This window comes from Burkholderia sp. R-40 (genome assembly GCF_049942845.1).
In the GTDB taxonomy this organism is placed as follows: Bacteria; Pseudomonadota; Gammaproteobacteria; order Burkholderiales; family Burkholderiaceae; genus Burkholderia; species Burkholderia ambifaria.
On sequence record NZ_CP187969.1, the window covers coordinates 1,031,495 to 1,089,165 of the forward strand.

15 protein-coding genes (2 of these 15 running past the window's edge) are annotated in these 57,671 nt (G+C 67.6%); 3 read left to right on the forward strand and 12 right to left on the reverse strand.

Going from position 1 to position 57,671, the window contains the following annotated elements; translation table 11 throughout:
- Together ACP26O_RS33330 and ACP26O_RS33335 are read left to right on the forward strand one after the other, a co-directional pair.
- Window positions 1-743 carry the 3' portion of an MmgE/PrpD family protein gene (locus ACP26O_RS33330; protein ID WP_175666255.1) on the forward strand. The gene continues 634 nt to the left of window position 1, outside the view, so the window shows 743 of its 1,377 coding nt (coding positions 635-1,377); its start codon lies off the left edge, out of view; it ends in the stop codon at window positions 741-743.
- 459 nt (window positions 744-1,202) lie between these two features.
- Window positions 1,203-5,579 (forward strand): autotransporter domain-containing protein, encoded by a 4,377-nt coding sequence (locus ACP26O_RS33335; protein WP_175701360.1) that lies wholly within the window; start codon window positions 1,203-1,205, stop codon window positions 5,577-5,579.
- Between the two features lie 325 nt (window positions 5,580-5,904).
- On the opposite strand, the gene ACP26O_RS33340 is transcribed toward ACP26O_RS33335, so the two are convergent.
- Window positions 5,905-7,653 (reverse strand): cholesterol oxidase substrate-binding domain-containing protein, encoded by a 1,749-nt coding sequence (locus tag ACP26O_RS33340; protein WP_175666253.1) that lies wholly within the window; start codon window positions 7,651-7,653, stop codon window positions 5,905-5,907.
- Window positions 7,654-9,209: 1,556 nt separating this feature from the next.
- Between ACP26O_RS33340 and ACP26O_RS33345 the strand changes: the two genes are divergently transcribed.
- Window positions 9,210-10,043: a response regulator transcription factor gene (locus tag ACP26O_RS33345; RefSeq protein WP_244099079.1), complete on the forward strand. Its 834-nt coding sequence runs from the start codon at window positions 9,210-9,212 to the stop codon at window positions 10,041-10,043.
- 249 nt (window positions 10,044-10,292) lie between these two features.
- On the opposite strand, the gene ACP26O_RS33350 is transcribed toward ACP26O_RS33345, so the two are convergent.
- The 11 genes from ACP26O_RS33350 to ACP26O_RS33400 form a co-directional block, all read right to left on the reverse strand.
- The gene (locus tag ACP26O_RS33350; RefSeq protein ID WP_244099078.1) at window positions 10,293-11,435 is read right to left on the reverse strand and encodes a helix-turn-helix transcriptional regulator; all 1,143 of its coding nucleotides are present in this window, start codon (window positions 11,433-11,435) and stop codon (window positions 10,293-10,295) included.
- Window positions 11,329-13,032: a cyclic peptide export ABC transporter gene (locus ACP26O_RS33355; RefSeq protein ID WP_175666251.1), complete on the reverse strand. Its 1,704-nt coding sequence runs from the start codon at window positions 13,030-13,032 to the stop codon at window positions 11,329-11,331. Before ACP26O_RS33355 ends, ACP26O_RS33350 begins: the two co-directional genes overlap by 107 nt.
- 16 nt (window positions 13,033-13,048) lie before the next feature.
- Window positions 13,049-13,528 (reverse strand): hypothetical protein, encoded by a 480-nt coding sequence (locus tag ACP26O_RS33360; RefSeq protein ID WP_244099077.1) that lies wholly within the window; start codon window positions 13,526-13,528, stop codon window positions 13,049-13,051.
- Between the two features lie 53 nt (window positions 13,529-13,581).
- Window positions 13,582-14,238 carry a glycosyltransferase family 25 protein gene (locus ACP26O_RS33365; protein ID WP_175666249.1) on the reverse strand — a complete coding sequence of 219 codons (657 nt, stop codon included), beginning with the start codon at window positions 14,236-14,238 and terminating at the stop codon, window positions 13,582-13,584.
- On the reverse strand, window positions 14,235-23,495 hold the full coding sequence (locus ACP26O_RS33370) for an amino acid adenylation domain-containing protein (RefSeq protein ID WP_426356425.1): 9,261 nt from the start codon (window positions 23,493-23,495) through the stop codon (window positions 14,235-14,237). The genes ACP26O_RS33365 and ACP26O_RS33370 overlap by 4 nt, the downstream gene beginning before the upstream one ends.
- A gap of 360 nt (window positions 23,496-23,855) precedes the next feature.
- The gene (locus ACP26O_RS33375) at window positions 23,856-32,924 is read right to left on the reverse strand and encodes a non-ribosomal peptide synthetase (RefSeq protein ID WP_244099082.1); all 9,069 of its coding nucleotides are present in this window, start codon (window positions 32,922-32,924) and stop codon (window positions 23,856-23,858) included.
- 38 nt (window positions 32,925-32,962) lie between these two features.
- A complete protein-coding gene (locus ACP26O_RS33380; RefSeq protein WP_175666246.1) occupies window positions 32,963-36,877 on the reverse strand; it encodes a non-ribosomal peptide synthetase in 3,915 nt (1,304 codons plus the stop codon).
- A complete protein-coding gene (locus tag ACP26O_RS33385; protein ID WP_175666245.1) occupies window positions 36,865-38,481 on the reverse strand; it encodes an MBL fold metallo-hydrolase in 1,617 nt (538 codons plus the stop codon). The genes ACP26O_RS33380 and ACP26O_RS33385 overlap by 13 nt, the downstream gene beginning before the upstream one ends.
- 10 nt (window positions 38,482-38,491) lie before the next feature.
- Entirely contained in the window at window positions 38,492-51,919 is a 13,428-nt protein-coding gene (locus ACP26O_RS33390) for a non-ribosomal peptide synthetase/type I polyketide synthase (protein ID WP_175666244.1), read from the reverse strand.
- The gene (locus ACP26O_RS33395) at window positions 51,916-55,239 is read right to left on the reverse strand and encodes a type I polyketide synthase (RefSeq protein WP_175666243.1); all 3,324 of its coding nucleotides are present in this window, start codon (window positions 55,237-55,239) and stop codon (window positions 51,916-51,918) included. The genes ACP26O_RS33390 and ACP26O_RS33395 overlap by 4 nt, the downstream gene beginning before the upstream one ends.
- Window positions 55,236-57,671: the 3' portion of a beta-ketoacyl synthase N-terminal-like domain-containing protein gene (locus ACP26O_RS33400; RefSeq protein ID WP_175666242.1), read on the reverse strand. It continues 1,989 nt past the right edge of the window; the window shows 2,436 of its 4,425 coding nt (coding positions 1,990-4,425); its start codon lies off the right edge, out of view; the stop codon is at window positions 55,236-55,238. Before ACP26O_RS33400 ends, ACP26O_RS33395 begins: the two co-directional genes overlap by 4 nt.

Genomic DNA, 57,671 nt, shown 5'->3' on the forward strand with positions numbered 1-57,671 from the left:
GCCGGGCGGCGGAAGGCGGCGTGCTCGCGGCGCTGCTGGCACGCGAAGGCGTGACTGGCCCGGCCAGCGTGTTCGACGACGTGTGGGGTGGCTTCTTCAACACGTTCGCCGCGCAATCGCATGCGCCCGACGCACTGACCGACGGCCTCGGCGCGCACTGGAAACTGATGCGCTGCTCGATCAAGCCGCACGCGTCGTGCCGCAGCGCGCATGCGGCCATCGACGCGGCGCTGCAGCTTGCGGACGGTCACACGTTCGACGCCGGCGAGATCGAGCGGGTGGTCGTGCGGGCGAGCGCGTTCGTGGCCCGGATGTGCGGCGGCCGCGACCTGTCGACGCTGTCGTCGGCGCAGATGAGCCTGCCGTACGCGGTGGCGGCGGCCCTCGCGTATGGCGACACTGGGATCGGCGTTTATCGCGACGACAGGCGGGCGGATTCGCGCGTCGCGGCGTTGCTCGCGCGTATCGTGATCGAGGTCGATCCGGCGCTGGGCGATCTCGACGAGCCGACGGTGAGCCTGCATCGCGCGGACGGGCGGCGGGACTCGCGTCACGTGCCGATCGCGCTGGGCGATCCGCGCAATCCGTTGTCAGATGCGGCGCTGCTGGCGAAATATCGTGCGCTGGCGGGCATGGCGCTCGAGCATGCGCAGATCGATGCGTTGAGCGACGCGTGCCTGTCGCTGGAGCGGTTGGCGGACGCGCGGGTGCTGAACGCGCTGCTCGCAGGGGATGCGCGCTAAACGGCTCGCGAGGGTCCATGAAACGCTGGCCGGTCCAGTTCGGCTTCGACGCGAGCATGTAAGCGAACGCACCGGCAACCGGGCAGGTCGGCGTGAAGCGCGATGCGGCGAGCGCTCCCGATAGATGTTGACCACGGCGGTGCCCGTAAACGTGGACGTGGCGTGGATTAGCCGATCTGCCTGGCACAGCAGGCAACCACGCGCCAGGGCGACACAGCGCGTTTTTTTGGGGATTCGGCCGGATACCCGGAGCGTGGCGGGCCCGCGACAGCCCGGGCAATGTTTCCCGTGCAGGTGTTATATTGCGCGCGCATGCGCCCCGACCGATGAGCCAAGAGCCGTAGTACCCGCGGACCGGCGCGCCAGAAAACGACAACAGAAACGGGTCCGTCGCGCCATCGGTCCAGCCTCTCCGTGACCAGTGCCAGGCCGACGGGTCGATGCATCGAGGGGATCAACATGAACCGGGTCTATCGGCTGGTCTGGAACCGCACCTTGCGCGCCCCGCAAGTGGTATCCGAACGCACACGCGCGTCGCACGGCGGGATCGACGCCAGCCATGGCGCCCTGCCTGCGCGCCGCTGCGCTTCCATCATTTCCATCGGCGTGTCGCTCGGTCTGGCCGGCACGGCCCTCCCGGGCTGGGCCGCCACGTGCACGGCCAGCACCATCGCGAATTGCAGCGCCCCCGGCGGCGACGGCATCCCGGACCGAAGCGGCAACGGCGGCAGCGGTAACGGCGGTGGCGGTGGTGCCTCTGCGTTGGGCGGAGGCACCACCACGATCCAGGTTCCTGGCGGGCCCACTTCGGGCGGGACAGGCGGTACCGGTGCCATGAACGACAGTGGCCAGAGCGGCCCCGGCGGGGCGCCCGACGTGGTGCTCGCCGGCGATGCCGTGATCAACGGGAACGCTCAGGGCGGCGCGGGCCAGGGCTTCGACGGATTCAATTTCGCGGGCGGCGGCGGCGGCGGTGGCGCGGGCGTGTATTCCACCGGCACCGGCGTGACCGTCAACAACGGCGTGACGGTGCAGGGCGGCACAGGCGGAAATGGCGGCGCCGGCACATCGGGGCCTGCCTCCAACGGTGGCGGTGGCGGAGGCGGGGGCGGTGCGCTGGTGATCGTGACGCCGGCGGCCGATGTGATGAACCGAGGCACGCTCATTGGCGGAAATGGCGGCAACGGCGGAGGCGGCGGAAACCCCGGGGGCGGCGGCGGTGGCGGCGACGGGCTGCTGACCGTGGGACCGGGTTCGCAGGTGACCAACCTTGGGACGATCGTGGGTGGTATGGGCGGCGCCGCTGGCGGTGGCGGAAGCACGGCCGGCGCCAGCGGCGCAGGCGTCAACTTGGGCGGTGGATTCACCGTGCTGTCCAACGTCGGCACGATCACGGGCGGTGCCGGCAACGGAGGGGCCGCGGGCGCGGGTGTCATCGCCAATGGTGGCGATGTCATCGTCAACGGCGGCACGATTGCGGGCGGCCTGTTCGCGGACGGCGTGACGCGCGCGGCAGCCATCCGGTTCAACGGAGCGAACGATACGCTGCAGTTGCTCGGCGGATCCAACATCATCGGTGATCTCGAGGTGGCGGCGGGTGCGTCGGCCACCATCACCGCGGGCACGCCGGGGCTTGCGCTGTCCAACCACATCACGCTCGGCGATGCCGCATCCCGCGTGACCTTGAACGCAAACACGACCGATCTCGCGGTTTCAGGCGTCATATCGGGGACGGGCAACGTGGCCGTGAGCGGCAGCCACACGATCACGCTGACGGGTGACAGCACCTATACCGGCGGCACCACGATCAGCGCCGGCACGCTGCAGATCGGCAATGGCGGGACCACCGGCTCCGTCGTCGGCAACATTGTCAACAACGGCACGCTGGCTTTCAACCGCAGCGACACGGTGTCGTATGGCGGCACCATCAGCGGGACGGGCAGCCTCGTGCAGGCGGGTACCGGCACGCTGGCGATAACCGGCGCCGCCGGCTATGCGGGGAGCACCACCGTCAATGCGGGCACGCTCGCGCTGATCGGCGCGGGCAGCATTGCTGCTTCCAGCGGGGTCGTCAACAACGGCACGCTCGATATCTCGGGGACTACCTCCGGGGCTACGATCAATGCGCTGACGGGTACGGGCGCGGTTGCGCTGGGCGGCCAGACGCTGACGCTGGCCAATGCGGCCGGCACGTTCGGCGGAACCATCGGCGGTACGGGTGCGGTGACCGTCGGCGGCGGTACGCAAGCGCTGTCGGGGGTGAACACCTACACGGGCGTCACCACCGTCAATGCCGGCACACTGGCGTTGACGGGCGCCGGCAGCATCGCCGCTTCCAGCGGGGTCGTCAACAACGGTACGTTCGATATCTCGGGGACTACCGCAGGGGCCACGATCAATGCGCTCACCGGCACGGGCGCGGTTGCGTTGGGTGGCCGGACACTGACGCTGGCCAACGCGGCCGGCACGTTTGCGGGAACCATCGGCGGTACGGGTACAGTGACTGTCGGCGGCGGTACGCAAGCGCTGTCGGGGGTGAACACCTACACGGGCGTCACCACCGTCAATGCCGGCACGCTGGCGTTGACCGGCGCCGGCAGCATTGCCGCTTCCAGCGGGGTAGTCAACAACGGCACGTTCGATATTTCGGGGACTACCGCAGGGGCCACGATCAATGCGCTCACCGGCACGGGCTCGGTTGCGTTGGGCGACCGGACACTGACGCTGACCAATGCGGCCGGCACGTTCAGTGGTGCCATTGGCGGCACCGGCGGGCTCACCGTGGCGGGCGGCACGCAGACGCTGTCGGGCGCCAACGGCTATACCGGCGCAACGTCGATCAGCGCCGGCACGCTCGCGCTGTCCGGCGCCGGCAGCATTGCGACCTCCAGCGGCGTCGTCAACGACGGCACGTTCGACATTTCCGGGACGACCTCCGGCGCAACCGTCAACGCGCTGACGGGGACAGGCACGGTTGCGCTGGGCAGCCGGACACTGACGCTGGCCAATGCGTCCGGCACGTTCAGTGGCGCCATTGGGGGCACCGGCGGGCTCACCGTGGCGGGCGGCACGCAGACGCTGTCCGGCGTGAACACTTATACCGGGGCGACGATGGTCAACGCGGGCACGCTCGCGTTGTCGGGTGCCGGCCGGCTTGCCTCTTCCACGTCGGTCACGCTCGCCGGCGCAACGGCCGCGCTCGACCTGTCCGCCGGCGGCAGCCAGACGGTCGCGCATCTCTCCGGCGTGGCAGGCAGCCGCGTGGTGCTCGGCGGCAATGCGCTCACGCTGTCGGACGACTCGTCGCAAACATTTAGCGGCAGCCTCAGCGGCACCGGCGGTTTGGTCAAACAAGGCGCGGGCACGCTGACGCTGAACGGTGTCAGCGGCGCGTTCTCCGGGACGACGACGGTGGCTGGCGGCACGTTGGCCGTGGGCGACGCGGCTAATGCCGGTGCGGTGTTGGGCGGCAATGTCCTGGTGAACGCGCTTGGCACGTTGCGCGGCCATGGCACGGTATCGGGCGACGTCAGCAGTAGCGGCGTGGTCGCGCCGGGCGGCTCCATCGGAACGCTGTCCGTGGGCGGCAACTATACGCAGGCGGCGGGCGGCACCCTGTCGATCGAGGTCAGCCCGACGGAGGCGTCGCAACTACGCGTAGGCGGTGCCGCGACGCTCAACGGCTCATTGGCCGTTCTGTTCGATCCCGGCACCTATACCGCACGCCGCTACACCGTGCTGAGCGCCGCCAACGGCGTGACGGGCCGCTTCGCGAACGTCGGCACCACCACGGCCGGCGCGAATCTCGGCGCGTTGCAGTCGTCGGTGGACTACGGCGCCAATGGAGTCGACTTGCTGCTCGCCGAAGCCACCGGGTCCACGCCGGCCGGCCCGACTGTCATCGCGCCGACCAAGACCTCCATCTACACCGCGCTCGGCACGACGGCATTGCTTCAGGCGCAGGGCGCCAGTTCGACGCTGCTCGGCCGTCTGGTGGACCCACGGGATAACGCGGCCGGTTCGCGCAACGTGTGGGCTGTTGCCAGCGGTTCCAGCACGAAGGTGGGCGGCACGGGCGGCGCGCCCGGCTTTGTCACCCACGCCTATGGGTTCCTGGCGGGCGCGGGAGGACGGCTCGGCGATGCGACGATCGGTGCGGCCGGCGGCTACACGCACACCACGCTGGGTGAGGACACGACGGGCGCATCGGGTGCCATCGATACGCTGCGTGTCGCCCTGTATGGCGCGCAGCCCGTGGGTGCCGTCAACCTGTCGGCCACGGTCGGCTACGGGCTCGATTTCCTGTCGCAGAAGCGGCCGTTCGGCAGCGCGGGTACTGCCGAAGGCGATCATCTCGGCCACGAGTTCACCGCCGCGACGCAGGCCAGCCTGCCGATGGACGCCGGCGGCCTTCGGATTACGCCGCACATCGGGCTCCGGTATGCGTACGTGCGCGGCAGCGGCTTCGGCGAGAGCGGCGCCAACGGCCAGAACCTGCACGTCGGCCCCGACAGCGCGAGGAGCCTCCAGCCTTACGTCGGTGTCTCGCTCGACAAGGCTTTCGGCGATGCCCTGCGCCCCGTCAACGTACAGCTTCGGCTGGCCTATGCGCACGAGGTGCTGGGCGCGCGCCGCGTCGTCCAGGTGGGGAGCCAGGACGGAACGGTGTTCGCCGCGCCGGGCACCGATCTGCCGCGTTCATTCCTGACCACGGGCGCCGGCGTCACCGTTCAGGCCGCCAAGGCGACCACGGTATCGCTCGGGTTCGATGCGACGATCGACACGAGCCATGTGTCGGCGCAGTCGGCGTATGTGCGGGTCAATCACTCGTTCTGATTGCGGGGGCATGGATTGGGCCGTGCGGTTGCGCTTCGCATCCGCGCGACCGGCGACGCGACACAGGCGCCAGCTACGGCGCAAGCGATTGCGCCATTCGGTTCATGAACACCTGCACCCGCACCGGCAGGTTCCGCCGGTGCGGGTGCGCGAGCGACGCCGGGCATCGGTGGAGGCGGGAAGTCGTGCAGCCCGTCGACGTGCGTGTAGCCGCGCGACCACCATGCCCAATGCGTCCTGAGGAACGATCTCGAACCTGTCTCGCCGCGCATCGTCACGTGCTCCGTTCCGTTGCGGCCATGGCAGCAAGCTTCCGCAGCGATCGCTACGGCATCAACCGATCGAGCAGCGGCGACCGGAAGATCCGGCTCGGGTCGTAGCGTTCGAGCGTCGCGCGCGCCGCATCCCAGCTGCTCGACGGCGGCTGGCCGTCACGATGCAGGTTCGGGATCGTGGTCGCGAGCATCGTGCCGTCCTGCCAGGCGGCCGTGTCGGTATAGCCCCAGCCCTTCGACCATTCGGGGCGCAGCGTCGCATACGAACCGGTGTAGTTCGCGAGCATCCATTGCTCGATCTCGCGATAGAAGCGATCGGCGCCCGGCGTGTCCGGTAACGTCAGGATATCGAACCATACGGCGATGTCCCATTCGGGGTGGTCGGGGCGCGGCTTGAGCGCGGACAGCGTGGGAACGACCGCGCCGGCGCCGGCATCGGCCGGCTTGTCGAGACCGGTGACACGGATCTCGACGGGGCCGTTGATCGGGTACTCGCCGCGTGCCTTGTACGCGTCGATGCGATTCTGATAGAACTGCACGAATTCGCTGATCACGCGCTGCACGTCGGCGCGCCGCGCCAGTATCGCGTAGCCGTTCGCGGTGACGCGCAGCGTCGTCGGCCGAATGTACTGCAGCACGGTGCGCGACCAGCCCCAGATGTCCCCGCTCAGCGTGAGTGCGAGGCCGGCGGTCGTGATGGCCAGCTGCGTCTGGCCGAACAACGGCGTCAATGCGCCTTCGCCGCCGATCACGATCCGCTTGACGAGATCCGAGATGGACTGCGAGATCGAATCGGAAAACGGATAGTTGTATGGCTGCGTGACGGCGCGCGACAGGAGCGGCTTGCCGGGCGTCGGCGTCCAGACCTTGAGCCACGGGCTGGTCGTGAACGGAAACCAGATCGCTTCCATCCGGCCCGAGCGATCGAGAAACGACGCGATCGTGCGGCCCGGCGTGCCGGCCGGCGCAAACAGTTCGGACGACGGAATGTCGACGAAGCTCTGGCAGCGCAGCCGCTGGTTCGGGCCTGCAATCAGCGTGACTTCGACGACGAACGCCATCCCGATGTGCGCGAGGAACGCGCCGATCTCGGGATCGCTGCGCTCGAACCGGCGCAGCACGTATTGCTGCCGGGCCGCATCGAACACGACCGCGGTCAGCGCGACCACGAGATTGCTCAGCGAGCCGTAGGTGTGACCCGGTTGCAGGGTCTCGCCGGCCGCCGGTACGGCGGTGCCGTGCGCGTCGATCGCGAGCGCACCGCCGAGCGTGATGCCGCCCGGCGCGGGCGCGGCGATCACGCCGAGCCCATATTGCTCGAGCGTCGCGAGCAGCGCCTCCAGCGAGACGCCCGTTTGCGCGGTGACGCGCGCCGGACGCGCCGACGTGTCGACGGAGACGGCCGTGAGCGACTGCGTCGTATCGAGCAGCACGAGGTTCGCCGCGCCGGCGCTCGGGTCCAGCGTCAGCGGCGACCAGTTGTGCATGTAGCCGCGCGGGCGTATCCGATAGCCGTTCGCGCGCGCCCAGTTGACTGCCGCGACGATGTCGTCGGCGGAGCGCGGCGCGGCGGTCCATACGTCCTGCACGGCGATCTCACCACTCCAGTTCTGGAACGCCTGCTTGTAAAGCGGGATATTGGCCGGGAAGCCGGGCGGTGTCGCGCCGGCCGTTCGCGCGTGCGCCGCAATCTGGTAAAGCGGGGTCCAGCCGGTGACGACGCCGGCCGCCGCGAGCTTCGCCATGTCGGCGAGGAAGGCGCGGCGCGGCGCAGGTTCGTCTCGGAAGTCGTGACTCATGGTGTGCTCCAATTTTTCGGAATTGTTTTGCAGATTGGAAAGACGACAAGTGACGCGTTGAGACCGGTGCGGCAATTCGGGCAGCCGTGACGCGCGGGAAGCGCTGCGCGTTGGCGGCCCAGGATTGAAAAGGACGATGCGTTCGGCAAAGCGCGGCCGCACCTCAGCACGGATGTCCAAGGGGAAATCGAAAAACCGCCGGGCGAATTCTTCAATTGGCCGTCGGCCTGCCTGCCGGCAAACGGATAGGGAGATTCGATTGAATAGCGCGTGGCGAAACGCTAGCCGCGACGATCGACAAGAGATGATTGCGCGTGAATATTAATTTACATATTTCGTTTTTTTAAATAAACCAGCCCGTAATTTAAAATCGATTGACGATGCATTATTTATTCCGTTGGAAAGCGTAACAATTTATTTATCGGGCGGCAAGTGGTGGAGTTGACAAATTCCGTGCCCTTCAATATGGAAATTTTATGACTGGCAACGGCTTCGCCATTTGTGGATATTTTGCAACACCGGCACCGGCGGTGCTGAAAATGATGTTCGTGGAAATTTTTATCGCTTGAAAGGGTAATCAACGGCGCGCAGCCGCGGGCCGACGGCGGGGATTATGCTTTGTCGGCACATAGATCGAATCGATCGTTGAGAAACACGAAACAATATCCGGACGACAATGCCTGAGGCCAGGTCGGCGGGCGAGAAGAGCATGATGAAAATCAACAATTCGCCTCTCGCTTAAGGATTCGGATGAGAATCCGTGGTATGTGGCGCCGAGACAATTTTTACAAACTTTCGTGGTAAATGGAGGTTGATTTATCCAGAAAACTTATAATCTCATCGCTGCGCAGCACGCAGATCGATCGATTTCAGGATCGCGCGCGGCGTGACTAAAAAAATGGACATCACGGTAACTGCAAGGATTTTAAATCGTCGCTATCATACGCGGCTGGGATATGCAGGGATCAAATTCAATGGAAAGAACCGTTTCGTTTTTTGTTCGTGATTTTTGTTGAATTCGACGGGAATAAAGTCAGCTCCGGGCTGACGCGGAGTTTTCCGATTCAGGGATTCAGCGCGTCGGGCGTTTTCATCCAGCAACGCTCATTGACTGAAATGGATGTTTCAGCTTCTCGCAGCGCTCGCCGGTAAGGATCGTCCATCAATGCGACGCCGCCTGCATGGCGCCGTCCAGTAAGGAGGAAACATCGTGCCTGTTTCATGCTTGTCATCGGGCTGTTCGACCGTCGGTGACGAGGCTGCGCTCGCCGCGCCTGAAGGTCGTTCGCACGAGCATGGCGTCTTCCGGATCGCGGGCTGGGCATGCTTGCCCGACCGTCCCGGCCCCGCACGCGATCCCGCATCGAACTGAACAGGGAACGGCGCGCCGCCGTTCGCGTGAGCCGAACGCATCGGCGCGCGATGGCGGCGGCGCGTCGCCCGCCAACAGAGGCACGCGACGAAGCGTGACGAAACGCGCGCCGCGCACACCGTGCCGGCTCGCCCGCGCTGGCGTTGCGTCGCCATCCTCAAGAATGCACAACAAGGAGAGTCAGATGTTCGCGAAGCTCGGGAAGGTGATTTCGAGCGCCGGCAGTGAGCGGTTCGCATCCGACATGCATGCATTGCTGGTCGAATCGATTCCGCTCGCGATCACCCGGATGACGGAATGGACGCTCGACGAGCCGGCGGGCGAAGTCGTCCGCGTACAATCGCTCGGCGCGTTCGGCGTGCCGGCCGACGACGGGCGCGCCGGCGCGCCGGCCGCGCACGGCGAACGGGAACCGGCGGCCCATCCGCTGTCGAACCGGATCGTGGCTGCCTGCGACCGGCAGCTCATTCACATCAATCCGCTGATGCGGCGCGGCAATGGCGGCAATGGCGGCGAAGTCGCGCCGCCGCGCGCGCCGGGCGGCGGATTTCAGTGCCATCTCGTGTCGGGCAAGGCGAATCGCCGCTACGTGATCTCGCTGCATCGAACGGCATCGCATCGCGACTTCTCGTTGCAGGAGATGTCGTTCCTGAAGAGTTTCGCCGATACGCTGTTGCCGCTCGTCGAGTGGCATGCGTCGACGCGCCGGCACGGCGAACTCGAAGGCGCGGCGGCGTCCGGTGCGACGCCGGCCATGCCCGGCGTCGAGGCGCTGCGCCACGAGTTCGAATCGCGGCTCGCGCGCGCGGCGGTCGTGCTGTCGGCGCGCGAAAGCGAAGTGTGCCTCGGCCTGCTCGCGGGCAAGATGCTGCGCGAAATGGCCGGCGAGCTCGGGGTGAAGGAAAGCACGGTCGAGACGTACATCAAGCGCGCCGCGGTGAAGCTCGGCATCAGCGGCCGGCACGGGCTCACGAAATGGATGATCGACGATTACATGCCGTGCGCGTCGGCGGCGTGATGCCGTCACGCCAGGCGCGCGCGTCGATACCCGACGCACGACGAACGCCGCCGGCCGACGTGCCGGAATGAGAATGGCCGCCGCTCGTCGTCGCGGGCGATGACGGCGAGGTCACGGGGTGCGGCAGTTCGGTCTGCGTCGCCGGCCGGATTGCCGGCGCGCGACGGGAGGGGCAGGCCGGCGGCCGCCATCCCGTGTCGTTTCGCGCATCGCCTGCGTAGACAGCACGCGCGTTCGGGCCGCGAGCCTTCAGGTTCCCATGCACGGCGCCGCGCAGTCGCGCGGCGCGTTTCTCGTGCCGTCCCGGCCGGCGTCCGTCGTGGTCCCGGCCGTCTCCTCGAGCATCCAGCGCGTCAGGCCATGACGCCCGCCGAAGCCCAGCTTGACGGCTGCCCGCTTCAGATAGGTTTCGACGGTGCTTTCACGCAGCGCGAAACGCACGGCGATGGCGGACACCGTGTCGCCGGCCAGCAGTGCCGTGCATGCCTCGATCTCGCGCGCGGACAACTTGACGCCGGCTTGCCGCAAACGATCGGCGAACCGCCGCGCCACGCGCTCCCGGCCCGATTGGGTCGCCGCCGGCGCGGCGGTGCTCACACGGGCGACCGGCGGAGCCGAATCGAGCGCCGCGACATGGCTGTCGATGATCGGAAACAGCACGTGCGAGAGCTCCTCGAGGAAGCTCCGCTCGTGCTGCGAGAAATCGTCGAACGTATTCGCGCGATACAACGAGATCACGTAATAGTGGCCCCGCTTGCGGGTCACCAGATGGAATTGCACGCGATGCGGCGGCACGGTCTCCGCCTGCACGAGGAAGAAGCGCTCGAGCAGTGCGTGGGTGGGGGCATGGCCGGCGAGCGTGTCGGAGACGTGCACGCGGCTCGGGTCGAGGCGCGGCGGCATCCGCGGCCCGTGACAGGCAGCGGCCGGGCCGGCCTGCGTGAGCGCCGCGCCGGCCACGCCGAGGCTGCGCACGCCGAGATCGCCGTCAGGCGCGGCGTCGGCCGCGAACGCCGAAATGCGCATCTCGTCGACGGGGACCGCCGCGCAGATCAGGCTGTACATCATGCGGGGAAAGCGTCGGCTCCCGCTGGTCGAGATCGCTTCGCCGACGTGTGCGAACAATCTGCTGAACTCCATGAAAGGATTCCTGATGAGACGTTGAAGCTGCGCTTGCGCGCATGGTTGCCGACATGATTTAAACACCCCGCTGCGAACGCGTCTGTAACGGATAGCCGGGACAGCCGACGAATCGCCGGCCGCCGAATCCGGCGCGGCGCGCGGCTCATCCTGCGACTTCGGCTTGCACGGCACACATGGCCGTATCGGAGAAGATGCGGCCGCTATCGAGGCGAATGACTCGATCCGCCAGCTTGAAATACTGATCGTCATGGGTGATGATCACGACGCATTTCCCGCGGGATTTCAGATCGGGAACCAGCACTTCATAGAAAAATCGCTTGAAAACCGGATCTTGATCGGCGGCCCATTCGTCCAGGATATAAATCGGACGATCCTCGATATAGGCGCACAGCAACGCCAGTCGCTTGCGTTGTCCCGTCGATAAAGCCTTGGTCGTCGAGTACGTCTTGCCGTTGATCTCGATCTTGCCTGCCAATTTCAGGGTGTCGAGGTATTGCCGGGCAAGTTCGATGCTGCCGTTTTCCCCATCCGGCCCGATGATGCGGTTGAACAAATGGAAATCGGTGAATACGGCGGAAAACAGGTTGCGGTATCGTTCCCTGGCATCGTCGTCGATGACTTTTCCATCGAGGGCAATATGGCCTTCGGTAGGCGCATAGAGGCCGCTGAGCACCTTGCCCAACGTGCTCTTGCCGCTGCCGTTTCCACCGATGACATAGACGAGCTCTCCGGCATGAATCGCCATATTGATGGGGCCAAGCACGAAGTCGGCCGACGACTCGTTGTCACGGTAGTTCATCTTCACGTCTTTCAACTCGATGCGCGTCCATGGCTTCGCCGCTGACGATTCCCCGGTGCCCGCGGCGGACGGTTCCTTGGGTGAATCCTGCGTGTCGTCGAGCAGAAAGCCGAATTCCGCCAGCCGGGCGAGCGCGGTCTTGCCTTCGGCCACGATCGGCAGAATATTGATCAGCATGGTCAGCGGGCCCATCATGTACAGAACGGCCAGAATGCTCGCCGTGAGTACGGAAGGGTCCACGACGCCGAGCGAAGGTACGCCGAAAAGCAGGAATCCGAGCAGGACCGCTACCGTGATCTGGCCGATGCTGTCGCCGCCCATGAACCAGAAGCGTTCGATGTAATTGAATCCTGCCACGCGCTTCGACGACAATTCGATCGCGGCTCGGGTGAACCAGCGCCGCCTGGCCCGGTTGAGCTTGAGCTCCTTGATGCCGAACACGAGGCCATGCGTATATTCATTGAACTGGACAAATTCATCGCGAACCCGCTCCGTGAAATTGACCGCCTTTCGATAGAAAAACAGATAAAGCACCAGGCCGACGATGGTCAGGATGATCGTCGAAGCGAACACAATCCAGGAGAGATAGGCGAGATAGACGATGCTGCATATCAAGACGACGGATTGAACAATGATCGTCGGCAGGGTGAGCAGGGTCTGGCTCAGTTGCGGAATGTCCTGGGTCAGCATGGTCAGGACATGGGGCGCGCCGCGCCTGTCGATTTCATCCAGCGGGGTCGCCAGGATCCTTTTGCACAGGTTGACGCGCAATCTCGTCATGACTTTCATGCACGCATAGGAGGGCATCACGGCAGCGCTGCTCCTGCAGAGCACCGCGACGACATTCACGGCAACGAATAGCAGCAACAGCGTTTGTCGATCCTCCCCGTCATGCAGCACCCTGCTGATCAATCCGACGCCCACGATCGACGCGATGCCGCTGACGAGGCCCGTCAGGACCGTGCCCAGCGTCAACCAGGGATGACTGCGCCACATCAGGGTGGCGGCCGAATGCCACGGCGGCGATTTACTTTGAGCGGAATCCATGAGTTGCCAATATGACTCAGTTGATCAGGTGGCTGAGTTCGACATTGTTTGCCGCTGATCTCAACCTCGACGAGGTTTCGTGCTTGCCCAGGAACGTGATGCTTTCCACGATTTCCAGCGGCGAATCGGAAAACAGGATGCAGCACTTCAGCAGGCGCTGCGCACGGTCCCAACCGAGGCTCGATGAATCGGCCACGCTGCGCACTGCAGCCTCGATCGACTCGACTGTCCAGCTGGGCTCATGTGTCAGCCGCGACTCGATCAGTCGAAGAAACTGCAGGAGGGTGCGGGGATTCCTTTCTATGCTGTACATCAGCACGTAATCCACCCGCCGTTTCTTCGTGATCAACGGAAAAATCAGATCGATCACGTCGGTGGTCGATTCGCATTTCCCGTAAGCGAGCGAAATTGCCTCGCCGAGCTTGCAGTCCCGGTGGAGCGAATCGAGCGCGGACTTGACGAACGCCGCTTCGAGGTCGACGGTGGTGATTTTCATGATCTTCAAGGGTCTGTCGAGAGTGGGATCGCAGCGAGCGCCGGCCGCAGCCATTACCAGCCGTCCGGAATCGGAAGGGAATAGGTCAGCGGCTTTTCCGGCATGACTTCGTCCATGATGTCGGAGTAACCGGACTCCTGTCCGACCAGATTGGGCTCGAAGCAGTAGCAATTGAACGTCTGCTGCAGGACGAGGTTGTTGCGGTCGTTGATCGCCGGCGGGTTTTCGTTGATCGCAATGAATGCGTCGTAAAGCGAGTCCCTGACGACGTACGCATGCGCGGTGAGCGTCTCGACGGTCTTGACGATGTTCGGCGCGACGGGAATGGGCGGCGTGAAGTGATAGGCGCCCAGAAACAGCATGTGCCAGTCGTTCGGCACCTGCGCGATGAACTCGGGGAAGCGCGCGGCGAAGTCGCGGTCGAAGAACGCGTCGTCCTCGAAGATCAGGACTTCGCTCGCGCCGGCGGCCTTGGCCTGTCTCACGGCGGCGAGATGGCTCATCGTGCAGCCGTAGTCCTGCGCGCGCATATGGCGCAACGATTCCGGCACGGTGACCTGCCGCGCGTCGACGGCGGACAGTCGTTCCACCGTGAGGATGTTCTGCTCCGCGAATTTCCTTTGCATGGCTTCCCAGCGGTCGGGGCGCCGGTCCAGATTGATGCAGACCTTGCGGGCGAAGGTGTTGTCGATCGTCGGTGTCGAGTTCATGAGGGCTTTTTTTCCAGAAACGGGTTGACGTGGGTAGCGAGCACGCCGGCGTGCGGATCGAGCAGCATGGTCAGGTGGTCGCCGGGTACGTCCGTCACCTCGACGGGCAGCGCCGAGAAGCGCGACCAGCCCCAGGTCGGGTCGAGGCGCAGCTGCGCGATCTCGGGCGACGGATCGTAGTCGCCGGGATCCCGCTCGGTGCTGCGGAACAAGGCGATCGGCACGGGAAGCGCGGTGGCTTGCGGCGCGTAGCGCGATTTGAAGTTGGCCTGATAGACCCGCAGATACGCGCGCACGCGGTCGGATCCGGCATCGGCGAACCAGCTGCCGCGGTCGCCGATTCTGTCGAGGATCAAGCCGGCCTGGCCGTCGGGGTCGAGCGCGACGAGGTCCGCTCGCGTCACCTCGAGGTCGGTCCCGAGGAAGGTGCCGATTTCATGCGCGATCGCGACCAGCCAATCGGTGTCGTCCCAGTCTTGCCAGTAGGTGGCGGCCGAGCTGTCGACGGGGGCCGACGCGTCGAAGATCGCCAGCAGTTTGACGACGGCGCCCTTGGCGACGAGCTGCCGGCTCATTTCGAGCGCCACCTGCGCGCCGAACGAGTGGCCCGCCAGGTAGTACGGACCCGCGCCCACCAGCGGCCAGATGCGTTCGATATGACGGGCCGCGATGTCTTCCACGCGGGTGAGCGGCAGGCAGGCGCCGTCGAGGCCGAGCGCTTCGAGGCCGAGCACCGCGTGAGCGTCGCTCAGGTGGTTCGCGAGCGGGTGGAAGTAGACCACGTTCCCGCCGGCGCCCGGCAGCAGGAAGAGCGGCGTGGCGGGACCGCCGTCCCGGATCGTCACGAGTCCGCCGGCAGGGGCGGACGGCGCTTTCCCGGCCAGTGCCGCCGCCAGTGTCTCGATCGTCGGATTCTCGAAGAGACAGGAAATGGGCAGCCGGCGATCGAACGCCTTTTCGACATTGGCCATCAGCTGGATCGCGATGATCGAGTGCCCGCCGAGGTCGAAATAATTGTCGCTGACCGTGATGTCGTCTCGTTTGAAGATCCGCTGCCAGATCGCCAGCAACGTGCTTTCGTCCGCCGTCGGCGCGACGGCGCGTGCCGTCGTGGCCGCACCGGCGGCGGGGTGGGCGGGTTCCGCGGCAGCGGCGGCCACGTCGCGCGGCGCGCCCGGCCGGCTGCCGGCGGCCGGCGCCGGCGCATCGGCGAGCTGGCCGGTCAGCTGCGCCGGATCGTCGGCGAATCGTTCCAGCAACGCGCGGAGGGTGCCCAGCATCTGCCGCACCGCGTCCGGGGCGACGCGGTGCGCGTCGTGCGTGATAAGGAACGCGAGGCGGTTATCCGGGTGTACGGTCAGGGTCAGCGGGTAATTCGATTCCGCGAAGGCGCGGGTGTCGCGGATCTCGATGCCGTCCGGCCCGAGATCGGGAGCGGCGGCAACCGGGAAGTTCTCGAACACCAGCAGGCTGTCGAACAGGCTGTCGCGGGCGGGCAGTTCGCTCCATGACTGGATATCGACCAGCGAACTGTACGAATGCGGCTCCATCGCCGTCTGGGCTGCGTGGACCGCCGCCAGCCACTCGACGAAGGGGCGCTCCGGCGCGATGCGCACGCGAAACGGCAGCGTGTTGATGAACAGCCCCACGATCGACTCGACGCCGTCGAGCTGCGGCGGGCGGCCGGACACGGTGACGCCGAACACGACGTCGTTCGTCCCGGCGTGGCGCCGCAGTACCAGGGCCCAGACCGCGCGTATCAGGACGTTGAGGGTGAGGCGATGGGCGCGCATGAGCGCTTGCAGCCGGGTGGTCAGGGCTTCGTCCAGCAGGCATTGCTGTGTCCTGAGCGTGTCCTGCCGCGCGGCGTCGCCGACGCTCTGCCGGGCCGGATTGGTAGCGATCGGCGTGGCGGCATGGAACCCGGCCAGCTCGGCGCGCCACCACGCTTCGTCGGCCGAACGAGGATGACGCGCGAACCAGTCGATGTACCTGCGGTATCCCGGCGCCGACGACGCGACCGCGGGCGTGCCGGTGCGGGCGAGCGACAGGTAATCGTCGAACACTTCCTTCATCAGCGTGGCGGTGCTCCAGCCGTCGAGAATGATGTGGTGCGCGCTCCAGCAGAAACGATGGCGTGCGTCCGCTTCCTGAATCAGCGTGCAGCGGAACAACGGCGCCCGATGCAGATCGAAGCCGCGCCGCCGGTCGTCGGCGAGGAACGCATCGAAGTCCTGCGCGCGGCGGGACGCATCGCGGTGTCGCCAGTCGAGGAACGTCCACGGCAGGTCGAGCGTGTGCAGGACGGTCTGGACGGGATGGTCGCGATCGGCCCACGCGAACGCGGTGCGCAATACGGGATGGCGCGCGAGCGCATTGGCCCAGGCTTGCCGGAGCGCCGGCACCTGGAGCGGGCCGCTGACGACGAAGCTGAACTGCTGGAAGTAGGCGGCAGGGTCCAGTTCGTACAGCGAATGGAACAGAATGCCCTGCTGCAGGGACGACAGCGGGTAGCTGTCTTCGACGTTGTCCCACGTGGTGTCGGATACCGACGCCACGAAGTCGAGCAAGCGGTCCTTGAAATGCGCGGCCAGGTTTTCGACCGTCTGCCGCTGGTGGAGACGCTCGCCGTAGCGCCAGTCCACCTGAAGCTTGCCGTCGGAAACGGCGGCGACGATCTCGAACGCGTGCGTGCGCCGGGACCGCTCGGCGCGCAGCGAACCGAGGTCTTCGGCCGCCGGGCGCCAGCCGTCGGACTGCTGCAACACGGTATCGAGCTGCCCGTGATAGTTGAACAGGATATCGGCATTCGGCAGCGCGGCGAGGCTGTCACGCACGGCCTCGTCGGGGCTCAGGTAGCGGAGCAGCGAATACCCGAGGCCGTCGGCCGGAATCCGGCGCAGCTGTTGCTGCCCGGCACGCAGCGCTTCCTCCGGCGTGTGCATCGCGTCGGCCTCGAGCACGATCGGGTAGATGGACGTGAACCAGCCCACCGTTCGGGTGACGTCGAGCGGCGCATCCGACACGTGGCGGCCGTGACTTTCGAGATCGATCCTGGTGCGGGCGTTGCCGGTGGCCATGCTGCACGCTTGCGCGAGCGCGACGAGCAGGACGTCGTTGATGCGGGTGTCGTAGGCCCGCGGCAGCCGGCGCAGCAACGCCGTGGTGTCGGCTTCGTCCAGCTCGAATGAAACGGACGCCGCGTCGCCGACCGCATTGTTGGCCGCTTTATTGGCCGCGCCCGCGGCCGGATAATCGACCGGCATGGGCTCGACGTCCTGCGAGAGGAGGGCTTGCCACCGTGGGGCCTCGTCGCCGATGGCCGGCGACCGCGCCAGTTGCTGCAAATGCAACGCCCATTCGCGGAACGAAGTCGTCTTCGCGGGCAACGGCCGGCCGTGGTACGCGGCATGCAGGTCCTCGAGGAGCACACGCCATGACACGCCGTCCACCGCAAGGTGATGGATCGAGACGAACAGGCGGGCGAGCGGTTCGTCGGCAAAGCAGAAAAGCCGGGCCGCCAGCAACGGGCCATGCGTGATGTCGATACCGCGTTCCGCTTCCTCGGCGGCGGCGCGCATCGCCGCGATGCGCTCGCCGGCGTCGCCTGCCAGCACTTCCTTCGCGAAGAGCGCCGGCATTTCGCCGGCGGCGACGACTTCCTGAGTCCAGTGGCCCGCGCTGCGCGAGAAACGCAGGCGCAATGCATCGTGATGTTCGTAGACTTGCCGGAACGCGTCGGCGAGCCTCGACGCGTCGATATCCGCCGGCACCTGGATCAGGACCGTTTGATTGTAGTGCGACGGCGTATCGATCTCCTGTTCGAAGAACCAGTGCTGGACGGGTGTGAGCGGCGCATCGCCCAGCGGGCTGACGCTCGACGCGTGCGCTGCCCGTTCTTCAGGCGCGGCGGCCAGCTGAGCGACCGTCTGATACTGGAACAGCTGTTTCGCCGTTACGCGAAGTCCCGCCTGATTGGCGCGCGAAATCACCTGGATGCTCAGGATCGAGTCGCCGCCCAGTTCGAAGAAATTGTCGTGGATGCCGATGGACGGCAGTTGCAGCACGTCTTGCCAGATCGACGCCAGCAGGATTTCCCGGGGCGTGACGGCCGGCGCGTGCGGCTGGGCCGCGTCGACCGTGTCCGCCGGGACGGGCAGCGCCTTGCGGTTGATCTTGCCGTTGGGCAGCAGCGGCAGGGATTCGAGCGTGACGAACTTCGACGGCACCATGTAGTCCGCGAGCTTGCCGCTCAGATAGCCGCGAAGATCGGCGAGGTCCGGCGATGCGGTCGCGACATAGGCGATCAGGAACGTCCGGGCGCCGTCGGTTTTCGCGATCACGACACAGTCGTCGACCGACGGATGCTCGCGCAGCGCCGCCTCGATTTCACCGGGTTCGATGCGCAGGCCGCGCAGCTTGATCTGATGGTCGATGCGGCCAAGGAACTCGATGTTGCCGTCGGGCCGGTAGCGCGCGAGATCGCCGGTGCGGTAGAGGCGTGCATGCGGGTCGGCGGAGAACGGATCGGCGATGAACTTCTCGGCGCTCAGTTCGGGCTCACCGTGGTAGCCGCGCCCGACCGGCGTGCCGCCGATCAGCAGCTCGCCTGCCACGCCGATCGGCACGGGCTGCAGCTGCGCGTCCACGATGTAGACGCGCGTATTGGCGATGGGTCGGCCGATCGGCACGATGCGGTGCGGGTCGTCGCGCCGGCATTCCCATGCGGTCACGTCGACGGCGGCCTCGGTGGGGCCGTAGAGGTTGAACAGCCTGACGTCCAGGCGTGCAAGGCAACGCTGCTGCAGATCGTATGGCAGGGCCTCGCCGCTGCACACGACGCGGCGCAGCGACGCGCAGTGCGCGTCGAGGTCCGGATGATCGAGAAAGGCGCGCAGCATGGACGGCACGAAATGGACCGTGGTGATCCGTTCGCGCTCGATGAGTTCGACCAGATAGTCGGTCTCGCGCTGTCCGCCGGGCCGGGCGAACACGAGGCGCGCGCCGGTGACGAGCGGCCAGAAGAATTCCCAGACCGACACGTCGAAGCTGAACGGGGTCTTCTGCAGCACGGCATCGTCGGCGCCGAGCGTGTATGCGTGTTGCATCCACAGGATGCGGTTGGTGATGGCGCGATGGGTGTTGAGTGCGCCCTTGGGCCTGCCGGTCGAACCGGAGGTGTAGATCATGTAGGCGAGGTTCTCGCCGCCCAGCTCAGGCGCGGGATTGGACGCGGGCGCGGCGTCGAGGTCGAGCGTGTCGCGATCGACGACGATCACGCGGGCGTCGGTGTCGGGCAGCGCGTCAAGCAGATGCTGCTGGGTGAGGAGCCAGCGCAGCTGCGCGTGGTCGATCATGAAGCGCACGCGCTCGGCGGGGTATTCGGGGTCGACGGGGACGTAAGCGCCGCCGGCCTTGAGGATCGCGAGCAGGGCGACGATCATGTCGAGCGAGCGCTCCATCGCGACGCCGACGAGGGCATCGGGGGCGACGCCGAGCTCGATGAGGCGGTGGGCGAGGCGATTGGCGCGCAGGTTGAGTTCGGCATAGGTGAGCGCGAGGTCGTCGTAGACGGCGGCGACGGCCTCGGGCGTGCGCTCGACCTGCTGTTCGAACAACCGGTGCAGCGGTTGCGCGGCGGCCTCGCCGAAATCCGTCCCGGTCCGGTTCCATTCGATGGTCACGCTCTCCCGCTCCGCCTCGCTCGACAACGCAAGCGCGCTGAGCGGCCGGTCCGGATCGGCGACCACGGCATCGAGGAGCGTGCGGAAGTGTTCCGCCATGCGATCGATCGTGTCGGCGTCGAACAGGTCCAGGTTGTATTCCAGCGAGCCCGCGAGCCCATGGTCGGCATCCTGGATATGGAGCGTGAGGTCGAACTTGGCGGTGTGGGTCTCCACCGACACCGGCGTGGCCACGAGACCGGGGAAGTCCACCGCATGGGGCTGCGCTTTCTCATACGCGAACACGGCCTGGAAAACGGGCGTGCGGCTCAGGTTGCGTTCGAGCTTGAGCGAGTCCACCACCTGTTCGAACGGAATCTCCTGGCGACTGTAGCCGTCCAGCGCGACGCGCTTCACGCGCGCCAGCAGTTCGCCGAAGGTCGGATTGCCCGACAGGTCCACGCGCAGCGCGAGCATGTTCGCGAAGAAGCCGATCAGCGGCTCGGTCATGCTGGAGCGCCGATTGGCGATTGGCGAGCCGATGACGAGGTCTTGCTGGTTGCTGTACCGCGAAAGGAGCAGCGCATACGCGGCGAGCACGACCATGTACGTGCTGGTGCCGGACGCGCGCGCGATCGCGCGCAGGCCGTCGGCGCGTTCGGCGTTCAGCTGGAACGGCAGCACCGCGCCGTGAAAACGCTGGATGGCCGGCCGGGGGCGATCGGTGGGCAGTTCGATCAGGTCCGGTGCATCCGCCAGCGCCGCGCTCACGAGCGCCAGTTCCCGATGCGTGTCGGCCGACGCCAGGCGCTCGTGCTGCCAGGCGGCGTAGTCCGCGTACTGGACGGCCAGTTCCGGCAGCGACTGGCCGGCATAGAGCGCGGCCAGTTCGCGGATGAGGATGCCTGACGACCACGCATCCGAAATGATGTGATGCATCGTGATGCCGAACACATGCAGGCGCGCGTGCACGCGGTACAGCACGACGCGATAGAGCGGCCCGGTGGCGAGATCGAATGGGCGGTCGGCTTCCTCGGCGAGCAGCGCGAGCGTGTCGGACTCGCTGGCGACGTCGACGACGTCGAGCGCGACCGGCGCCGGCGGGGCGATGCGTTGAACCCCGAGGCCGTCGACGGCGGGAAACGTGGTGCGCAGGATCTCGTGACGCCGGCTGATTTCACACACGGCGGCGCGCAGGCGCGCGACGTCCAGATCGCCGTCGAAACGCAGCGCGCTCGAAATGTTGTAGGTGGCCGACGGGCCTTCCAGTTGCGCGAGGAACCACAGGCGCTGCTGCGGAAAGGAGAGCGGCAGGTCGTTCGCACGCGAGCGGAGCGGGATGTTGCCGGCCATCGAACCGGTCCGGGGCGACGACGCCTCGATCAGGTCGGACACCGCGCCGATGGTCTGGAGTTCGAAGATGGCGTCGATGCCGATCTCGACGGAGAAGCTGCTCCAGATCCGCGAGACGAGCTGCATGGCCTGCAGCGAATCTCCGCCGTAGTCGAAGAAGCGGCCGGTGAGATCGACGGCCGGATTGTCGAGCACTTCGCGCCAGATGCGCACCAGCTCGAGCTGGATCGGCGTGGCGTCGAGGTTGGCGTCGAGGCTGGCGGCGTCGGGCGCGGCGGTGCGCTCCATGGCCAGGAGCGCCGGGCGATCCAGCTTGCCGTTGGCGTTGAGCGGAAATTCGGCGATCGGGAAAATGTCGGACGGGACCATATAGTCCGGCAGCTTCCCGGCCAGAAAGGCCCTGAGGTCCGCAACGTTCAGGTTCGCGGAACCCTTGACGTAGGCCGCCAGCTTGCGCACCCCGTGGGCGGATTCGCGCAGCATGACCGCCGCGCCGACGACATCCTCGTGCGCGGTGAGCGCGGCCTCGATCTCGCCCAGTTCGACACGGTGCCCGCGAATCTTGACCTGATCGTCGACGCGTCCGTAGCACTGGATCTGTCCGTCGGGCAGCCAGCGGCCGATGTCGCCGGTGCGATAGATGCGCGCTTCGCCGGGAAACGGATGCTCGACGAATTTCGCGGCGGTGACGTCGGGCCGCTGGTGATAGCCGCGCGCGAGGCCGTCGCCGGCGATGCAGATTTCCCCCGGCACGCCGATCGGGACCGGCCGCAGCGCGTCGTCGAGCATGTACACGCGCGTGTTGGCGATGGGCCGGCCGATCAGCACCGTGGGCGGCGTGCCGTCGACGCGCTCGACGATACAGCCGACCGTCGCCTCGGTGGGACCGTACTCGTTGTAGATGTCGAGCGCGGGATCGATCTTCCGCAGCGTCGCGATGTGCTGGGGCGTCAGTTCCTCGCCGCCGACGATCACCTTGCGCACGCCGGAGCGTGACAGGTTCATGTATTCCAGCAGGTGAATGTGGGTGGGCGTGAGCTTGAGGGTGTCGACGCCGCTGCCGGGCTGGAACATCCGGGCCAGGATGGTATCGATGCTTTCCGACTGCGGATAGATGCGCAGCGATTTGCCGCGCACCAGCGGGCAGAAGATATTGGTCAGCGTGAAATCGAAGCAGAGCGAGCTGTACAGGCCGAAACTGCCGGTCGTGCTGTCCGCAAAGTAATACCCGGCGGCCCACGCAATGTAGTGGGCCAGGTTCCGGTGTTCGAGCAGGCAGCCTTTCGGTCGCCCGGTCGAGCCGGACGTGTAGATCACGTAAGCCAGGTTCGCCGGCTCGGCGCGGCAAGGCGGATTGTCCGGCAGCGGCGTCCAGCCGGGGAGCTCCTGATCCAGCAGCAGCGTCACGCCGGAGAATTCGTACCACTGCGCGAGTTGGCTCGATTGGGTCACCAGCAGCGACAGGCCGGTGTCGCCGAGGATGTGATTGATCCGTTCGGGCGGATACGCCGGGTCCAGCGGAACGAACGCCGCCCCTGCCTTCAATATGCCGAGAATCGCGACGATCATCCATTCGGAACGGTCGAGCATGATGCCGACCAGCGATTCCGGCCCGACGCCATGATGGTGGCGCAACTCGTGCGCGAGGCGGTTGGCCTGTGCGTTCAGATCGGCGTAGGTCGTGAGCGAACTGTCGGTGACGAGCGCCGGCGCCGCGGGCGTGCGGGCGACCTGGGCTTCGAACATCTCGACGACCGTGGGATGGCTGGGTCCGGCCGTCGCGGTTTCATTGAAGGAAGCCAGCATCCGGCGCGCTTGCGGCGGGATCGCCTCGATGTCGCCGACCGGCTTGTCGAGGTGTTCGAATTCCTCGAGCACCGCGCCGAGGCTCGTGGCGAAACCGTCGATGAGCAAAGGCTCGATGGCGCCTGCGTAACGAATCTCGATTTCGCCGCGCGTGAGTCGCAGGTGCAACTGCAGGTCGTCGTCTTCGCGGCTTAGCGCGCGGTGCACGCGGTCGTCCACCAGCGAGACCTTCGTGAGCTGCGCGGGATCCATGTCCTTTTCGTTGCGCACGAGCGTGTCCAGCGGGAAATGGTGCTCGGCATAGCTGTCTTCCACGATCCCGGCCACGCGTGACAGGTAGTCGTCGATGCGCTCGTCGGGACGGACCTCGATGATCAGCGGAACGGTGGCGGCACGGGCCGACGGATGCTCGGCAAGCCCCGGCGTGCCGAGCACCGTGACCGGGATCCGGAAGTACTTCCAGAGCAGCAACGCAATGCCCGCGGCCGTGACGGCGAATTCGGCAAGCTCGCCGTCGCCGATGCGCCGCAACAGGTCGAGCGACGCGGGCGTGAGCGGCACCGTGCGGGACAGCAGACGGCCCGGTTGCGGACTCGGGGCGTGCGTGGCGATCCGGTAGACGCCGGTCACCAGGGAAAGGCCTTCGCGCCAGAAACGCGCGGTTTGCGCATAGCGATGATCGGTGACCAGTACGTTATTGTCTTGCACACGAAACTCCTTGAGACGTTTTGTTCATCCGAAACAACCCGACGCAGGCCGCATGGCGGCCGCCGGTCAAACCCCGCCCGGCCCGCATCACGTTTTCTCCTCGAGCGCATCGTCGGCGGTGACTTCGGGCGTGCGCTTCAGGCGCAGGCCGACCCGGACCTTCGGGCCGGCGGCGGGCGCATTGCCGGAGAGCGAAATACGATCGACCGGCGTGGTCGGATCACGGAGAAAGACGTCGTGGATCTCGAGCAGTCGATCGCGCATCGCCGCGATGGTCGCGGGGCGGAACAGGTGGGTGTTGTAGATGAACTGGATGAGGTGCCTGCCGTCGCTTTCCACGATCTGGAAGGACAGGTCGAACTTGGCCGTGGTGTCCATCTGCGAGCGGTCCGTGATGCGAAGGCCCGGCTGAGGCGCCGGCATCGAAATGTGGTTCGCTTGAATGTCGAAGATCGGGAAATGGCCCGCCGGGGTGCGGATCCGTAGATCTTCCAGCAGGACATCGAACGGATAGGACGCGTGCTCCAGCGCTTGCGTGGAGGCTTTCGCGACACCGTCGATCACTTCTTCCACGGTCGCGGATTGCCGCACCGGCACGCGGAGCACGACGGTGTTGAGGAACACCCCGATCTGCGATTCGAGTTGTTCGCTGTCGCGCCCGGCCGACACGCTGCCGATGACGATGTCCTCACGCCCCGTGTAGCGGTGCATCAGCACGCAGAACGACGCCAGGAGCACGGCGTAGAGCGACGTATGGTGAGCGCGGGCCAATTGTGCGAGCCCTTCCACCTGCGGGCCCGACAGTTCGACTTCGAGCGTCTGCCCGGCATGACCGGGCCGCTCGGGGCGCGGGTAGTCGGACGCCAGTTGCAGGCGGGGCAGCGGCGGCGCGAGTTGCTCGAGCCAGTACGCGCGATGCGCGGCGGCACGCGCGCCTTCGAGGCTGGCGTTGTGCCACGCGGCGTAGTCGCGGTACTGGATCGAAAGCGGCGGCAGGTCGCGTCCCGCATACAGCGCATGCAGATCGTCGGTCAGCACGCGGATCGACCATGCATCCGATATCACGTGGTGCATGTTCAGCAGCAGCAGGTGTTGCGCCGGTGAGAGCCGGACCAGCTTGACGCGAAAGAGCGGTCCCGTCGCGAGATCGAACGGCTGCTCGCTTTCCGCGCGGATCAGCGCATCGATCGCTTGCGGCCCGGCATCGTCCGCGAGGTCCACCTGCTCGACGCGGAAACCGGAGGTTTCGCGAGTGAGGATGCGTTGCCGCAGATCGCCTTCGATCATCGCGAACACGGTGCGCAGGCTCTCGTGGCGATCGACCAGCGTGTCGAACGCACGGACGAGGCGCGCCGTATCGACGGCGCCGTCCAGTTGCAGCGCGCCTGCCATGTTGTACGTGGACGGATCCGCGCCGCGGCTGGCGAGCCAGATCCGCTTCTGGGCGCGAGACACCGCGTACGACGATTGCGCGGCAAGGGCCGGGATGATCGCCGCGCCACCGGCGTCGTCGACGGGCGTGGAAGCCAGCTTCCGCGCGAGCGCGCGCGGCGACGGCGCATGGAAGATATCGGCGACCGCGACGTTCAGTTTCAGTTCGCGCCTGATCCGGCTGACCATCTGGATCGCCTTGAGGCTTTGGCCGCCATGCTCGAAGAAATTGTCGTCGACACCGCCCGGCTGGCGGCCGAGCACCTCAGCGAAGATGCGCAGCAGCGCCGCCTCGACCGGCGTCCGCGGTTCGACCGGCACGCCGTCGGGCACGGACGCGGCCTCCGGGAGCGGCAGCGCGGCGCGGTTGATCTTGCCGTTCGGCATGACGGGCAGGGCCGGCAGCAGCATCAAGGTGTCGGGCACCATATGCGCCGGCAGTTTGTCGCGCAGTGCATCGCGCAGGCGTTTGGGCGTCCAGCCGGTGCCCGACGCGTAGCCGCACAGGGTCTTTTCCGCGTCCGACGTGTCGCGGACGACCACGACGGCGTTGGAAATGCCGGCGAGACCGGTCAGCGCGGTTTCGATTTCGCCGAGCTCGATGCGATATCCGCGAATCTTGACCTGGAAGTCGCGGCGTCCGAAGAAGTGGAGATTGCCGTCCGGCCCGAAGCAGCCGACATCGCCGGTGCGATACAGGCGCGCGCCCGGTTCCGGACTGAACGGGTCGTCGCGGAACACCGCACGGGTGCGCGCTTCGTCGAACAGGTAGCCGCGCCCGACGCCGGCTCCGCCGATGCAGATCTCGCCCTTGACGCCGACCGGGCAGAGGTTCATGTCGGCATCCACGACGTAGAGGCGCAGGTTCTCGATGGGGCGGCCGATCGGAATCGCCGGCAGATCCGGCGCGCGCTCCATGCTGTAGTGCGCCACGGAGTCCGACGCTTCGGTCGGCCCATAGGCGTTGATGAGCCGGACCCCCGGATTCAGACGGAACCACGCTTGCGCGGCAGCGGGCTGCAGGGTTTCGCCGATGGTCAGCAGCGTGTCGAGGTGCGGGAAAGCCGGTGCCGCATGCGTTTCCAGCTCGCCGAGAAAGGTGGCCAGATAGGACGGCACGAATTGCATCGCCGTGATGCGGTCGCGCTGAAGGCTGTCGATCAGGCGCGCGGGCTCGAGGATCACGGCATCGGGATAGATCACGGTCGTACCGCCCGACACCAGCGCCGCGAAGCACTGCCAGACCGAAATATCGGAGCAGTGCGAAGCGGTCTGCGCGACCGCGCTCCGCGCGCCGAGCCCGACCCGGCGCGCCATGGCGAGCACGTGATTGAGCATGCCGCGATGCTCGACCATCGCGCCCTTCGGTTGGCCGGTCGAACCCGACGTGAAGATCACGTAGGCCAGGTCCACGGGCCGGCAACGCGGCGTCGCGGGCGCCGGCGCCCCGGCGCCGTGATGGTTGGGCAGCCGGGCGGGATCGACCAGCGGGATCGACGCCAGGGCCGGCGGCGGCACGCAGTCCGTGGCGACGATGACCGTCGGCCGGGCCAGCGTCAGGATGGTCTCGACCCGCTGGGCCGGATAGGCCGGATCGACCGGAACGTAGGCCGCGCCGCACTTCCAGATGGCCAGGATCGTTTCCAGCATCAGCGGCGAGCGCGGCATCCAGACGGCGATCCGGTCGTCCGGCTGGATCGCCGCTGTCTGCAGCAGGTGACCGGCGATCCGGTTGGCGCCCTCGACGAGATCCCGATAGGTGCGGACCTCCGTGCCGTGGCGGACCGCAATGCGCTCCGGATGCGCGGCGGCCGCGGCCTCGATCAGGTCGGGCAGCGTCCGGTCGGACGGAACCGGCGCGACGCTGTCGTTCCAGTCGAGCAGGATGGCGTCGCGCTCGTCCGCGGTGAGGAGCACAATGCCGCGGTTCGGGCGATCTTCCGCATCGGCCAGGCCGGCGAGCAGCGTTTCGACATGGCGCAACAGGCGCACGATCGTGTCGCGGTCGAACCGGCCATCGTCGTACAGCACTTGAAGCGACAGGCGCTTGCCCGGCGTCACGACCAGGGTCAGCGGGTAATTGTTCGGATCGGACACCTGGAATTCGCCGATCCGCAGACCGGGCAGCGCATCGGCCAGCGCTTCCTCGACCGGATAGTTCTGGAAGATGAGCAGGCTTTCGAAGAGCGGCACGCCGGGCGGCAGGCCCGCGAATGTCTGAATGTCGGCCAGCGGATAGTGCGCATACTCCTCCTGCTGCGCGAGATCCATCTGCAGCTGGGCGAGCCACGCGGACGTCGGGCGCGTGTCGATGCGGACCCGCACCGGCAGCGTGTTGATGAACAGCCCGACCATCTCGTCCGACGCCGGCAGCGACGCCGGGCGACCGGAAACGATCGTGCCGAACACGACGTCCGCTTCGCCGCTATAGCGGCCCAGCAACTGCGCCCACGCGCCCTGGGCGAGCGTGTTGAGGGTGATGCGGCGGGTTTGCGCGAAGGCGACGAGCCGCCGCGTCTCGCTTTCGGAGAGCAGCAGCTGTTCTTCCACATAGGCGCCCGGCGCGGCCGTGCCGTCGAGTTCGGGGCGTCCCAACACGAGCGGCGTCGTGGTCGGGAAATCCTCCAGCTTCGTCTTCCAGAAGCGTTCCGCCGCGGCGGCGTCCTGGCGCGCCAGCCAGCGCACGTAATCGGCGAAGGCGGGCGGCGCGGCGCGCTGCGGGGCGCCTTCGTCCGCCAGGTCCTGATAGGTGGCGGCCACTTCGCTCAGGAGCCGGGCGGAGCTCCACCCGTCGAGCAGGATGTGGTGATGGCTCCAATGGAAGCGCCATGCGTGATCTTCCACGCGCAACAGCGCGAGCCGCATCAGCGGCGCCCGGGTAAAGTCGAAGCCGCGTGCCCGGTCTTGCGCGACGTAGGCCGCCCAACGCCGCTCCGCCTCCTCGGCGGACGCCGCGCGCAGATCCTCGTCATGCCAGGGCAAGTCGATACGGCGATGCACGACCTGCACGGGGCTTTCGATTTCTTCCCAGTGAAACGAGGTTCGCAGGATGTCGTGCCGGTGCGCCACCGTCTCCCACGCGCGGCGGAACCGTTCGACGTCGAGTGCCCCGTCGATACGGAAATCGAGGCTGCTGAAATAGGCATCCGATGCCGGTTCGTACAGGCCGTGGAACAGCATGCCCTGTTGAGTCGGCGTCAGCGCGTAGACGTCGGCGATCTCGTCCGGTATGACCGACGCCAGCGCCTGCGGCAGCGCATTCGCCAGCTGGCCCGACGCGGGCCGGGCCGATGCGGACTGGACGGGATGGTCGGCAACCAGCGATTCGAGCGCCGCGATGTAGGCATGCGCCACGCGCCGGATGGTGTCGGCGTCGTGGCAGGCGCGGCTGAATTCCCATGCAACGTGCAGGCGGTTACCGGTCACGTAGGCGTTGATGTCGAGCAGGTGCTCGCGCAGCTGCTTCGCATTGCGGCCGTCTCCGCTCGGCTCCGCGGCCTGTTTCCAGTCGCGGGCGGCGTTCAGCATCTGGTCGGTCTGACCCAGGTAGTTGAACAGCAGCCGAGGCCGCGGAACAGGGCCGTCGAGCCGGTCCCGCAGCAGACCGTAGGTGAGGCCCGCGCTTGGCACGGCGCGCAGTTGCGTCTTGATCGACGCAACCAGGCGAGCCGGGTCGTGCGAGCCGGCATCGACCGTCAGCACGACCGGGAACAGGGACGTGAACCAGCCGACCGTGCGCGAGATGTCGAGATCCGCGATCAGTTCCTCGCGCCCGTGCGCTTCGAGATCCACCAGCACGTCGGCGCATCCGCTCCAGTCGCCCACGGCACGCGCGAGCGCGGCCAGCAGCACGTCGTTGATCTGCGCGTCGTACGCGCGGGGCGCCGCGCCCAGCAAGGCCGCGGTCGCGGATTCGCCCAGCTCGACCACGATCGTTTCGGCGGACGACACGGAATTGGCGGCAGCCGTTGCAGGGCGATCGAGCGGCAGGCCGGGCAGGGTGGCGCGCGCCAACGCCTGCCAGTGGGCGAGGTCGGCGTCGGCGGCGCCGGAGCCGGCCCAATCCGAGATGGCCCGGGTCCATGCGGTCCAGGTCGCGCCGCCGCCCGCGAATTCGGGGGCCTGGCCGTGGCGCAGGCGGGTATAGGCGTCGTACACGGTTTCGAGCAGCGCGCCCCATGACACGCCGTCGATGACCAGATGATGGGCGACCAGCAGCAAGCGCAGCGATCGGCCTTCGTCGACGCGGAACAGGTCCGCGCGCACGACGGGGCCGTCCGACAGATTCAGGCTCGCATGAGCGTGCGCGACGTGCTGCGCGAGCTGATCGCGCCCGATCTCGACTACGCCGACGGGAATCTCCGGATCGTCGACGACTTCCTGGATCCAGCCGGACCCGCCCGCACGAAAGCGCAGCCGCAGCGCGTCGTGCCATTTGACCGCGTGCCGCAGCGCCTGGCGCAGCAACACCGGATCGACATCCGCCGGCACGTCGAGCAGGACCGCCTGGTTGTACTGGTCCTGGTCGTCCTTGCGCTGCGCGAAGAAGTCCTTCTGGATCGGCGTCAGCGGCAGCGGGCCGGACGACGCGACGAACTCCGCCGCGCCGAGCGTGGCGCGGGTGGCCACGGCGGCGAGTTCGGCAACCGTCGGATGCTGGAAGATGAGCCGGGTGGTGAGCTTCAGCCCCGCCTTGGCGGCCAGCGACACGATGCGCATGCTGAGAATCGAATCGCCGCCCAGCGCGAAGAAATTGTCGTGGATGCCCGGCGCCGGAATGCCCAGCGCTTCTCCCCAGAGGCGGCACAGCAGCGTCTCGGCGGGCGTGCGGGGCAAGGTCGGCGCCTGTCCCGCGGCGGACAGCCGCGCGCGGTCCAGCGGGGGCAGCGCCTTGCGGTCGATCTTGCCGTTGCCGCTCAAGGGCAGCGCGTCGAGCACCACGTAGATGCCGGGCACCATGTAGTCCGGCAGCGTGGCGGACAACGCGGCGGCAATCTCCGCGTCGCTCAGCGACGCGCCAGCGCGGAACGCGACATACGCGCACAGCGCGGCGCGGCCGGCGTCGTCGCGATAATCGAGCGCGGCCGCCTGGCGGATTTCCGGAATGGCGGCCAGCGCGTTGTCGATCTCCCCGAGTTCGATGCGGTAGCCGCGGATCTTCAACTGATGGTCCTTGCGGCCGTAGAGCACGATCGAACCATCGGGGAGATAGCAGCCGATGTCGCGGGTGCGGTACATGCGCACACCGCGTTCCGCGCGGAACGGGTCGTCGAGGAACGCTTCCCGCGTGCCGGCTTCGTTGTTGAGATAGCCGCGGCCGACGGCGACGCCGGATACGCACAGTTCGCCGGGAACCCCGATCGGGCACAGGTTCATCTGCGGGTCGACGACATAGATGCGCACGTTGCGGACCGGCTTGCCGACCGGTACGTAAGGCGTGGTCGGCGCGCACGTCATGCGGTGCTGCGCGACGTCGTCGGACGCTTCGGCCGGGCCGTACGCGTTCACCACCGCGATGTCCGGGAACACGTCGAACCACCGCTTCACCAGGGCCGGGCTGACCATCTCGCCGGTGACGAGGAGGTGCCGCAGGTGTCGCATCAGCGCCGGCCGTTCCGACGCGTGGTCGAGCACGGCGGACAGATAGGACGGCACCAGTTCGAGGATGCTGATCCGCGCGGCTTCCAGGGTCGCGACGAAAGACGCCGGGTCGCGGATGCACGCGTCGTCGACGATCACGGTCTTGCCGCCGGCGAGCGGCGCCGTGAAAAATTGCCAGACCGAAATATCGAAGCAATGCGGCGCGGTTTGCGCGATCACCGACGACGCCGAGATCGAAAACTCGTCGATCTCGGCGAGCATGTGATTCAGCATGCCGGCGTGCTCGACCATCGCCCCTTTGGGCTTGCCGGTCGAACCGGACGTGTAGATCACGTAGGCGAGGCTGTCGGCCGACACGGGGCGGCCGGGATTGGCGTCGTCGCCGCCCTCGGTGACGGTATCGAGCGACACGACCGGCGCGAGCGCGGCCAGCTCGGGCGGCAGGAGGCCGTCGCAGGTAATGACGAGCGCGGCGCCGGAATCCTCGAGAATCGTGCGGATGCGGGCCGCCGGATAGTCGGGGTCGATCGGAATATAGGCGGCGCCGCACTTCCAGACCGCGAGGATCGCCTCCATCAGGCGCTCCGACCGGTGCATGCAGATCGCGACCAGCGCGTCCGGCCGCAGCTCGACGGCGGCCAGCAGGCGGTGAGCCGTGCGGTTGGCGCGGGCGTTCAGCTCGCCCGCGCTCACGACGATATCCCGGTACTCGACCGCCGGCCGCTCGGGGTGGTCCGCCGCGGCCTGTTCCAGGCGATGCACCACGGTGCGCGCGGCGTCGAACGGCACGTCGGTATCGTTGAAGGTGTCCAGCAACTGCCGGCGTTCGGCCTCGGGCAGCATCGGCACGCGCCCGAGCAGCCGGTTCGGATCGGCCGCGAATGCGTCGAGCGTCGCGGCCACGTGGCCCAGCATCCGCTGCATGGTGTCTTCATCGAAGCGCCGCGGATCGAACGACAGCTCCATCTTCCAGTCGTCGCGCGCCGTCACGACGAATTCGAGCGGGATGTCGGCGCGGTTGTAAAGCTGCACCTCGTCGACCGCCAGGCCATGCGCGCCGTGCGTCAGCGACGCATCGAGCGGGTAATTCATGAACGTGATGTTGCTCTCGAACAGCGGCGTCGTCAGCGGCACTTCGCTGCAGCGCTGGATATCGGGAAGCGGGGTGTGCTCGAACTGCGCACGGGCGGCCACGCGCGCCTGGATCATCTTCAGCCAGGCCGCGAGCGGCTGCCGCGGATCGACCCGCACCCGCACCGGCACCGTATTGATGAACAGGCCGAGCATGGTTTCGATCCCCGGCAGGTTGGCGCCCCGTCCGGACACGACGGCGCCGAACACCACGTCGGTTTCCCCGCTGTAACGCGACAGCACGAGCGCCCAGGCCGCTTGCGCGAGGGTGTTGAGGGTGACGTGATGCCGGGCCGCGAATTGCCGCAGGCGCGCGCTCAGGTCGGCCGACAGGTCGGCCTGGACTTGCGCGAGGCCCTGGCCGAAGCGCTCGCCCGCTTCCGCGCGCGCTGCCGTGGGCAGCGGGGTCGGCGAGCGGAACCCTTCGAGATAGCGCGTCCAGTATTGCTGCGCGGCTTGCGGTTCGCGCTGCTGCAGCCACTGGATGTAGTCGCGATAGGGGCGCACCGCGGGGAGCGCCGGCGGCACGCCACGCGTGAGCGCGCCATAGACCTCGAAAATTTCCTCGATGACGAGCGACAGGCACCAGCCGTCGGCCAGGATGTGATGGTGGCTCCAGCTGAACAGGTACGTGTCGTCGGCGACGCGCACGAGCCGGCAGCGCACGAGCGGCGCGCGATCGAGCGCGAAGCCCTCGGCCAGATCGTTGTCGAGATGCGCGCGCCACCGCGTGCGCTGTTCGTCTTCCGGCAGGTCGCGCCAGTCGTCCTGCACCCACGGCAGCGCGGCGTGCGCGTGCACGACCTGCATGGGCTTGTCGAATTCCTCCCAATGGAACGACGTGCGCATCACCGGATGCCGATCGACCAGCTGCTGCCATGCGGCATGAAACAGCGCGGGGTCGAGGCTGCCGGTGATCCGGCAACCGAGCTGGTTGAAGCTGCTTCTCGTGCCGGGCGAGTGCACGGCATGAAAGAGCATCGCCTCCTGCATCGGGGAAAGCTCGTAGATATCGGCAATGGTGGGGGATGTCACGATTTGATCCTTGAGACAAGCGCGTCCAACGCTTCCTGGCTGATGCGCGCGGCCGGAAAATCCGTCGGACTCAGCCCGCGCGGGTCGCCGCCGCTGGCCGCGACGATCGACAGCAGACGGCTGCGGTAGCACTGCGTCAGCTGCGCGATGGCGTCCGGCGCGCAGGCTTCCCGGTTGTAATGCCAGGTCAGGCGCAAACGCCCGTCGCACACCATCCCGTTGATCTCGAAAAGATGGCCGCGCCGCGCGCGCGGACTGTGCTCGGGGCTCTGGAAGTCGAGCACCGGCTTCCAGCCCGTGTCGTCGGTCAGCACGCGATCGATCTGGCCGAGATAGTTGAAGCGCACCGGCGCCGGCGGCTGCCGTTCCAGTGCTGCCGCGATGCCGGCGTCCTTGCCGAGGTAGCGTGCGATGCCGTAGCCGAGCCCGCGCATCGGCACCGCGCGCAACTGTTCCTTGACGTTGCGCAACGCCTCGGCCGCCACGGTGGCGTCACCGGCATTCAGGAACACCGGATAGTGCGCGGTGAACCAGCCGATGGTGCGCGACGTATCGACACCGTCGAAGAGGTCCTCGCGGCCGTGGCCTTCGAGATCGACGACCAGCGAAGCGTTGCCGGTCCAGTCGCCGAACGCGAGCAGCAGGGCCGTCAGCAGGACTTCATTGATCTGGGTGTTGAAGGCGCGCGGCACGTCCTGCAACAGCGCGAGCGTCTGCTGGGCGTCGAACTCGATGAACGTCGAGCCGGCTTCGGCGACGGTGCCGACCGGCATGTCGTCGAAGCCGGACGGTTCTTCGGCGTTCGCGTGGAGCCAATAGTCCAGTCCGTCGAGCGCGCTCGCGCCGAGTTCGGACAGACGCGTCGACCAGTCGCGCCAGGCCGTCGTCCTGGCCGGGAGCTGCACCGCTTCGCCCGCCTCGAGCTGGCGGCACGCCGTGTACAGGTCTTCGAACAGGATGCGCCACGAGACGCCGTCGATCACCAGGTGATGCGCCACCACGAGCAGGCGCTGCGGCTCGTCGGGACCGAACTGGAACAGGTGGGCGCGCAGCAGCGGCGGCGCGGACAACGTGAAGCTTTCCTGCATGCGGGTGGCGGTCGCGAGCATCTCGGCCTGCCGCGCGGCGGGTGCCGCGCCGGCCAGCGACGTGACGCCGAGCGGGATCGCCAGCGGCGGCGCCGCATGCGATTGCTGCCACGCGCCGGCGACGCGCTCGAAACTCAGCCGCAGCGCGTCATGATGCGTCGCGACGGCCGCGAGCGCGTGCTCGATCACGTCCGGCCGCAGCGACGCGGGCACCTCGATCATGGTCGACTGGTTGTAGTGGTGCGGATCCGCCACGTCTTGCGCGAAGAACCAATGCTGGATCGGCGTCAGCGGGGCGGGACCGACCACCGGCTCCTGAGGAATCCTGATGGGTGGCGCATCCACGACGACCCGGGCGAGGTCGGCGATGGTCGGATGGGCGAAAAACTGATCGGCGGTGAATCGCAGGCCGACTTGCTGGGCCAGCGACATCACCTGAATGAGCAGGATCGAGTCGCCGCCCAGTTCGAAGAAATTGTCGTGCACGCCGATCGGCTCGCGGCCCAGCACCTCCGACCAGATCGTGCCCAGGCGCGCCTCGACGTCATTGGTCGGCGCGGCATACTCGGTTTCGCTCGCCACGGGCGCCAGTTCCAGCGCGGCGAGCGCCTTGCGGTCGGGTTTGCCGTTCGGCGTCAGCGGCAGCCGTTCGAGCGTCACGATCGACCCCGGCACCATGAACTCGGGCAGGCGTTCCTTCAGGTATTCCCGCAGGCCGGCGACGCTGGCTGTCGCCGTCTCGACGCAGGCCACCAGCTGCCTGTGCTGCGGCGTGTCCTCGCGCACGAACACGATCGCATCCGCGACGTCGGCGTGCTGCCTGAGCGCCGCTTCGATTTCCCCCATTTCGATGCGATAGCCGCGAATCTTCACTTGCATGTCGCGGCGCCCGGTGACTTCCAGGTTGCCGTCAGGCAGCCAGACGCCGAGGTCGCCGGTGCGATAGAGGCGCTCGCCCGGCTCGAACGGGTGGTCGACGAAAGCGGCGGCAGTCAGGTCGTCGCGGCCGACGTAGCCGCGCGCCAGCGCGATGCCGGACACGCAGATCTCCCCCGTGCAGCCCTCGGGCGCCAGTGCCCCGTGCTCGTCGAGCAGGTACAGGTGCGTATTGTGGATCGGCCGGCCGACCGGCAGACGGGCGCCGTAGGCGGTGGCCGGATCGACCACGTAGTCCGCGATGCAGACGGTGGCCTCGGTGGGGCCGTACGAGTTGTGGCACGAGCGTGTGCGGGCCAGCTCGCGGAGATCCGCCACGCGGGCGTTGTCGCCCGCGCTGATGACCCGTTTCACGGTGCCAAGCGCGTTCCAGTCGAGCGCGGCGAGATAGGCAGGCGTCGCGTTGACGGTGGTGACGCCCTGCTGCGCGATATATTCGACGAAACGCGGCACGTCCCGGATCACGGCAGGCTTCGCCAGCACTAGGCGCGCGCCCGCGAGCAGCGTGACGAAAATCTCCATGATCGAGCCATCGAAGCCCGGGGAGTAGAACTGGACGAACCGGTCGGCGGCATCGAAACCGAAGGCGTCCACATGGTATTGCGCCATGTTCAGGAGGCCTGCGTGTTCGAGCACGACGCCCTTGGGCACGCCCGTGGAGCCGGACGTGTAGATGATGTACGCCGCGTCGTCCGGCCGGACCTCGACCTGCGCCGACGCCGATGCGGGCGCCAGCGTGTCGAGCTGAAAGTCGAGGGCGAACATCGGAATCGCCCAGAAATCGGCGAGCAGCGGCAGGTGTTCCGAGTGCGTCAGCAGCGCCTTGACCTTCGCGTCCTCGATCATGAAGCGCAGGCGCTCCTGCGGAAACTCCGGGTCGAGCGGCAGATACACCGCGCCCGCCTTGAGCGCGCCGAGCAGGCCGACGATCCAGCGCTCGGAACGGTCGGCCACCACGCCCACCACGTCGCCGCGTTCGATCGCGTATTCCGTGAGCAGGAAGCTCGCGAGCCGCGACGCCTGATCGTCCAGTTCGGCATAGGTCAGCGATGCGTCGGCGGTCGCCACGGCGATGCTGTCCGGCGCGGCCGCGACCCGCTGCGCGAACTGCGCCAGGAAGGTGCCCTGCACCGCGACGGGCACCGCATGCGAGCGAAGTCGCGCACGTTCGTCGTCGTCGAGCAGCGAGACGGTGTCGAGCGGCGCATCCAGCGTGCCGAAGCCGGCCAGGACGTTGCGCAGGTGTCGCGCGACATGCTGGAGATAATGCAGCGTGAACACAGTCGGCCGGCCCGTCAGCACGATCTCGTAGCGCTCGCGATGCCGGATCTCGATCGACAGGTCGTGGTCCGCCGACGCCCAGTCTTCATGAAGACCGTCGAAGCGCACGCCTACGTTGGTCGTGCGGCGTTCGCCATGCAGCTTGTGCGCCAGCGCGGCGATCGGAAAGTCCTGATACGAATAGCTGCGCTGCACCCTGTCGCGAACCTGGTTCAGATACGCGCGCACCGTGGGGCCGGGCTGGATCGCGTCGAACAGCGGGACGGGGTCGGCGGAACCGCTCGCGGGTTCGACGATCAGGTGCGGCGATTCCACGAACAGGCCGGCCGTGCCGTCGTAGCGCCCGAGGACACGGAACAGGGCCGCCAGCAGCACGACGAAAGCGCCCAGCGCCTGGCCGGCAGCGAGCTTCTCCAGCACCTGCGACGCGTCGCCGTCGAGCTCGAACGTCAGTTCCGGTGCCGGGCCGAGCGGCAGCGCATAGGCTTGCCACGCCTGCTGAAGCCGGAAGTCTTCGTCGATGCGACCGAGCGCGTCGCTCCAGAACGCCACGTGTTCCTGGTATTGCCCGCTGGTTGAGAGCGTGTTGAGATTCAGTTCTGACACAGCACGATCTCCCTCGTCGCGTACAGGATTTCGGAATCGATGCCCTTGGCCTTGCAGTGCGCGACGAACTGGGTGGACTGGATATGGCTGGGCGAGTTTTCGTCGAAGGTGTTGTCGAGGAGGTAATTCAGCCACGGCTCCTGACCCATCGCGTAGACATAGGCCGCGTTGAACGCGAAGTCGTCCACCAGCGCGGCGGCCTCGCCGAACTGGCAGCCCCGCGCACGGCGCGACTGATCGATGTCGCGCGGCAGCGCCTTGGGAAACAGCGGGCCACAGACCCAGGACGGCGGCGCGCCCTCGGTTTCCATTCCGACGAACAGGGTGTCCGGCTTGCCGGCGACGCGGAAGACATGCTCGTAAAGGGTGGGGTCCAGGTTGCACGAATCGGCGATGCACAGCACCGAGCGCGTGCCGAAGCGGATCATGAAGCCCTGCTTGCTCTGGATCGCCAGATCGTTGTGTTCGCCCAGGAACGGAATGGCGGTGATGGCGCCGTTGGTCAGCTTGATTTCCTGAGCATCCCGAACTTCCAGCACGTCGTTGAAGCCGAGCTTGCGCAACGCCAGTTGCAGTGACGGATCTTGCGGAAAACCGTCCAGGTTCCTGCCGACCACCACGGTCTTGACCTTGTGGCGAAGCTGCAGCAGCGTTTCCAACACAATGTGATCGTGATGGCTGTGCGTGATCAGCACGTAGTCGATCTGGTCCGGCAGGTCGGCGAAGGTATAGCGCGGCAGCGCGCTGTCGTAGCCGTAGCTGATCACCGGATCGATCAGGATGCTCACGCCGCGGCTCTGAATCAGCAGGCACGCGTGGCCGTAGTAACGGATGCGGATGTCGTCTCCATCGAACGAGCGATCCGGTTTCGGTGCCGGCGCCTCCTCGACGAAGAACGAGCGGAACAGCGGCTCGTCCTTCTCCTCCACACGCATCAGATCGACGATTTTCGCGTAGCTGCCGGGGGTGTCGCGCATGCGGAACAGCACGTCGAGCGCGCGATCGTCGAAGGCCGTGTTGCTGAACACCGTGCGCTCGTCGCTGAGCCGGGGCGTGCTGAGAATGAATGGCCGGGGCGTGTGCTCGTCGATCGCCGACAGCGCGATGCTCTGCGCGTCGCGCACATAGAGCGGGCTCGCGTACAGCAAGCTCTCGTAGACCCGGAAGGACGGGTTGTGGTTCAGGTCGTAGTAGATCTCGACATAGCCTTTCAACACCTCGGGAATCTGCGGGTAGAGCGGGTCCGACGCCATACCCTTGGCCTGTTCCAGCAGCAGCGTGGAGAATGCCTTGTAGGCCTTCGCCAGTTCCAGTTGCCCGGTCGCGCGCCGGGTGGTCTGCTCGATCAGCGCGCGGATTTCGTCGACGCGCTTGCCGTCCAGGTCGAGGAACGGGCCGCCGCGCATCGCCGGATCCTTGCACGCCGCCGCATGCATCATCGGCGACGCGACATAGGACTTCATCAGCGGCAGGAACCGCTCGGCCACGTTGAGTGCGGCGGTCAACGGCGGAAGCGTGTGAAACCACGCGTACCAGCCGTTGATCAGCGGTTCGAACTGGATGTTTTGCCGCAGGTAGACCTGCGTGTTGGACGAAATGGTCAACGAAGGCTCCTTAGAATGCACTGAGTTCGACGGTGGGCTGGCGGGCTTCGGCCTGCAGCACGGGTTGTCCCAAGGTCAGGTTCCGGATGCGAACGCCCGGATTGGCCAGCACTTCGCCGATGACGGACGTCAGCTCGTTGGCAAGGCCTTGCACCAGCGCCTCGCTGAACCGCCCGGCGTGATAGACGACGCGGATCGCGAGGCCCTCGGCGCGCGGCTCGGCCAGGAACCAGAAGTCCGTCGCGGCTTCCGTGTCCGCACCCTGCAGGTCGTGGTCCGGCAGCTCGGCGATGCGCACTTGTCCCGCGTAGCGATCGACGGCGCCTTGTCGCTGGTTCTGCAGCGTCAGCCCGATGTCGAAGAGCGGATTGCGTCCCGCGACGCGTTTGATGCGCAGTTCATCGAGCAGGCGATCCAGCGGATACAGCGGGTGCGAGAACGCTTCGAGCGTGGTGTCCCGCACCCGGGTCAGCAGCGTATCGAAACGATCGTCGCCGGCGACGCGATCGCGCAGCGCCAGCACGTTCAGATAGGGGCCGACCTGCGACTCGAGTTCGGGAAGCTCGCGGCCCGCGACCGGCGTGCCGACGACGATGTCCTCCTGGCCGGAGCGGCGGTAGAACAGCGCCTTGATCGCGGACAGCAGCGCGATGAACAAGGTCGCGCCGTGGCGTTTGCCGAGCGATTCCAGCGCCGTCGTCTCGGCGGCGGGCAGCTCGAACCGCCAGGTTTTCCAGCTTGGCGCGGCCGGCTGCTCGACGTCGCCCGGCAGTTCCAGCGCGCGCAGGCCGCCGCCCAGCCTGGTCAGCCAGTATTCCTTCATGCGTTCGCCGTCCGGCCCGGCGAGCAGGCGGTTCAGCCAGCCGGCGTAATCCTTGTACTGGATCGAGAGCGCGGGCAACGGATTGTCGCGACGCTGGACCAACGCGTCATAGATCGTCGACAGATCGTCGAGCAGCACCTCCGTCGACCAGCCGTCGCTCACGATGTGATGCATCGTGCAGATGCAGACGTGGCGGACTTCGGAGAGCCTGAGCAGCTTGACGCGGAACAGCGGCCCGGTGCCGAGATCCATCGGCGCGAGCCGTTCGCGCGCGGTGATCGACATGGCCTGGGCATCGCGGTCCTCGGCTTCCTGCAAATCGATGACATCGACCGGGAATGCGGCTTCGCCCGGAGGCAGCACCTGCTGGACCGGCTGATTGCCGGACAGCACGAAACGCGTGCGCAAGATTTCATGCCGTTCGCTCAATGCACGGAACGCCCGCACGAGCGCGTCCACGTCCAGCACCCCCTCGAACAGCAGGGACGTGGGCAGCGGCCCGCCGGCTTGCGCCCCATTCAGGCGATCCTGGACCCACAGCCGCGTCTGGGCGGGAGAGAGTGCGTAATGTTCCTGCGCCGGCAGCGGCGTCACCGGCGCGTAGTCGATCGGCTGCGTATCCGCGATGCGTTTCGCGAGGCTCGCAATGGTGGGGTGCGAGAACAGGCTGCGGATTTCCAGTTTCACCCGCAGGTCGCGGCGAATGCGCGCGGCGACCTTCGTCGCGGAAAGCGAATTGCCGCCCAGCTCAAAGAAATTGGCGGTGGTGCTGATCCGGGCCTGGCCGAGCACTTCCTGCCAGATCGCCGTCAACTGCGCTTCGAGCGCGTTGGCGGGCGCAACGTGGTCCAGGCCGTCGCCGGGTTCGGGCAGTCGGGCGCGATCGAGCTTGCCGTTGGGCAGTTGCGCGAACGCGGGCACGACGACGAATGCGGACGGCACCATGTAATCCGGCAGCCGTTGCCGCAGGTGCCCGCGTACCGCTGCGATCAGTTCGGCTTCGGCGTGCGACGAGCGCAGCCATGCGACGAGCCGCGCGCCATCGTCCGCACCGCGCAGTGCCACGACCGCGGCCTCGACCAGCGGATGCGATGCCAGCGCCGCCTCGATTTCACCGGGTTCGATGCGCAGGCCGCGCAGCTTGATCTGATGGTCGATGCGGCCAAGGAACTCGATGTTGCCGTCGGGCCGGTAGCGCGCGAGATCGCCGGTGCGGTAGAGGCGGGCATGCGGGTCGGCAGAGAACGGATCGGCGATGAACTTCTCGGCGCTCAGTTCGGGCTCACCGTGGTAGCCGCGCCCGACCGGCGTGCCGCCGATCAGCAGCTCGCCCGCCACGCCGACCGGCACCGGCTGCAGCTGCGCGTCCACGATATAGAGGCGCGTATTGGCGATGGGCCGGCCGATCGGCACGATGCGGTGCGGGTCGTCGCGCCGGCATTCCCAGGCGGTTACGTCGACGGCGGCCTCGGTGGGGCCGTAGAGGTTGAACAGCCTGACGTCCAGGCGTGCGAGGCAACGCTGCTGCAGGTCGTATGGCAGCGCCTCGCCGCTGCACACGACGCGGCGCAGCGACGTGCAGTGCACGTCGAGGTCCGGATGATCGAGAAAGGCACGCAGCATGGACGGCACGAAATGGACTGTGGTGATCCGTTCGCGCTCGATGAGTTCGACCAGGTAGTCGGGCTCGCGCTGGCCGCCGGGCCGGGCGAACACGAGGCGCGCGCCGGTGACGAGCGGCCAGAAGAATTCCCAGACCGACACGTCGAAGCTGAACGGGGTCTTCTGCAGCACGGCATCGTCGGCGCCGAGCGTGTACGCGTGTTGCATCCACAGGATGCGGTTGGTGATGGCGCGATGGGTGTTGAGCGCGCCCTTGGGCCTGCCGGTCGAACCGGAGGTGTAGATCATGTAGGCGAGGTTCTCGCCGCTCAGCGCGGGCGCGGGGTTGGACGCGGGCGCGGCATCGAGGTCGAGCGTGTCGCGATCGACGACGATCACGCGGGCGTCGGTATCGGGCAGCGCGTCAAGCAGATGCTGCTGGGTGAGGAGCCAGCGCAGCTGCGCGTGGTCGATCATGAAGCGCACGCGCTCGGCGGGGTATTCGGGGTCGACGGGGACGTAAGCGCCGCCGGCCTTGAGGATCGCGAGCAGCGCGACGATCATGTCGAGCGAGCGCTCCATCGCGACGCCGACGAGGGCATCGGGGGCGACGCCGAGCTCGATGAGGCGATGGGCGAGGCGATTGGCGCGCAGGTTGAGTTCGGCGTAGGTGAGCGCGACGTCGTCGTAGACGGCGGCGACGGCCTCGGGCGAGCGCTCGACCTGCTGTTCGAACAACCGGTGCAGCGGTTGCGCGGCGGCGTCACCGAAATCCGTCTCGGTCCGGTTCCACTCGACGGTCAGCAGGTTCCGCTCTGCATCGCTCGTCAGCGGCAGCCGCGCAACGGCGGCCGACGCATCGTCCGCGACACGCGTCAGCAAGGTCCGGTAGAACCCGAGGAAACGTTGCACCGTGCTCTCGTCGAACAGATCGCTGTTGTAGTCGCAGTCGATCAGCAGAGCCTGCCCCGCGTCGAGGACGTTGACGTTCAGATCGAACGCGGTATGGCGGATCAGCGGCGTGACCAGGCCGACCGTCAGGCCGGGCAGTTCGGGCAGCGCCGACACGGGTTCCAGATTGAAGACGACCGACACCAGCGGGGCGGCGTTGAGATCGCGCTGCGCGCCGATTTCGCGGACCAGTTCGGCGAACGGGAAATCCTGGTGCTCGAGCGCGTCGAGCAGGTTCTGGCGGGTGCCCGCCAGGAAGCCGGCCACGGTGGCCTGCTCCGGCAGCGTGGAGCGCAACGGCAGCAGATGCGTGCAGTAGCCGGCGAGGCGATCGCTGCCGGCCACGGAGCGGCCGGTCACCGGGATGCCGGTGACGATCTCCTGCTGGCCGGCGATGCGGTGCAGGAACAGATTGAAGCCCGCGAGCAGCATCATGTAGAGCGTGCAGCCGTTCTGACGGGCGGCGGTGCGCAGCGACGCGGCCTCTGCCGCGTCCAGATGCAGGGACACGCGCGCGCCGTGAAACGTCTTCACCGCGGGCCGCGGGTAATCCAGCGGAAGATTCAGCGGTTCGGTCTGGCGCGCGCATTGCGCCAGCCAGTACGCGCGATTCGCCTTCGTTTCCGGGCTGTGGCGCTGGCCGTCGAGCTGCTTCAGGTACTCGCGGAACTGCAGCGGCGCCGCGGCCGGTGCAGCCCCGGCATAAGCGCGGGCGAGATCCTCGAGCAGGATGCCGAACGTCGAGCCGTCACAGATGATGTGATGGGCCGTCATCACCAGCAGGTGACGCGTGCTGTCCAGGCGCACGATCGCGGCGCGAAAGAGCGGACCGTTCACGAGGTCGAACGGCTGGCGGCTTTCGTGGTCGCGCCACGCGTCCTGGTTCGTGTCGATCAGCGGAATCTGTAGCGTCAGCGACGGATGCACGATCTGGCCCGAGCCGTCCGGCGTCAGCGTGGTGCGCAGCGCTTCGTGCCGGTCGACGAGACCCTGCACGGCCGCGCGCATGGCGGCCTCGTCGAGCCGGCCATTCAGTTCGAGGGTGGTGTTGACGTTGTAGGCCAGCGATCCTTCGGGCTCGACTTCCGACAGGATCCACAGCTGGCGTTGCGCTTCGCTCAGCGCGGCCACCGTGCCGTACTTCGAGTGAGGCCGGATGAAACCGCCCCGGCGCAGGTCGGCGACGCTGTCCTTCACCGCCCGGATGAACCGGTCGATATCGGCTTCCGTATGCGCGGTGGACAGGAAGCAGGTGCGCCACTCCCAGATGTAGATGCCCTTTTCGAGCATGTGATAGAAGAACAGGTCGAGGTTCTCGGTGAATTCGAAGCGGAACATCGAGCCGAACCACGTGACCTTGATCGGCGCCTCGGCCTCCGCGAAAAACGCATTCAACGTTTCGGCGATTTGCGCGGTCCGTTCGTTGAGCGCCGCCTGCAGCGCCGGCCCCTCCTGTTCGATCTTCTCCAGCACGGCCAGCGCGGCCGCCATCGCGAGCGGATACTGGCAGAAGGTGCCGCCGAACGCCGTGCGGTCGGCGGCGGGGAACGAGTGGTCGCCGTAGGTCCACATGCCGCCGTCGATGGCGTCCATGAAGCGGCTGGAACCGGCGATGACGCCCAACGGCAGGCCGCCGCCGATGATCTTGCCGTATGTCGCGAGATCGGCCCGGACCCCGAACATGGCCTGCGAGCCGCCCGGATGGACGCGGAAGCCGGTGATCATTTCGTCGAAGATCAGCGCGATTCCGGCCTCCTCGGTGATGCGGCGCAGCTCCTTGAGGAACGCAACGGGCTGCAGGGACGGGTTGCGGCTCTGCACCGGCTCCACCATCACGGCGGCGAGGGTCGACGCCATCCCGCGAATGGCCTCGAGCGCGGCGTCGCTGCCGTAGTCGAGCAGGATCATGTTCTCGACCGAACCGAACGGCACGCCGGGGGCGATGGTTTCCGTCACGCCTTCCGCGTTCGCCGCGGCGAGCGTGCCGTCGGCATGGCCGTGATACGAATGCGTGAACATCACGATCTTGTCGCGCCCGGTCACGGCGCGCGCGAGCCGCATGGCGGTCATGACCGCCTCGGTGCCGGTGTTCGAGAAAGCCACGCGATCGAGACCGGTGACGCGCGCAAAGCGCGCGGCCACTTCGCCGACGAGGCTCGAGCGCGCGCCCAGTTCGAGCGGACGTTGCCACTCGCGGGTGACCTGATGCTGGATGAAGTCCGGCGTGTGGCCGAACAGATGCACGCCGAAGCCCATCGTGAAATCGATGTACTCGTTGCCGTCGATATCCCACAGCCGCGAACCGGCCGCGCGATCGCCGACGATCGGATACAGCATCTCCTTGGTCGAAAACCGGAAGCCGACCGTGGCGCGGCTGTCGGCCAGCACCGGGCGGGACGCCTGCACCGATTCCTTCGATTTCCGGGTGCGCGTCGTGTAACGCACGATCAGCGCTTCGAGATGCTCCTGCTGCACGGCGGACAAGCCACGCGCCCGCTGCTCGACCGGGCTGCCCCACGGCATCATCGGCTTGGCCGGCCGATTGTCGGCCGCGGCCGCGGCCACAGTTGCAGGCGCGGGCTTCGTTGCGGGCCCGGCGGCCGGGGCCGCGATCGCGGCCTTCGGTGTGACGTTGGCGACGCTCGCAGCGCTCGCGACGGCTTGCGCGGCGATCGTCGCCGGCCGGACGCCGGCCTGGCCGGTCAGCGACGTGCGCAGCAATTCCATCTGCTGGCCCATGACGCGGGACAGCAACTGATTCTGCTCCCGCAATACGCGCTCGACCGTGGAGCCGCCTTCGGCCGCCACCCATTCCGCCGGGGCGGCGGCGAGCGGCGCAAGCGCCGCTTCGGACGGCGCGACCGCCACCGCGGACAGCCCGGCTTCGGCCGTGGCCTCGGGCTCGGCCGGGGCGGCAGCCGCCGGCAGATTGTCCGCGACGTACTCGGCGAGCGCCTGCACCGTCGCCAGGTCTTCGAAGAAGCGGCGCATGACCAGCTTCACGCCGTACTGTTTCTCGATGTGCCGGATGGCCTCGATCAGCACGATCGAGTCGGCGCCCATCTCCAGGAACGGCAGGTCGATGTTGATGGTGGCGGGATCGGCCTGGATCAATTCGCCGATCTTGCCGCGAAGCCATTCGAGAACCTCGCCGCTACGGTTGTGCGTCGGCGTTGCAGCGATGGGTGATGCGCTTGTCTGAGTCATGGACATGTCCGCTTTCTGGAACCAGGTACGGCTGCGTTGGAAGGGATAGGACGGCAATGCGACGCGCGTGGGCGCGGGTGTTTCGGTGGGGGCCCAGTCGACATCGACGCCGCGCGCATAAAGGCTCGACAGCGTTTCGATCAGCGCTTGCTGCTCGACTTGCGGCCGCTGCAGCGCAAGGAACTGGATCCCGGCGTCCGGCGCACAGCACGCGCGGGCCAGGTTGACGAGCACCGGCTTGGGGCCGATTTCGACCAGCAGGTTGAACCCGGCTTCGGCGAGGCGCTCGACGCTGCTCGCGAACTGCACCGGCTCCCGGCAGTGACGGCGCCAGTATTCGTCGGTGGGCGCCTCGTCCATCACGGCGCCCGTGAGATTGGAATAGAACGGGATCGCCGGGCGCGTGGCGCGTACTGCTTTTGCCACGGCCTGGAAGCGGTCCAGCATCGGCTCGACCAGCGGCGAGTGGAACGCGTGCGACGTATTGAGCTGCACGGACCGGATGTCCAGCACCGCGAACGCTTCGACCAGCGTCGCGATGCGCTCGCGCTTGCCGGAGATCACGATGCTGGCCGGACCGTTGACGGCCGCCACCGCGACCTCGTGCGGCCACGCTTCGATCACGCGCTCGACCGTGGCGAGGTCGGTGAAGATGGCCGCCATCTCGCCGTCGCGGGGCAACGCCTGCATCAGCCGGCCGCGTTCGGCGATCAGCCGCAGGCCGTCTTCCGGCGAGAAGACGCCGGCCGCGCAAGCCGCTGCGTACTCGCCGACGCTGTGTCCCATCACGGCGTCGGGCACCACGCCGAACGACGCCAGCAACGTGGTGAGCGCGAACTGCAGCGAGAACAGCGCCGGCTGGCTGTAGCCGGTCTGGTGGATATCGTCGTTCTGGGCCGACAGCACCTCGAGCAACGGTTTGTCGAGCAGCGGATCGGCCACCGCACGGCAGCGGTCGATGGCGTCGCGGAACACCGGATAGGCGTCGTACAGACGGCGGCCCATGCCGGCGTATTGCGAGCCCTGACCGGTGAACAGGAACGCCATCTTCACCCGCGGGGGCTGCGCCGCGTCGGCCGGTTCCTTCGCCTGGAACGCGCGCAGCTTTTCGATGGCGTCCTCGAGCGACGTCACCGGCAGCGCCAGCCGATGCGCGAAATGCGAGCGGCCGGTCGATGCCGAAAAGGCCACGGCCGCGATATCGAGACCGGGTTCGGCTTCGAGCCGCCGCTGATAGCGCCGGCCAAGCTCGCGCAATGCCGCCGGCGTCTTGGCCGACAGGACCAGCGGATGCACCTTGTGCTTCGACGGCGTCGCCTGCCGCACCGGCGCGGGCGCTTCTTCCAGCACCAGGTGCGCATTGGTGCCGCTCGCGCCGAACGCGCTGACGCCGGCGCGCCGCGGCCGCTCGCCGCGCGGCCACGCGCTCGCCTCGGCGCAGACCTCGATCGGCAGCGCGTCCCACCGCACCAGCGGGCTCGGCTGGCGGAAATGCAGGTGGGCGGGAATGCGGTCGTGGTTCAGCGACAGCACGACCTTGATGACCCCCGCGATACCGGCGGCGGATTCCGTGTGGCCGATGTTGGTTTTCACCGAGCCGATGCGCAGCGGCCGGCCGTTGCCGCGGTCGGCGCCGAACACCGTCGCCAGCGCCTCGACCTCGACGGGATCGCCCAGCGGCGTGCCGGTGCCGTGCGCTTCCACGTAATCGATGGAGGCGGCGGGAAGCCCGCCCAGCGCCTGGCGGATGACGGCTTCCTGCGCGCGGCCGTTCGGCGCGGTAAAGCCGCTCGACGCACCGTCGTGGTTGACGGCCGAACCGCGGAGCACGGCCAGCACGCGGTCGCCCGCGGCGAGCGCATCGGACAGGCGCTTGAGCACCAGCGCGCCGCAGCCTTCGCTGCGCACGAAGCCGTCCGCCGCCGCGTCGAAGGTCTTGCAGCGGCCGTCCGGCGCCAGCGCCCGCGTGCGCGAGACGGCGATCGAGTTGTCCGGCGACAGGATCAGGTTGACGCCGCCCGCGATCGCGAGATCGCACTCGCCGCTGCGCAGATTCTGGCTGGCGGTATGGATCGCGGTGAGCGACGACGAGCACGCGGTGTCGATCGCCATGCTCGGCCCCTGCACACCGAGCCCGTAGGAGATGCGGCCGGCCGCCGTATTGAGCGGATTGCCGGTGAAGAAATAGCCGTCGATGCCGCTGCCGCCGCCGTTGCGAAGCTGCAGATTCGCGTAATCGTTGGTGGTGATGCCGACGAAGACGCCGGTCCGGCTGCCCTTGAGACTGTCGACGGGAATGCCGGCGTGCTCCAGCGCTTCGTGACTGACTTCGAGCAACAGGCGCTGCTGCGGGTCCATCGCGGCTGCTTCGCGCGGCGTGATCCGGAAAAACGCCGGATCGAACTGATCGACGTCTTCGAGAAAACCGCCGAAGCGGCAGACCATCCGGCCCGGCGCTTCCGGATCGGGATCGTAGTACGCGTCGACATCCCAGCGCTCGCGCGGCACTTCGGAAATCGCATCCACGCCGTCGTTCAGCAGCCGCCAGTAGGCGTCGAGATCGTGCGCGGCGCCCGGAAACCGGCAGCTCATGCCGACGATCGCGATCGGTTCCGGCGTGCCGGGCTCGCGCGGCGCAACGGCTGGCGCGGCCGGCTGCGACGGCACGGCCTGCGCCGGCGCCGCGCTCGCGTCCGGCGCCGTGGGGGACGACTGCTCCGCCAGGAAATCCGCGAGGGCATTGACCGTCGGATGATCGAACAACAGCGCGACCGACAACGGGATGCCAAGTACTTTCTCGAGCTGCGTGCGCACATCCAGCGCCATCAGCGAATCCATGCCCATCTCGAAGAAGCCGAGGTCGCGGTCCAGCGTCGCCGCGCCGAAGCCGAGCACCTGGGCCACCGCGCGATCGATGCTGTCCGCCAGCAGGCGCTTTCGCTCGCGGGGTGAGGCGTCGCTCAACGCGGGCATCGCCAGCGCGCTTGGCGCGGCTGCGGCCACCCGCACGCGGTCGAGGAACGGCTTGGGTCCGCGCGCCTCGTAGGAGCCCTGGAACAGCGCCAGGTCGATATCGACGACCGCGATCTGGGGCACGGCGGGGAGACGATCCAGCACGTCGAGCGCGCGATCCGCCGCCAGCGAGCGGATCCCGACACGCCGCAGCAGCGCTTCCGCCTCGGGGAACGTCATGCCGCCTTGCGCCCACGGCCCCCAGTTCACGCTCAGGGCCGGCAGGCCCAGGCCGCGGCGATGATGCGCGAGCGCGTCGAGGAATCGGTTCGCGGCACTGTAGTGCGCCTGGTCGCGCGAACCCCACGCGGACGCGATCGACGAAAACAGGATGAAGAAATCGAGCGGGAACGGTTCGCTGTGCTGATGAAGCAGCCAGGCGCCCGCGACCTTCGGTTGCAGGACAGCTTCCAGTTCCTCGCGCTCGACCTGCATCAGCGGCTTGTAGCCGACGATGCCGGCCGCGTGCACGATGCCCCGCAGCGGCACGCCGTCGCGCCGGAGCGCGGCGAAGAAATCGGCGACCGCCACCGGATCGGCGATATCGAGGCGCTCGCAACGCACGGATAGGTTCCGCTCGCGCAGCTCGGCGATCGCCTGCCGGCTCTCGTCGCTCCTGGGCCCTTGTCGGCCGACGAGGATCAGCGTGCGTGCGCCGTGTGCCGCCAGCCACCGGGCGGTGTGCAGCCCGAGCGCGCCGAACCCGCCGGTGATCAGGTAGGCCGCTTCCGGGTCGACCCGCAGCGCGGCCGTTTCGGCGGGCGCGAGTGGGCTCAGGCGCGCGACATGGCGCACGTCGTGCCGCAACGCCACCAGCTCTTCACGGCTTTCACCGAGGATTTCCTGAAGCAGCGCCTGCGTCTCGTCCTCCGGCGCGGCCGGATCGAGATCGATCGAGGTGCCGAACCATTCCGGATGCTCGATCATCGCGCCCCGCGCCAGCCCCGACAACGCAGCCTGTGCGAGCCCCGATACGCGGGGCGATTCGCCGGCTTCCACCGCGTCGCGCGTGACCACCCAGATCCTGGGGCGGGTCGACGACGCCCAATCGCGCTCGCTGCCGACCAACGCGTGCACGAGGTGCAGCAGGGCGGTGGCCATGCGCGACGCGCCGACGGCTTCGTCCAGCGCCCATAGAAACACGATGCGCTGGCCCGGGGCGGCAGTCTCGTTCAGCAAGCGGACGAAATGATCCGGCCGCTCGGGCGCGACTTGCCAGCCCGCTTCCGCGCCGCCGCCATGGTCGGGGCCGGGGCGCACCAGCGAGCAGGATGCGCCGCGCGCGCGCAGCAGGTCGGCGAACCGCTCGCCGACACCGCTTTCGTCCGCGAAAATCAGCCACGGCGACGCGTCGGCGGCGAATCGGGCCTCCGGCAACGCGGGTTGCGGCTCCCATGCGACGTGATAGAGCGGGTGGGCGTTCGGGGCAGCGGTTCCGGCGGGAGCGAACGCAGTCTGAAGCAGGTCCGGAAAGGCGTTCAGCACGTCCTCAGAGTACTTGCCCGACGTCTTGAGGTGCCGCAACGCTTCCGCGATGCTGCCGGCATCCATGCCGACGATGGGCGACGGCGTTTTCTCCAGACCGAAGCGCTGCCGCTCGAACGGGTAGTTCGGCAGGGTCGTGGCGGGCTGGGCCGGCACCGGGAACAATGCGTTCCAGTCGAACTGCGCGCCCTGCACATACAGCGCCGCGAGTGCGCGCTCCAGTGCATCGCCGGCGCATGGCGGCGGCAGCCAGCCGTCGGCAAGCCCCTCCGGCGCGGGCGGCGCTTCGGCCTGCGCGTTGGCCTGCGCTTCGGGTCGATTCGACAACTCGGCAAGCTGCAACCAGTACTGGGGATGCGTGACCTCGTCGGTCACGTCGGTGCCGAGGCAGCCGGAAACCAGGCGGACCGAGGGCCGTGCGAGGGGCATGTCCTGAAGCGCGGCGCGCAACGCGTCGGCATCCGACCGGGCTGCGACGACGCGCAGCGCGTCGGCCACGCTGATGACCCCCGCCACGCAGGCCGCGACATATTCTCCGACGCCGTGTCCCGACACGACGGACGGGCGGATGCCCCATGCGTTCCACAGTTCCGCCCACGCGAACTGGATCGCGAAGCGGCCCTCGTCGGTATCGAGTGCCGCCAGCGGCACCGAGCACCGCGCGAAGGCGTCGCGGAAAAGCGGTTCGGACGCGTGGAGTTCGCGTGCGACGCCGGTGTCCGGCGCACCGAACATGAAGCCGATGCGCAACGCCTTGCCCGTGCGTGCCGCTGCCGCCGACGGTTCCCTCACGCCCGACACATAGGCCGCGCGAAACGGATAATGGGCTCGCCCCGTGGCGGCGGCTCGGCAGATGGCGGCCAGTTCCCGCGGCGTCGCGCCGGCGATCGCGCGCTCGTAGCGTTGCGCGAGCGCCGTGAGCGCCGCTTCGGACCGGGCCGACAGCAGCAGCAGCGCGCGCTGCGCGGCGTGGGCCGGCGCGACGGGCGGTTCCTCGACGATCGCGTGCGCATTGGTGCCGCTGAATCCGAACGCGCTCACCCCGGCGATTCGCCTGCGTTCCCCGCGCCGCCACGCGACCGGGTCGGCCGCCACGCGAATGGGGATGTCCTGCCACGGCGTATGCGGATTGGGCTGCGTGAAATGCAGATGCGCCGGGATCCTGTCATGCTCGAACGCCAGCAACACCTTGATCAGGCCGGCGATGCCGGAGGCCGACTCCAGATGCCCGATATTGGTCTTGACCGAACCGATCACGAGCGGCTCGGCCGCGTCGCGCCCGGGGCCGTAGACGCCGGCCAGCGCCTCGACCTCGATCGGGTCGCCGAGGGACGTCCCCGTACCGTGGGCCTCGACATAGGAGACGTCGCCGGGCACGAGGCCGGCCTGATTCAGCGCGCGACGGATCACCCGTTCCTGCGAATCGCGGCTCGGCACGGTCAGCCCGCCGCCCGCACCGCCCTGATCGACCGCCGTGCCACGCACGATACCGAGCACGCGGTCGCCATCGGCGAGCGCGTCGGACAGGCGCTTGAGCACCACCATGCCGCAACCTTCGCCGCGCACATAGCCGTCTGCCGCCGCGTCGAAGGTCTTGCACCGGCCGTCCGGCGACAGCATGCGCGCTTGCGAGAAACTGACCATCACCTCGGGCGAGAGCATCAGGTTGACGCCGCCTGCAAGCGCCATGTTGCTTTCGCGCGAGCGCAGGCTTTCGCAGGCCAGGTGCAGACAGACCAGCGACGACGAGCAGGCGGTATCGATCGCCATGCTCGGGCCGGTGAGGCCCAGCACGAACGACAAGCGGCCCGCGGCCATGTTCAGCGCGCTGCCCGTGCCGGCGTAGCTGCTCGACGGCGTCGCCGCATTGGACACCTGGATCGCATGGTCGAAGCAGGTAATGCCGACATACACGCCCGTGGCGGACTGCCTGAAGCGTTCGGGCGGGAGATGGGCGTTTTCGAGCGCTTCCCAGGCCACTTCGAGCAGGAGCCTTTGCTGCGGGTCGAGGTAAGTGGCTTCGCGCGGCGCGATTCCGAAGAACGCCGCGTCGAATTCATCCACGCGTTCGAGAAACGCGCCGTGGCGGGTCGCCATCTTGCCGGGCGTGGACGGATCGGGGTCGTAATAGCGATCGATGTCCCAGCGTTCGCCCGGCACTTCGGCGACGGCATCGCGCGCGTGATCGAGCAATTGCCAGAACGCGGACGGCGTATCGCTCTGGCCGGGGAATCGGCAAGCCATGCCGATGACGGCGATCGGCTCGTTGCGGTCCGAACGCAGTGCCGCGATCTCCGCGCGCCGCAGGCGCAGTTCGTCGAGCGCGGCTTTCAGTGCATGCGTGGCCTTGGCGTTCATTGGGCGCCGATCTCCTGGGCGATCAGTTCGGAAAGGTCGTCCTCGTCGAGGTCGTCGGATGCTTCATCGACGACAGGCGCGGGGAGCGACGGCGACAGTTCGTTGAGAACGTACTGGGCGAGCGTTTGCAGGTTCGGATAGGAAAAGAACAGCGTCGCGCGAAACGGTCGTCCGAACACCTTGTTGAGGCGGTCGGTCAGTTCGAGCGCGACCAGCGAATCCAGACCGAGATCGAGCAGCGATTGCTCGGCATCAATGGCGTCGGGGCCGGACAGACGAAGGGTCTCGGCCAGCATCTTCGCGAGCGTGTCGGTGATGAGCTCGACCCGCTCGCGCGGCGCGCACGCATGCAGTTGGCGCAGCAATGCCGTCTCTTGCTGCGCAGGCTGCGCGGCCGGTTGCGCCAGCTCGGAAAACAGCGCCGACCCGGCGGCCGGCGCATCGACCCGGAACAGGGTCGGCCAGTCGATCCGCGCCACTCCGGACTGGGCGACGCCGGACGCCATCAGCCGTTCCAGCGCCGCGATGGCCAGTTCGGGCGACAGCGTGCCGACACCGAGCGCGGCCAGCTGTTCGTGCGCGCGCCGTCCATAGTCGGTCGCGGCGTGGCCGATCTCCGCCCACGGCCCCCAATTCACGCTGAGCGCCGGTTTTCCGTGCGCGCGCCGATGCTGCGCGAGGGCGTCGAGGAAGCTGTTCGCCGCCGCGTAGTTGCCCTGGCCCGGCATGGTGATCAGCGCGGCCATCGACGAGAACAGCACGAAATGATCGAGCGGCAGGTCGGCCGTCAGCTCGTGCAGATACCACGCGCCATCGGCCTTGCCGCTTCCGGCGCGATGGAAGGAATCGTCGTCCTGGCGCGTGAGCAGCGCATCGTCCAGCGCGCCGGCGAGGTGAAAGACCCCCTTGAGCGGCGGCATCGAATGCGCGATTTCACCGAGCGCTTGCGCGACGTCCTCTCGACGCGACAGGTCGGCGCGAATGAACCGCGCGTCGAGCGTGCTCAGGATTTTTTCGGCCGCGGGGGAGGGCGCGCCGCGCCCGAGCAGCACGACCTTGCCGGCGCCGTTGGCGGCAAGCCAGGACGCGAGCCGCAGGCCGAGCCCGCCGAGCCCGCCGGTCACCAGATAGGTCGCGTCGTGGTGGAATCGGATCGGACGGTGGCTGACGAATTCGCGATTGTCGCGGGCGATACGCGCGACGTAGCGCTGTCCGCCGCGAAACGCGATCATGTCTTCACGGCCGCCGGCCTGTACCGCCTGCACGATGTGCGCCGCCGACGGCTGCGCGGGATCGAGGTCGATGAGCCCGCCCCACAGCGCCGCATGCTCCACGGCGATCGCCCGCCCCAATCCCCACAGGGGCGCCTGCGCCGGGGCGGTCGATTCGCCGTCCAGCACGTTCATCGCGCCCGACGTCACCAGCCACAGACGTGGCTGCCGCGCCGCCGGTGCGCGTGACGCAAGCGCCCTGACCAGTTGCAGCACGCTCGCGCTGGCACGCCGTCTCGCCGCGATGTCGGCCGGCGCGAGATCGAGACTCCACAGGTGAACGATGCCCTTCAGCGGCCGGTCGGGCGCGGGCAGTTCCGGCGTCGCGTCGGCGAAGCGCAGCGTGCACGTATCGCCCGCGCTTTCCAGCAGGTCGGCCAGTTGCGCGCCGACGCCGCCGCGGTCCGCGAGAATCAGCCACTCGCCCTGCGCGGACGCGCCGGTTGCCGCGTCGACGCTCGACGGTCTCCACACGCGTTGATAGAGCAGCGCGGACAAGTCGTGCCGCTCGACGGTGGACGCGGAACGCACATGCTGCAACCGCAGCGCATCGATCTCGATCAGCAGTCGCCCGGCGAGGTCATGGACGCGGATATCGCCCTCCAGCGCGCCTTGCCCGATCGGCTTGCGCAGCGTGGCGTGACTCCATGCATCCGTTGACGACGGCGGCTGATGAACCCGTACCGCACCGATCGAACTGGGCAGGTACAGGTCGCCCGCCTCCAGCGCGGCCGGATCGATCGCGGCGGCGAGCACGCGGCTGCACGCGTCGAGAAAGGCGGGGTGCACCTGGTATTGCGACGATGCCAGCGAGTCGGCCGGCAGGCTGATTTTCCCGAGCGCCTCGCCGGCCGTGCGCCAGATCTGCTGGATCGCGTCGAACACGCCGTCGATCTGCACGCCGTGCTGCCGGACTTCGCCATTGAAGTCCGCGCCTGAAGTCGTTTCGATGCAGCGGGCCTGCACCGCGGCGGCATCGAATCTCGTCGGCGCGGCGGATTGCCTCGGGGCACACAGCTCCCGCAGCCGACGCAACTGCGGAAGATTGCCGAGGATCAGCTCGACCGGCGGACCGAAATCGAGCAGGCAGGCCACTTCGTCCACGCCGATCGACTCGAGATCGCGCACCAGTTCGACGCAGGTTTCCGGCGTGCCGATGAGGCCGCGCGATTGCGCGAAGCGTTCGTAGAGAAACTCGACGAACTCGTCCAGTTCGCGCGCGCCCATCGCGCGCACGTCCACCGACTGGCCGCGGCTCTGCGCCAGCCCGTTCAACAGCCCGATATTGCTGCGGATGTAGTTGCAGAACGGCGCACGCGCCTGCTCGCGCACCCGCGCCGCATCGTCGCCGACGAACGTGTGCAGCATCACGGACACGGTGCCGGCCGCCGGATCGAAGCCATGCGTTGCGCGCGCCGCGCGGTAGAGGGCGATCTTCTGCGCGAGCTGGTCCCGATCCTGGTCGAGCACGTGGGTCAGCAGGTTGGCGCCGACTTCACCGGCGCGCACGAAGGTCTGCGGATTGCTCGCGGCGGTCACCCAGACGGGCAGTTCCGGCTGCACCGGCGTCGGATAGATGCGCAACTGCACCGGTTTGCCGACGCCGTTGCGCGCATCCAGCGACCCGCCGCGCCACAGATGCTGGACGGCGCGCATCGTGGTCAGCATCTCATCGTGCCGGGTCGCATATTTGTCCGGGGCGAACACGAAGTCGTCCGGATTCCATCCGGACGCGAACGACACGCCCACGCGGCCGTTCGACAGGTTGTCCACCATGGACCACTCTTCCGCGATCCGGATCGGGTTGTGCAGCGCTGCGACCACGCTGCCCGCGACCAGCTTCACGCGCTGGGTGGCCGCGGCGAGTGCGGCGTGCAGGACAGCGGGATTCGGGTACAGCGAGCCGAATTCGGTGAAATGGCGCTCCGGCACCCAGACGCTGGAAAACCCGTTCGCATCGGCGAAACGGGCGCTTTCCATCACGAGCTGGTACTTGTTGCCGGACAACGCCTCTTCACTGCTGGCGAAGAACATCAGGCCGAATTTCATGCGTGGCTCCGATCCGATTCGTGAATTTCGGCACTCGCGCATATCTGCCATGACGCGGCGGCGCGGGTGTCCTCGATCCGGTGATAGACGGCAAACGAAAACGGTCCCCAGGACCGGCGGCTCAGCACGGTCTGCACGCTGTGCGATGCATGCGGATGCAGCGGCAACGGCGCATGCAGTGCGAGGTCCTTCAACGTGGTATGACTGACGGCGCCGATTTCCGACGTCGCCGCCAGCGCCATTTCCACATAGGCGGAATAGGGCAGCACGGGCGATCCGTTGACGCGATGACCGCCGAGAAAGGTGGTGGCCGGCGCGTCGAGACGCGACTGCCAGATCCACGTGGCCGGCGCATGTGCGTGCTGCTCCATCAGACGCCCGAGCAACGGATGCCGCGGCGCACGTGGACTGATCCAGAACGCGCGACGCTCGAACGGATAGGTGGGCAGCGCGAGCCGGCGGCGCGGGGCGTCCTGCTCCACGGCATCCCAGTCGATGGACGCGCCGCGTACGTAAAGCTCGGCGAGCGTGCGCAGGATCGTGTCCCACGCGGCCGTGTGCGCGCCGATTTCGATCACGATGCCGTGGCTTCCCGCCGCAGCGCCGTCCGGCGCCTGCGGCACGTCAGCAAACGCGGCCGCGGCGCGATGCCCGTCGCCCGTGCTGCTGACGGCGCCCGGCGTGATGCCGAAGGACATCCACAGTTGCGCGAGCGCGCGCTGGAATGCCGTGAACCCGGCTTCGGCGGAATCGACCGCGGGCGCGTCGGACACCGCCGATTGCCGCTGCATCAGCGCGCCGAAAGCGGGGCAGGCCGAACGCAATTGCCGCACCGCCTCGTCGCTGCCGCCTTCGTCGGCGCAAAAGTGGAACGTCACCGCCGGCGGCGCTTCGGCGGCCTCGCCGGCCGAAACGGCATCCAGTTGCGAACGCAACGTATCGAGACTCGATGCGACGATGGCCGCGCGCCGCGTGAAGTGGGTGCGCCCGGTATTTGCCGTGAACGCGACATCCCGCACGCGGATCCCGGGATGGGCGTCGAGATACGCCGCATAGGACGCCGCCAGTGCCTGCAACGCTTCGGGGGTGCGCGCGGAGAGCGTCACGACGCGCGCCGCGGGCGCCGCCGGGTCGGCTTCGATCTCGCCGGGCCGTGGCGCTTCGGACAGGATCATGTGCGCGTTGGTGCCGCCGAAGCCGAACGAGCTCACGCCGGCCATGCGCGGCCCGTGTTCCGAATGCCAGGGCGTGACCTGCTGCGGAATACGGAAGAGCGTGCCGTCGAGCGCGATTTCAGGATTGATCGATCGGAAATGGAGGTTCGGCGGAATGGCGCGATGGTGTAGCGCAAGGGCGGTCTTGATCAGGCTGGCGATGCCCGCCGCCGATTCCAGATGGCCGATGTTGGTCTTGACCGAACCGATCCAGCAGTGATCGTCCGGCCGACGGGATTCGCTCAGGACGGCCGCCAGCGCGTTCAATTCGATCGGATCTCCGAGCGGCGTTCCCGTACCGTGCGCTTCGACGAAGCCGATGTCCTGCGCGCGTACGCCGGCATCGTGCAGCGCACCGCGAATCACGGCCTGCTGGGCCGGGCCGTTCGGCGCGGTCAGGCCATTGCTGCGTCCATCCTGGTTCACCGCCGAACCGCGGATCACGGCGTACACGGTGTCGCCGTGCTCGAGCGCATCGTCGAGACGCTTGAGCAGCACCATACCCGCACCTTCGCCGCGTACATAGCCGTTGGCTGCCGCATCGAACGCCTTGCATCGGCCATCCGGCGAAAGCATGCCCGCTTGCGTGAAGGAGTCGCTCAATTGCGGTGCCAGAATCAGGTTGACCCCGCCGGCCAGCGCCGCATCGGCCTCGCCGCGCTGCAGCGTGCGGCACGCGTGGTGAACCGCGACGAGCGAGGACGAACACGCGGTATCGACCGCCCAGCTCGGGCCGCGCAAATCGAGCGTGTAGGAAATGCGGTTGGCGGCGACGCTGAGCGCATTGCCCGTCGCGACATAAGGGCCGACATCCGCGACTTCTTCCTGCGCGAGACGGATGTAGTCCGAATTGCTGATGCCCACGATGACCGCGGTGCGTCCGCCGGCGAGACGCAGGGGCGCGATCCCCGCATGCTCGAGCGTCTCCCACGCAACCTCGAGCAGCAGGCGCTGTTGCGGATCCATCGATTCGGCTTCGCGGGCGCTGATGCCGAAGAACGCCGCATCGAACAGATCGACCTGGTCCAGCAGTCCGGTGGGCGGAAGGTCGCCGGCACGCTTCTTCGACGCGCCGACCGCGTCCCGGCCCTCCAGCAGAAGCTGCCAGAATGCGTCGGGATGACCGGCGCCGGGGAAACGGCATCCCATGCCGACGATCGCGATATCCGCGCGTGCTGCGGCGGAACCGGGCGCGTGGTCCGGCACGGCATTCCCGAT

Coding starts and splice junctions, on each gene's coding strand:
- ACP26O_RS33335 (WP_175701360.1), top strand. CDS start 1,203: ATGAACCGGGTCTATCGGCTGGTCTGGAACCGCACCTTGCGCGCCCCG.
- ACP26O_RS33340 (WP_175666253.1), bottom strand. CDS start 7,653: ATGAGTCACGACTTCCGAGACGAACCTGCGCCGCGCCGCGCCTTCCTC.
- ACP26O_RS33345 (WP_244099079.1), top strand. CDS start 9,210: ATGTTCGCGAAGCTCGGGAAGGTGATTTCGAGCGCCGGCAGTGAGCGG.
- ACP26O_RS33350 (WP_244099078.1), bottom strand. CDS start 11,435: ATGACGATCAGTATTTCAAGCTGGCGGATCGAGTCATTCGCCTCGATA.
- ACP26O_RS33355 (WP_175666251.1), bottom strand. CDS start 13,032: ATGGATTCCGCTCAAAGTAAATCGCCGCCGTGGCATTCGGCCGCCACC.
- ACP26O_RS33360 (WP_244099077.1), bottom strand. CDS start 13,528: ATGAAAATCACCACCGTCGACCTCGAAGCGGCGTTCGTCAAGTCCGCG.
- ACP26O_RS33365 (WP_175666249.1), bottom strand. CDS start 14,238: ATGAACTCGACACCGACGATCGACAACACCTTCGCCCGCAAGGTCTGC.
- ACP26O_RS33375 (WP_244099082.1), bottom strand. CDS start 32,924: ATGCAGGAGGCGATGCTCTTTCATGCCGTGCACTCGCCCGGCACGAGA.
- ACP26O_RS33390 (WP_175666244.1), bottom strand. CDS start 51,919: ATGAACGCCAAGGCCACGCATGCACTGAAAGCCGCGCTCGACGAACTG.
- ACP26O_RS33395 (WP_175666243.1), bottom strand. CDS start 55,239: ATGAAATTCGGCCTGATGTTCTTCGCCAGCAGTGAAGAGGCGTTGTCC.